We start from the raw sequence: 57,671 nt of genomic DNA, 5'->3' as shown, positions 1-57,671 counted from the left end.
CTGCTGGCGACTATAACCGACGATCTTTACTTGATCGCTGCTCATCCTCACCATCTCTTGCCCCAGTTGCCCGTTCGCCCCTGTAACGAGTAGCGTTAGCTTCGTTCCAGACATACAGTCAGCCTCCTAATCGCTCCCCGTATTGCTTGTCATAATACTGTTGGTAAGCGCCGGACCGAACTTGATCCATCCATTCCAGGTTGGCGAGATACCACCGAATGGTTTCCCGGATCCCGGATTCGTAGGCATACTTCGGATTCCAACCGAGCTCATCCCGGATCTTGGTCGCGTCGATCGCATAGCGGCGATCATGGCCGAGGCGATCCTGGACGTACGTAATGAGAGATTCCGGCTTGTTCAGCTCTTGCAGGATCGTCTTCACCACATGAATGTTGGTTCGCTCGTTGTTGCCCCCAACATTGTATACTTCCCCGTTCACGCCTTTGCGGATGACGAGGTCGATCGCGCTGCAGTGATCCTCCACATAGAGCCAGTCACGCACGTTCAGCCCGTCCCCGTAGACAGGCAACGGCTTATCCGACAAAGCATTCTGAATCATAAGCGGGATGAGTTTCTCTGGGAACTGATAGGGACCATAGTTGTTCGAGCAACGCGTAATATTAACGTTCAACCCAAAGGTTTCATGGTAGGCTCGAACAAGCAGGTCCGAACCGGCTTTGCTAGCCGAGTATGGGCTATTGGGCTGAAGCGGCGTCTGTTCCGTGAATAAGCCGGTATCTCCCAGCGTGCCGTAGACTTCGTCTGTGGAGACATGTACAAATTTTTGTATGTTGTACTGCTTGGCTAGATCTAACAAGGTTTGTGTACCCAAGATATTCGTACGGACGAATACATCCGGCTCAAGAATACTCCGGTCTACATGAGACTCCGCCGCGAAGTTCACGACTACGTCAACGCCGGCTTGGAAAAGAGGCTCTAGCGCCGCGCGATCCGTAATATCGGCTTTGACGAAGCGGTAGTTCGGATTGCCTTCCACCGCGCTCAGATTTTCCAAGTTGCCCGCGTAAGTAAGGACATCCACGATAATAATCTCGTCCTGCGGATGCTCCCGGAGGATATAATGAACAAAGTTACTCCCGATAAAGCCGGCTCCGCCGGTAACAAGCAATTTCATATCGATTTCACCCTTCGTATGTAAAATTCATTTCCGCTTCGGACAGCAGCGGATGCTTCGCATCCTTACCGGACAATACCGGCGCCGAAGTCGGCCAATCGATCCCAAGCGCAGGGTCATCCCAAGCAATGCCGCGGTCATGCTCCGGCGAGTAGAGTTCATCCACTTTGTAGAGCACTTCCGTGTTCGGGACCAAGGTACAGAAGCCATGTGCGAAGCCTTTAGGCATAAGCAGCTGCCGCTTGTTGTCCGCGGAAAGAATAAAGCCTTGCCACTGACCGAATGTTGGCGAACCCTTCCGAATATCGACCACTACATCGTAGATGGCGCCGGCTACTACGCGTACAAGCTTAGTCTGTGCCTTCGGGTTCAGTTGGTAGTGCAGCCCCCGAAGAACGCCTGTCTCCGCGGACAAGGAATGGTTGTCTTGCACAAATTGCATCGCGATACCCTGTTCAGCGAAACGTGCCGCATTATATGATTCCATGAAAAAACCGCGATTGTCGCCGAACACAGCCGGTTCAATCAGTTTAAGGTCTGGAAGATTAGTCTCGATTACCTTCATTGCTCATTCTACTCCTATCGCCTATCACAGTTTTAGTTTGCCGAATTCCTCGCCGAACAAAATGTCCTTAGCCAACTCATTGGCATGCGTTAGAGAAGCATGCGTGCCCGCGTCTGTCCACCATCCCTGCAGGATATCATAGCCTAGCTCATCCGATTGGATATAGGCGTTATTCACATCCGTAATCTCCAGCTCGCCACGTGCTGACGGCTTCAAAGTACGGACAATTTCAAATACGCGCGCATCAAACATATATATGCCGGTAACCGCATAATTGCTTTTAGGCATCTGCGGCTTCTCTTCGATGGAGACAATCCGATCGCCTTGAAGTTCAGGTACACCATAGCGCTTCGGATCATGTACCTCTTGGATAAGGATCTTGGCACCGGATCCCTTTTCACGGAAGGACTTTACATATGGAGCGATACTATCGGAGAACACATTGTCGCCCAGGATAACGGCCATGGAATCATTACCTACAAAGTTTTCAGCAAGACCTAGCGCTTGGGCAATCCCACCAGCTTCGTCCTGAACTTTGTATGTAAAGGTAACGCCCATTTCCCGTCCGCTTCCGAGCAAGTTCACGACATCGCCCATGTGGTCTTTGCCCGTGACGATCAGGATATCAGTAATTTCGGCTTCTTTTAACTTCGCTACAGCATGGAAGATCATCGGGTATTTCCCAACAGGTAATAAATGCTTGTTAGTAACCTTGGTCAGAGGAAATAATCTAGAACCTGTGCCTCCAGCGAGTATTATGCCCTTCATAAACTAACACTCCATTTCATTGAAAATGACAATTGTTTCATTAATATGTTCTTGCAGACATAACTTTCTTTCAAAGAAATTGAATCTATTATCAATTTGACAAAAGCTTTATTCTATAATGATGGCCCTTTTTGACAATCTTATTATATAATAACCGCTAGGGTTATCAAATAATGTAGGACAATGTCAGACGAACATGTCGAACCAATCAAGAACTAAATTAGGAAGGATTCTGTGATTATGCTTATTCGAAATTTGTTATTAATAAAAAAAAATAACGGATTAATTATTCAATTAGTGAGACGTGAAGTCGCCAGTAGATATAAAGGCTCGTTTCTTGGAATCATATGGTCCTTCATTACCCCCTTATTAATGCTCCTAGTCTATACTTTTGTATTCAGTCTTGTGTTCAAATCGCGGTGGCCTGGTCAATCCGAAAGTCAAATCGAATTTGCCTTACTTATTTTTTCGGGAATGACCATGTATAACATTTTTTCGGAAGTAGTTGGTAAGTCTTCGAATTTAATACCAAACAACTCCAATTACGTCAAAAAAGTCGTATTCCCTTTAGCCATATTGCCTGTGGTGACATTAATCTCTACATTAATTCATGCAGCAATTTCTATCCTCATTTTACTGTGTGGCTTAATATTGTTCTATAATGGTATTCACTTAACTGTTCTTCTCCTCCCTATTGTTATGTTGCCAATGCTACTATTAACATTAGGAATCTCATGGTTTGTTGCGTCAATTGGTGTTTTCTTCCGCGATATAGGTCACTTGGTTAATATTCTACTACAAGTCCTAATGTTTTTAAGCCCGATTTTTTATCCGATTGAATCCATCCCACAGTCACTACGTTTTCTATACTATATTAATCCGCTTAGTTACACCGTTGAGGATGCTCGAAAAGTGTTAGTATGGGGGCAAACTCCCAACTGGGTATGGATCGGCACTGGGTCACTTATTGGCCTCATGATTTTTATATTAGGTTATGGATGGTTCCAAAAAACACGGGAGGGTTTCTCCGATGTCCTCTGATGTAATCATTTCGTTTCAAAACGTCAGCAAATCATATCGTATGTATAAAAAACCCAATGATCGTCTAAAACAAATGCTTTGGGGTTCAAGAAAACAATACTACGAAGATTTTTGGGCAATAAAGGATATATCTTTTGATGTTAAAAAAGGGGAAACATATGGTCTCATAGGCCGAAATGGATCTGGAAAAAGCACAACTTTGCAAATTCTCGCTGGAACGCTCACGCCAACAACTGGGAAAATAGAAATCAAAGGCAAAATAGCTGCATTACTTGAGCTCGGCAGTGGCTTTAATCCAGAATTCACAGGAAAAGAAAATGTTCTATTAAATGCTGCTATTTGGGGGTTATCCAAAAAAGAAATCGAGGAGCGCTATGAGGAAATAGTAGCATTTGCTGAGATTGGGGATTTTATTGATCAACCTGTAAAAACATACTCTAGCGGAATGTATGTGCGTCTAGCATTTGCCGTTGCTGTCCATACAGAACCGGATATTCTAATAGTTGATGAGGCACTATCTGTTGGCGATGCAATGTTTCAACACAAATGTATGGCTAAAATAAAGAAAATGGTTAGCAAAGGTGTCACTTTATTTTTTGTGAGCCATTCTCCTGAAGCTGTAAGATCTCTTTGCACCAAAGCAATTTGGCTAGAAAATGGAAGCATTCGATCAGTTGATGACGCCGTAAAAATATCCAACTCGTATTTAAACGAAATATACCTGGAAAACAATCGAATTGTGTCATCCGACCAGCAATCAAACGAGTTTGAAGGGTCTGCTCCCTCTACTACATCCTTCATTGAGAATACTTCAGCGCTCGACATAGATAAAATGGATGTTCTCGATGTTCGAAGCATCCAATTGTTGAATCAGTATGAACAGTTTACTGAATCTTTAGAACAGAATGAACCATTTACGATTAAGGTCCAAATCTATGCCAATGCTGACTTTCCAAATCTAAGTGTTGGTATGTTACTTCGTGATCAGTACGGCATTGAACTTACTGGAGAAAGTACTTTTAATAAATTTCAGAGAAGCTTCTCCGTAAAGAAAAACTCACTAATAACGATATCTTTCAAAAGCATCATGTTATTAAGAGGCGGGGAATCCTACTCAATTAATCTCCGACTAAATCAAGTTTCAAAATGGGACCGAAGCGATAATATTCATATTTATAACGATGAAACAGCCTATGTATTTAAAGTAATTGCTAATTTAAAGGATCCAATGTGGTTTAAGTTTAAACAAGATTTTGAGGTGGATATAGATGTACGATAATATTTATCTTTATGCTGATTCAAGATCTATAGAACAACTTAATACAGCAGAGGAAAAGGTGTTGTTGTTTGGAAGCTATATTGGTTATAGTAATTTCGGGGATATCTTACAGCTAAAAGGTGCGTTAGAATTTCATCGCTCGCATACTGACTTAATACCGGTTGTAGTTTGTGCATTAGAATCTATTAGCTCTTATAGCTTTTTTGCAAAATTGAGAAAGTGGTTTGGGGATATAACATTTATTTTTTTCGATTATAATTTACAATCTGATCCTTCCTTCATGCTTCAACAAATTCATACCTCGACTGGAGTGCATCACCTGCACTTATACGGTGGAGGATATTTAAATACAATGTGGGGAGAATTTAAATTATCAATTGTAGAGTTTTTGTTGAAGACTTTTAAAATAGAGCATTATGTTATTACTGGACAACAACTAGATAAAAATTTCATTTCGAATTTATCTCAGCACATACAAACATATTCCCCTTCGCTTATTGGAGGAAGGGATTATGAATCAGCCAATCTTATTAAGATGGCTGGTTGGAAGGGAGGATACTCATTTGACGATGCAAGCGATATTATTCAATCAATGAAGAACAATTTAAAATTTCAAATAAATGACCAAATTATGTTTCATGTCAACACATCGTCCTATACTCATGAAAAGCTTGAGCATGCTATAAATACAATCTCAAATAGTCTCAAGAGAATTAAGGCATACAACAATAAATTACAATTGCTTCAAATGTATTCCGATAAACGTTATGTTGTACGGGATACCCTTGAAACAATTATCGATCTTGAAGACGAATTCCCATTTGACACCTATGTCGTACAAAACTTAGCTATAATGGCGCTTGAGTATCAAACCATTCAGAATGACGACTTATTACAACTCGGCAATTTAGGAGTAACGTCTTCCTACCATACAACAATGTTTTTGAATATGTTAGGCATCCCATGTCATTTATTTTCTTTTAATGACTATTACGATCAAAAGCGGGGAGCTCTAGATAATAAAGGAACACTTGACGAATTCTTAAATGCTCCCTATGTCCCTGATTACGAAGCAAAACTCAAAGAACGCCAGGATTGGATATATATTTTAAAGTCAGATTTTTTAGCTCATCGTAATGAAAAGTTGAAAATTGAAAAAATCAATTACATTATTACGTCTACTAATTTAGCCTTTTCTTATAAAGATGATCAAATACAAAAAAATCTCAATACAAGCCTTCAATGGCAAAGAGAACAAACAAATATATGGTGGGAAAAGTACCAGCGCTCAATTCAGGAGCTTCAATGGCAAAAAGAACAAACGGATTCTTGGTGGAACAAACATCAACAAATCACACAGGAGCTTGAATGGCAGAAAGAACAGACCGATTCTTGGTGGAATAAACATCAAGTATTGATTTCAAAACTAGATCAAAACCAGGCGATCTTTGATGAATTGAAAGATGAACTTATTAACCATCAGGCTGATTTGCTAAAATCTACAGTAGAATTAGAACAGGTGCATAGAGAGTATTCACAATGCCGTGAGTACTCCGAAAATCTTGAAAAGCAACTAGAACATTTAAATAGTTGGATTAACTATATCAAATATAAGATTAAGAAAAGGATGGACACTTAGATATGCATTATGGAAAAGTAGCAGTAATTACTCGAACAAAAAACAGAAACATCCTGTTGAAACGCGCTATTGAGAGTGTAATTAATCAAGAGTTTCAAGATTGGATAATGGTTATAGTAAATGATGGTGGAGAACAATCCGCTGTTGATCAATTAGTACAGCAATATGAAAGTAAAGCTAACAATAGAATTGTCACCATTCATCATAGCACGTCCAAAGGTATGGAAGCTGCATCTAATGCAGGAATATCATATGTCGATAGCAAATACATTGTGATTCATGATGACGATGATTCCTGGCATCCACTATTCTTGAAAAAGTGCGTGGATTTTTTGGATAATAATCTCTATCCTAATACCTATGGAGTTATTACTCACAGTACAAGGATCTTGGAAAACATTGATCAGAAAACTGTTACCATTCACCATAAAGAACCTTATAACGTATGGCTGAGGTCTATTACGATTTACAGAATGGCAGCAGATAATGTCTTTCCTCCAATTTCTTTCGTTTATCATAGATCCGTTATTAACGAAATTGGCTTGTATAGAGAGGATCTTCCTGTATTAGGCGATTGGGAGTTTAATTTGAGATTTATTGAGAAACACAATATACATGTGATACATGAGGAATTGGCATATTATCACCACCGCTTAGAGATTACGAATGGAGATTACAGTAATTCTGTAATCGGAGGCGACAGTAAGCATAAATATTATGACACCATAGTTAGAAACGACTTCTTGCGCAAGGATCTCAATGCAGGAAAACAAGGATTGGGATTTCTTATTAATACAAGTAAGAGTTTCGAAATAGTTCATTCCCAAATATCTCCTATAGAATCGTTTATAAGCAACATTAAATCAAATAGATTTTTAAGAATTCTATTTCGCCGAAATTAAGCGAGGGAATATTACGTGATAAAAAATAACGATCGTATTCTTAGTGCTATAGACCAATCAAAATATGTCTCATTTGACATATTCGATACCCTTATTTTACGATCTCTATATATTCCTACAGACCTTTTTAAAATCATTGCGGACAACATGCCACAAAATATGAACTTCTCTTTTGCCGAAACTCGAATTGAAGCAGAAATAATAGCCCGGAAACACGCATGGGATAATTCACAAAAGACCGAAGTTTCACTTTCTGATATTTATCAAGTATTAATTGAAATCTCGGACATTAACTCAGATGAAGGAAATCAGTTAATGCAACAAGAGATTCAAACTGAACTAGCTGTTTGCATTCCCAATCCTTATATGAGAGATATTTATTTATACTGCTTGAATAAAGGTAAAACAGTAATACTCACCTCTGATATGTATTTGCCAAGGAGTACGATCGAAAACATTTTAGACCAAAATGGATATAACCAATTCTACAAATTATACTTATCCTCAGAAATCGGAATAACGAAGTCTACCGGAGAACTTTATGAGCTAATTTTAAAAGAGAATGCTTGGCATCCCCAAGATCTTTTGCATATTGGGGATAATTATAATTCCGATTTTTTGAATGCAAAAAAGAATAAAATTAATGCAATTCATTACGAAAAATGTTTAGATCGCGTTCAAAATAAGAAACTCTTCACACCGCTTTCTTTGGGTCTCGAAGGGAATTTTATTGATTTTCATGAGACTATCTATCTAGGCTTGCAAGTTAATCGTATGAATTCTCCTTCTAAGGAGGATGATTTTTGGTATTCATTTGGCTATCAGGTAGTAGGAATCCTTTATTATGGATTTACAAATTGGATCATAGAGCAATCCTCAATTGACAAAGTAAAAAAATTATTTTTCTTGTCTCGTGATGGCTTCGTAATGAAGAAAGCGTACGATATTCTAGCAGAAGATCGAACTGATATTCCAGATTCCACCTATTTATTTGCCTCCCGTCGTTGTCTGAATATTGCAGGCATTACAGAAATAAACGATTCAACTATGGATTTTCTAGTTAGCGGTACGAGTATATTAACTGTAAAACAGTTTTTAAAACGGATAAGCCTTGATGCTAAATTATATCAACCCCAAATTTCTGAAGTGGGCTTTTCTTCCATTGACCACAAAGTGATTAATGGAAAAGATTATGAAATGCTTCGTAAACTATATTTAAAAATCGAAAATGACATCCTTCAAATTGCAAAAAAAGAAAGATCCGCTCTTGAAAAGTACTTATTACAGGAGAATTTTATTAGTCAAGAGCGTATTGGTGTTGTTGATATTGGCTGGCATGGTTCTATGCAAAATTCGCTATTAAAAATTCTAGACACTTTAGAATCTATTCAACCGCTTCGTGGTTATTATTTGGGGACGTTTGACGGGATCAAAAAGTATGAGTCCGAAGCATTTAATGCAAAAGGATTTGTTGTAGATCGCGGGTTATCTGCAGCTAATTTGGATTTTATTCAACAATGTGTGGAAATCTTTGAATATATATTCTCCGCACCTCATGGCAGCCTCATAAAGTTTGAAGAGGATGAGTTTAATAAACCTGTTCCAGTATTTGATGACAATATCCCAGATAATAATGATTTAACTCATCTTAAAAACTTGCAGACGGGTGCCCTGGAATTTATTATTGATTTTAAAATAGCACTTGATAAGCTCGGAATTGCTCCTTCAATTCCGAAGTTTACACTAACGCCATTAAAGAGAGTACTGTATAACCCAACAAAACTTGAAGCTATCAATCTTGGGAATTTGAAACATGCAGAAGGCTTTGGAGATGTTTATTTGAAAAAGTTTATCGCTAAACCTCCCCACTGGATTAATTTATTTCGTCCTGTTAAATACAGAAGAGCAATTCATGACTCTTTTTGGAAGGTTGGATATCGGAGAAGATTGCCAAAATGGGGAATCAGCGCATTCAAAATTGTAAAAAGAGTAGTTAGGGGAACTTGGAGGAAAGTACATTGAATAAAATTGTTATTCTTTCCCCCGATTCAATAGAAGTAAAAATGGCAGGTCCCGCTATTCGATACTGGAATATCGCCAAGGAATTATCAAAGCATTTGGAAGTAACACTCTTCACCCCCAACAACTGCCTTCTTAAAGCTGACTTTCCAGTTATAGAGTTTTCAAGAAAGGTATTCATCGAACATGCTAAAAAAGCGGATGCCATAATCATACAAGGTACTAAACTGTGGGAAAGTCCATATATTAAAAAATTAGGAATTCCACTAATTATTGATTTATACGATCCTTTTATTTTCGAGAATTTTGAAATGTTCAGTGATTCAACTTTTTCTTTGAATATGCATCAATCCTCGCTTACTATCTTGTTGGATCAACTAAAACATGGTGATTTTTTCATTTGTGCTTCCGAGAAACAACGTGACTTCTGGTTGGGTATGTTATCTGCAATAAATCGTATTAACCCAAAAGAATATGAGATTGATAAGACGTTCTATCATCTAATTGATATTGTTCCCTTTGGACTATCGGAAGAAATACCAACAAAAACCGAACAGGTACTCAAAGGTGTTTATCCGGGAATTAATCGAGATGATAAAGTAATACTTTGGGGTGGGGGTCTTTGGGATTGGCTTGACCCCTTAACAGCTATTCGTGCAATAAGTAAAATCTGTGAACAACGTTCCGATGTTAAATTGTTCTTTATGGGTACTGTTCATCCTAATGCTAATTTAGCTGATATGACTATGGTGACAAAAGCAATGGACTTGAGCAACAGCCTGGGACTTACAGATAAATATGTGTTTTTTAATGAGTGGGTTGATTATAATAAACGTCATAATTATTTATTAGAAGCTGACATCGGTTTAAGCTTGCACTTCAATCATATAGAGACACGTTTTTCCTTTCGAACTCGGATTTTAGACTATATCTGGTGTGATCTTCCCGTAATTTCTACTGAAGGGGATATACTCTCTGAGTATGTAACCGTTAATAAGATAGGTCTTAACATTCCATGTGAAGACGCAGACACATTAGCAGAAACTATTAATAAAATGCTTTCTAATCTAAACGACTATGTGATAGGACCCAACTTAAAAAAACAATTTTACTGGCAGCAATGTGTTCAGCCGTTGGTCAAAGATCGATATTTAATATCAACTGGCAAGAATGAACAGTTATCTATACGAGGTTCGAGCAAATTTAGCTTCTACTTTGTCAAACTTCATTATTACTTCAGAAAAAAACAGTATTCTTTCCTAATTAGGAAAATATTTAATACGCTCAAGTCTAGGTTCAAATAATAATGTTTTAATAGAAAACGGTGAGAATCGAGCTCCAATTGCGTCTCGTTTCCTCACCGATTTATTTTTGTTTTCCTCAATTAATCAAATACTTCCCCCGCACCAACACCGTCAATCCATTCTTCTGCTTCGGATCCGCTTCTACGCCTCTTCCACCGCGTGGGAATAAAATCAGATGGTTATTCCCTACCGCCTTGCCAGGCGCAATATCCAGTCCGTCAGTCATATCGGACAGTCCGTTTGCGTCCGTGCTATAGGCAATAGCTTTACCGGCTCTTATGATGAGCTCTCCTCCGTCTTCGACGATAATCTTCTTACCGAAGGGTACGGTGACTACCTCGAGCTTAGCCGACGAACTAGCGCCTCCAGATCCCGTCCCTGCCCCAATTTTGTCTAGTTCTTGTTTTACCAACTCAGCTACTTTCTGGTCTACATAGCTCTTGGTTACGATAGGATCATCTGAATATCCTGGAGTGGACTGTTGACTGTCTGCATATGCGGACTGATACCAGCCTACGCCACCAATGGCAACTGCTGCGGTTATAGAGGCAACGATTATGGAGAGTTTGGCACGCTTTTGCATTTTTCATCATCCTCTTCTCTGTTTTTGCAACTCTATTAAGCTGACGGTGTTCTTCCTTGGTAAGCATGCGATTGCAACTTGTCTTCATGAAGCAGCCAGAAGCCTGCATGCATACTGAATTTTCGACGAAGTCGCATCGGCAGAGACCTGTAAGAGAGACCCAAGCGATAGCCGGCATACTTGGCAGCAGCCTCTGCGAACCAGCGTGGGATCCAACGCCAATGTCCCCCACGCCACAGACGACTTAGCTGCTGCTTAACGAGTTTGCGCCCCTCTCGTTCAGCTGTCGTATATTGGAATATCCAATCGTTCATTCTCATAGAGACGCCTATATCGAAGTTCCGGCGAAACTGTCCCATGAGCGTGTAATCATGGGAATGTATGACTCCAGCATCTGGATTGTAGACAATGGAGTAGCCACTTAGAATGCATTTCGCTGCGAGTATCATATCTTCATTAAGGATGATAGGCTCCGGGAATCCGCCCAACTTCATGAATGCATCCCGACGTATGGCTGAACATACATTCGTAAAAAAGAATAGCTTGATTCCATATCGCTTTAGGTCTCCAAATGACTTGCGAATCATCTCTTCCGGATAGTTAATCTCACGCGTCATCTGCTCCAGCACATTGGCGTTAGCTCTAGCGATCTGCCTCCCGCAAACAGCAGCCACCTGCGAGTCCCTCAGGGGCCCTGTCAAGGAAGCAAGGAAGTCTCGCCCCTCTGGCAGCGCATCCTGCGTCATAAAGGCCAGGACCTCCCCTGAGGCTTCCTGGGCTGCATAATTCCTCGTGCCGCCATGATCGAACTCTTCCTTGTTTATTACGAGTACTTTGGCGCCCGAATGTTTAGCGATCTCAACCGTTCGATCTGTAGAGGAGGAATCCACCACTATAATCTCATGAGGCGGGGTCGACTGACCTTTTAATCTCTTGAGCAACTCTGGCAGATAGGGTTCAGCTTGATAGGTTGGAAGGATGACCGATATATTCATATATAGCCCCCCCCTTACGATGATGTGAGTTGATCCACTTTCTGCTCCATGGTTGCATCTGCTTGGATTAATGCTTTGTATAGATCGAGATCATCTTTGCCTTCTTTGCGTAGTGAAGCTAAATAGTATGCAGCGACTTCTTGATCTTGGGCAGCTGTCAGATCGGTTTTGACGCCGGTCTGCAGAATCTCTGCAGCCTTCGTGTATTGCCTTTGTGCGAATTGCACTTTGCCTGCGGCCAACCTTGCCGTGTTAGACAGTTCAAATGCTTTTGATGGAATGACGGTGTCAGGCAAGTCTTTCATCACCTGATCCTGTTTTTTCATTCTTTCATAACAATCCATGATTTGTTTGGCTAGTTTATCCGACTCAGTCGAATGATTTGCTTGATTGGCAGCATTCCATTCAGAACTGAGGTCCATTAGCACTTGTTCGAAATAGCTTTGAGTGAACGGGCGCTGATTCACTGCTTCTTCCATAATCGCTAGAGCCTGCTCTTTATTGCCGAGAGCTTTCTGAGTGACATATTCGATCTCTGAAGCCGTTCGATAATGCGGCTCAGCTTTCTGCAATTGGCTCGCATAACTTACTGCTTTGTCCAAGTACTGTTTGTCTTGGGTCTGTTCATATGCTTTGTAATTCCATGTAGCGAGTTGAGCTAGCATGACTGGATGCTTCTTGTCAGTAGCATGAGCCTGCTTGAGATGACTCTCAATAACTTGGAACGACGCCTCCGACCTGCGCGTTTCTTGCGTGGCTTGATCGAATTGATTGAATACATAGAGCTTCATACTGGTAACGATAAGCATGACAACTCCAACGATCCCTAGCACAGCTCCCCCTATATAACGAATCTTATTCTGTTTTTGTTTGTCCCACTTTAAGCCAATCTCTTGAAGCTGCGTACCTGCCATGACGCCTAAACATAAGAACACGATGCCGCCATAGAAGGCATAACTCATATCAAAGTCAATTAAGGCATGTAGCAGAATAATCACTGGCGTAATGAAATAGAATACAAGCCGATTGCGGTTCTCTTCATCAGCTTTCCGATAAAAGCGCACAAAAGCAACGATGACCATCGCAAACATGGTCACATGGAGAGCAACGCCTACGGCGCCGACTTCGATAAGGTATTTTACGATAAAACTATGGGTCTGGTTGCTCGTGTAGGAATAGGATTGATAGCTCTCGTAGAGCGCATCCCACGTCCCGCCGCCGCCGCCGATGATCGGATACTCCTTCCAGATCTTCAGGGCATCCTTATACATCGTTAAACGCTCATATACGCTATGGGTATTAAAGTTGACATCCTCGACGCGGCTCCGTATGACTGGCGGCAAGAAGCGCGTCAGAAGGTCTGTCGCAATGGAGATTGCGCCTAATACAGAGATAACAACCAAGGCAAGTGGAAGGATCAATCCCTTCGAAGGCGCCGCCGTTTCTAACTTGGCCTGAAGCTTTGGCTCAACATATCGCTCGATCAGGAATGCAAGGCCGGCCATCACGATCGATACGCCGATGAGAATGCCCCATGAAGAAAGAGATCCAGAAGCGAAGATGGATACAGTTCTCGGTTGCTTCCCCTCTCCCAGCGCTTGCGTGATTTGCCCCATCACATCGATGCCGCGGTCAGCTAGCCTTGTGTAGATCAGCAAGGAGAGTCCCATTCCGACAATGGAGTATAAAATAATCTTAATCTGCTGCTTCAGCCGGAACATGAACAATGCTACGATCGCGATGACCGGTAGGATGAGCAACGCCCCTCGAGACAAAGTCAGTAGGAAAGAGACGAGTATCGGTACGATCATCAATCCGTGAACGATCTTCATAGCCATTCGACTCGTTTGGCTGATCTGAATAATCGCGTTCACCCACATTACCAACAATAATACAGCAAACGCGTTGGCGTATTGGAAGATCGACGTAGTCCGTACGCCATCTTGAGCGGATAACGAATCGAGGAGATAGACATTTCCGAATAAATTCAAGAAGCCATAAAGTACGATGAGATAACCAAAAATCATAAATACAACAGGCAAGAATTGAATGATCCGCTTGTAATCAATCAAATAAGCGCCTGCTGCAAATAGAATGAATAACATAAGGCTAATAAGAACACCATAACCCGACAAATAGCGGGATACGCCCTGAATGGAGCTAACCAGATAGATAAATGGCAATAGAATTGCACCAGCTACATAGACAGTTCTATGCTGAAGTACAAACCTCTTGTTCAAGAAATGAATGGCTACCCAAACTGCGACAAAGAACATAAGTAACAATGTCAGCAGCACGGGTCTTTCAAACTGCATCTGGCTGAGCTGGAATATCCCATTTCCCTCGAACGTTCCGTTGTTAAACAATGCAATCAGTAGAAATACGCCGATCCATGCCCAAGCAAACCACTCCATGAACGATACTGCTTCATTCCTCTTTTTCAACTGTGACACTCCTCATCAATAAGCCCCGGTACCTTTCAGGACAACCGGAATGGTCTTGAACAGAATCTTCATCTCTAAGCCAAAGCTCCATCTCTCGATATAATAAATATCGAGATCTACCCATTGTTCAAAGTCCAGATCACTGCGGCCGCTAACTTGCCAGAGCCCCGTCATTCCGGGCAGTACATCCATCCTTCGCCAATGATGATTCGTATATTGCGCCACTTCGTTTGGTAGCGGAGGTCGGGGGCCTATCAGGCTCATATCACCTTTAAGCACGTTAATCAGCTGCGGCAGCTCATCTATGGAATATCTTCGGAGAATCCGGCCGATCTTGGTCACTCGGGGATCACTCTTTATTTTAAATACAGGGCCATCCGCTTCATTCGTGGTGTCCAAGTGCTGACGAATGAGATGCGCATCGGTTACCATAGATCTGAATTTGTACATGTAGAACGGAAGGCCATTCTTGCCAATCCGTACTTGCTTGAAGAATATCGGCCCTCGTGAATCGATGCGTATAAGTATGGCTATGAAAGCAAACAAAGGAGAGAAAAATAACAATGTAAGAAACGCAAGGGTACGATCCATCGTACGCTTAAGCAGCAAGTTGAGTCCGCGTAATGGCGTTTTAACGACTTGGATATAGGGGAAAGCCGTATCTTGATGATACTCGAAGACAGTGCCAACGCGATCATACATCTCAGGTATGATTCGGATGTCTACATGATATTTGTAGATGGCATGCAGCATTTCTTGCATCTTTTCTCTTGCCGATGGGATGGTGATGTACAGAATCTCTATTTTCTCTCTCTCAATGATTCTCTCGAGATCCGCTACGCGCCCCAGTACCTCCCCTTTCTCCACATCGTCATCCAGAAATCCTGTAACTTCATATCCATTATGCGTGTGTTCGCGTTCAAAGTGTTCTCTTAATTGAATCCCTACTCTGCCGGCACCCACAATGAGCACCCTACGGACAATGACGCCTTTTTCTTTGAGCCTGGCAATGCTCCACTTCCGTATATATCGGTAAAATGCAGCTTCTATCATAAACGTCGTCACATAAGCTACCAGTAAGATACGCGACAATAGAAAAGTGTTCTTCAACAAATACGAGATACCAATTGCAATTAAAAAGCTTAATGCTACAGCCCGGAGGATGTGGACAAACTCTTCGGACAACGCTTGTTCCTTGTCTATTTTATAGAACTGCTTCTGATACGTAATGATGAAATAGATCGTTAGAAAGAGAACGATAAATAGTAGATAGTTGGCTAAGATGGGAGAACTGTTAATGCCGCCTGATGCATACTCAGGCCATACTTTCAGTAAAAACATCGCAATAAAAGTAGCTACGTAGGTTGCTACTTCGGCGAATAGGATCATGATATTAAGGGCGAATCTTCTCTTCTGCGAATATTGACGTTGGATCGCTACTTGTTCCGTGTAATTCTGCGTTCGCCCGCTAGTAGTCGTGTCCAAATAATCTAAATTAGTCATTATAAATCCTCACAACAGATTTCGACTCGATTATTCCAATTATAACACAATTCTGTTGAGGACTGACGACAAATCGCCACTTCGACATCATGCCGAAGTGGCGATTTGTGTCCTTGCTAGATTTAGCTATTCACGGCATTGGGATCGGCCCAGTTCGTGAAAGGATTCCATGTGATGCTCTTTGATGCCAACAGCTTCGTCTTGCCATCGATCGTCTCGTAGATGGACAACATATAATTCGTTCCTACCATCGTAGAGCCCAGATCCTTGGTGATCAGATCTGTGTTGAAGCCTTGCTTCCAGGAACGAGTGGCTTGCGGATTCTCGATCTCGACATCTTCAGAAATAATCGCCTTACCGGTACCGATATCTTCTATCTTCATTGTTATTTTGCGAGGAGAGAAGACGTCCACGGTATTATCGCGTGCAATATCAACATTAATTCCGAACTTGACTTCGTTGACGTCCAGATGGGTTACCAAGGAGCTGAAATTCAACGTGTAAGGACCGACCTTCAAATTCTGGAACTGGTTGCTCGCCGAGACCTCTCCAGGAACCTGGAACGCAACAGCATTCACATAGCCCAGAAGACCTTCTTCTGTTGTTGCGTAACCCTTTTCGTTAACTCCTTCACCAATGATGAGTTGCATGTCCTTCGTATTCGTATTTTTTGGCAAATCTGCATAGAGGACGATCTGTTCCTTGTGACCAGGAGTGACATTACCTTTTCCTTTGAGGAGTTTTGCAGGACGGAAGACGCCGTCACTCGTCTTAAAGTAGCCCGTCCAGGCATTCAGCTCCGCATTACGCTGCTGTGCATTTGTTACATTTACATAGGCGGCAACATAGTCCGAGCTTGCACCGGTATACGTACGAATCGAATCAATCGAGACAGCAACTTCTCTACCATTATCTTTCGATTCATATGCACTTCCGACGGGGATAGTCGGGAGCTTGAATGCCGTTCCTTTCTGATTGAAGGACAAGAGCTGTACTTCTTCCGTCTCATCCTTTTGGTTTAGTGTAATGTTAATATCATTTAACGCATAGTTGTATGGAATCGTTCCGTACAGATATACAATTGTCTGCGCGCCGGGTGCCAGTCCTACATCAGCCGTATTCTGCACTTCCTTAGCATCTACGTTCACATTATTGTCCAATATGAACTTGCCCAAGTAAGCCGGAAGAGGGAGGTAGGAATTCCCTTTATTTCGAATCACAACTTGTGCAACTACATTATCGGATGAGAGCCAAGGCAGTCTTTGGAGATTTGTTAATTCGGCGTCATAGGTCCCAAAATCATTAGAATATGAAGCTTTGGTGTTTGTCGTTGTATTTTCCACGACTTGTTTGTTCGGGATGACATAGGAGCCGACTGGGATATTAATCTTGTCTCCGTCTTTGCTTGCTACATTCTGAGTGACGACAAGCCTAAATGCAGTTGTATTAGATAATGCAGGCAGATCTGCTGATAAGGCAACTTCTTTTAGCACCCCTGGCTCCAACATGAAGTTGTCCAGCTTTGTGGTAGGGGTGAGTTTATACATATTTCCTTCCGAGGACTGTATGTAATAATCATAGGTTGGAAGTGGAATCGTTACTTTAGATGCGTTTCTTAAAAGAAACTTTACTTTAGCCTTGTACCCAGTCAATGTCTTATTCAGACTTAATGAATCTGGTCTCGTATTGACGAATGAATTGTTAATGGGAATCGCTTTGAATCCGCCGCTCTTAACTGTTCCCGTAAATCCTTGAGGGAAAGTGAATTTGGCCAATGACCTCTCATAACCTGCAGTACTGAAATCAAACTTGATAATTTGTAAGTTGAGGTTGCTAAGTGTTTCTTTGCTTCCTACCTGAGCATAGAAAGTATAGGTCTGAGAAGACTTCGACGCAATCTTTGATTTCTTCTTGTCTGCGTCAAGAAGCGTCAAAGTGTATTGCGAACCTGAATTGGAACGTAGTCTAGCCCAGTAATCAATGAATTGCACATCTCTTGCACCATCGTTATTGAAGCTGATCGTAAAGCTTGCAACGTTGCCATTTTCATTGGGAATCAAGTTGCTATCAACCAATTTAACCGACAATTGATTTCCAATGCTGATGTTCTTGTACGGTGATGCTACCGCTGTACTACTGGCTGCTTGAGCATGTTGAATCGGCAAGTTTAGTACTGGCAAGGCTGCGCTTGACATAAATACAATTCCTGCTGTGAGCAGGAGCGAATTCTTCAACTTTCGCTTCATGATTGGTGTCACTCCCATTCCCATATTCGCCTAACTACTATACGTAAATGAGAGCCAAAAAGTTTTGGTTTATAGAAAATAAAAAGACTCCGGTGGACATAGTCCACCGGAGTCTTTCACTAGAGAAGATTACTTCAGCTTGAGGACGATTGCTTTAGCAACCGGCTTGTCAGCAACAGAGTAGTCTTTGCTGAACGATGCTACGATGACATCGTAGTCGGCAGCGTTTTTGTAGAAGTAATCATCAAGATCATACAGGTTACCAACAGTTACAGTATTGTCTTTAGCTTGAAGGTAAACAACGGTGTCTGTTGCGTTGATGATGTAGTTGGAAGCATCGCCATCAACCGTCAGGCTGTTCGTGCCTTGGCTTACAGCAGTGATCTTGTCACTCCAAATGCTGTGGAGATGAGTAGCAGTTTTTGCACCTGGGAATTCAATACCGTCGAATGCATCTTTGCCACCAAACAGCGCTACGAGTTCATGATCAGCCGTTTTGTGTGCCTTAGCAGCGTCATATACCGCTTGAGTTACCTTGAAGCCTGTAGCCTTACCGTTTACGTTCAATTCGACGGTGTATACCGTACCGGAAGTCGATACAGAGGTATACGCGTCATTGTACGTACCGAATGCAGCTTTCAGATCGTCGCCCGTAGACGACTTCGTTACGAAGACGTATTGCGCATATGCACCAGATGCATATACAGCAACTTCTGCACCGTTAGCCAGCTTCGTCAGGTCAGACTTGCTAACCTTACGATCAGACTTGGTAGCTTCAGAAGCTTTTGTAGCGTCATACACCAGCGTGTTGGCATTGATGTAGTACGTAGAGCCGCCTTTTTTGAAGGAGGAATCCGATTTGTCGGATACTGTGCCAGCCGAAGACAGTGCGACTGCTGTCTTAATACCCGTTACGTTGCCGGAGTTATCCGTTTTCCATTCAATAACAGCTTTCTTCTCATCGAGATCAGCTGCATCTTGATCTGCATACGTTTTATCATCCAGGTTCAGAGACAGAACTTTGTCATCCTTCAAGGAGTAGTACGTTACAACATCCTTGAAAGTGTTCGTCAAAATGCCATTTTCAACGATTTGTGCATGGTCCTTGATCGACAGGATGACAGCAACGTTACCTGCGGAGCCTGGTACAACCAGTTCAGCAGCAGCTACATTCTTATCTGCGTTCAAGAACAGCTTGTAAGTAGCTTCTGGAAGCAGACCCAGCGAGTTAACTTCCTTGTACTCTACACCGTTAACCGTGTAGTACTTAGCTTCAGTCGTGGTACGAACTGCGTCGATCTTACCTTCAACAACGTTACGCGTAGCATTGATGACCGTAGCTACTTTGTCAGTGTTGAATGCAACGTTCAAGATGTCGTTCTTCGCCAGATCAGCGAAGGTCTTCGTCTCGCCGTTGATCGTGATAACCGTAGCGTCCGTTACATCAACTGCGCCTCTGCCCGTGATTACACGCGCTTTAGCAGTAGAAGTAGCTGCAACAGTGGACTCGAGCTTCACGTTTTGGTAGCCGAACGTGTTCGCAACGACGGACAGAACAACTTGCTTGGAAGTCTTGTCGCCGTAGTCGTTAGTAACAACAATGTTCGTCAGGTAAACAGTTACGTCGGCATCCTTAGCAATCGAGTAGACAGTATTCGTGTTGGAGAAGAGTTGCGTAGAAGCAGTCAGGTTGAACTTGAGAACGTCAGATCCAACTTTAACTTCCAGGCCGTTATCGATAGCATACGTGGTTTTAGTAACGCTAGCGTTCAACTTACCCGTAACTACGTTGTCAGCGCTGATCAGATCGCTAACTGCCAGAACCTTAGCATCGTTCGTCTTCAGAACGAGTACGCGGTGGCCAAGCAGGTCAGCCAGTTTAGCGCCGCCCGTTACGATGAAGTTGGAAGCCGTAACTTGGCGAGTGCCGTTCAGTTCGATCTTGCCTTGAGCATCGAGGGAGTTAGCCGTTACAACAGCCCATTCAGTCGTGCCCAGTTTGGAGATCAGGAATACATTGTTGTTGTTAGGATCCTTTACGTTAACGAAGTTTGCCTTCTCAGGATCCCATGCAACCATTTGCTTCAGCAAGCCGTTGTTCACGATTTGCGAAACGACGCCGCGGGAAGCCAGCGTACCTTGAGCGATGTCCACTTTGCTGAACAGGCCGATGTCGTCAGCTTTGACGACAACGTTGTACGGCCAGTTGCCGGACAGGTGCGCATCTTGGTAGCCGATAGCACGCAGGATGATTGCCGTTACTTCTTCGAACTTGATGTTGTCGTTAGGACGGAACTTTGTAACTTTACCGTTCTTGTCCTTGTCGCCAAGGATGTAGCCCTTGGTTTCGGCAACGTTGATGTAGCCCGTGTACCATTCATTGACTTTAACGTCAGTGAATTTGGACTTTACGTTCTTCAGTGCTTCAGCAGTCTTGCCGAAGCCAGTAACTTCAACGACGATCTTGGCCAGTTCAGCGCGGGTGATCTTGTTCTCCGGCTTGAACGTGCCGTCGGTGTAACCGTTGATTACGCCGAGAGCTACAAGCTCTTCGATTGCAGTTTGGTTCTTGTTGCCGGCAACGTCAGTAGGCGTTGCAGCGAAAGCGGAGACCGCGTAGGACATTACTACGGCGATCGCCAGCACGAGGCTGACTAATCTTTTCTTCATAACCTTTTGTTCTCCTCCTCGAAAAGGCTTCTCTGAGTTTACTTGTCTGGAAAAATGGTAGCTCGGTTCTCTCATAGCCATTTCACCCCCTCTCCGGAGTTGAGCATTGTTTATTGTTGATGTCTGCAAGCATGGCCTATGTAAGTAGAAACATGTCGCAGAAACTCGTAAACTAGGTAATGAAACAGAAAATGGGCAGGGTAAATTATGCCACTTTCCTCATTATACATGCGTGTCTCCCTAGCGTAAAGAAGATTTTCTAGACGAAACCGCTAGGTTCTAGGGCCGAAGTCCTTGTCGATAACAGACACATGTAATTAAACGTTGGGATCTTCAAAAAGTTGCGGTAATCCGAAAAAACATTCAAGATTTTATAAACGAATTCCCGTTTTTTAAAACAAACTGCTTATGTAAGCCTTTGAGCTTCTATAGTATAACTTCAGGACGAGTCTCCGTCATTGCTAAAGATTTTCCTGCGTATAGAAGTTCATCCAGCGATTTGCTGATCTAAGTAATATCGGCTTGAAACTCATCGAAATAAGAATACACATATCATACCCTATGATCCAAATCGCGAATATAGAGCCCGCCGCCAGAGACGATGCCTCCAGCGACGGGCTTCATGTTTTAACAACGAGGTTATATTAGTTTAGCTCAGGTTAGCCGGGAAGATCTTCGTGCTCTTCTTCAGCAGCTCAACCGCGATCTTGCCGGCTTCCGCCCGGGTCAGCTTGCTGTCCGGATTGAAGTTATACGAGGCCTTCTTCTGCCCCGGCAGCGTCACTGGAGCGCCCTGCATGATCTTCGCCTTCGACACGGCGCTGACGGCCGGACGCGCGTAGTACGAGATCTTGCCCGAGTCGAGGAACGACTTGGCCAGCGCGGCCTCAAGCTTCGAATCATTGGTCGCCAGCTTGATCTTCAGCGCCCGCGCGATCATGACCGCCGCGTCTTGGCGCGTCAGCTTGGCGCTTGGACCGAAGTAGCCTTCGCTCAAGCCCTGCACGATCCCCGCTCTCGCCGCCGTCTCAATGTGGGCGTAATCGTATGTCGTCGTGCTAAGCTCAGGTACCACGTCGACAAAGGTCTTATTCCCGTCGTAGCGAAGCGGCAGGTTCAACCCTTTGACCAGCAGCGTCGCGAATTCGCCACGCGTCGTCTGATCGTCCGCGCCGAACTGATCGTACTGCAGGTTGTTCATGATGCCCTTCGCGTACAACGCGTTCATGATGTTGCGTCCCCACGGGTGATTCGTAATGTCCGAGAACCCTTGACGCAGCTTCATGACTTTGTAATAGCCGAACTCATCGAACGGAACGGAGATCGTGTGCTTCTTAACGTCGACTTCGCCGCCGATGTTCTCCCATCTGCCGTTGTCACTGTAACGGAAGACCGTGATCATGGAGCCGATCTCGTCCACGACGTTGGAGTCGAAGGTCAACGTCAGCGTGCCTCTGTTCGAAGGCACGACTTTGCGTTCAATCGGGTACTGCGTGAAATTCTCTTCATATACATTGGAGTAAGGCGGCACGCCGTTTGTGGACGGCTGATAGCCGGTTTCTCCCTTGTTATACAGCTCGCCGCGTCCGCCGCTGATCCAGAACACTTGGGAGATCCGCGTAAAGTTGTCCGTATTTGCCGTGCTGCCGAACAAACTCTCCAGACGCGTCGGAATGCCGATTAGCGCATGTCCATAATCGTCTTTCTTCTGCACGATGCCGTTGTTCGGATCAGCTACACCGAACAGCAGTTGGGTATCCTTGTAGAACTTTACGACACTGTTCGTATTCTGTACAGCCGATTTCAGCAGCGTCCCCTTCGGGAAAGACAGTTCAAGCGATTTGTTGAAGATGGAGTGCTTCGTCTTGATCGGTTCCATAAATTGCGAATCGATCTGGACGGAACTGGAATAATACACGTTAACCGTATCGTTCACCGTAGCGCCTGGGCGTACGATTTGAATCTTGATAGCGGTCGACTTATCCGGCTTCAACCCAATGAAGTCATAAACGAATCGATCAGGTAAATCCGAGCGCTTCGTAGCGGGAACCTTGTTGATCAGGATCGACGTAGCGCCTTCCGCTTCGATATCAAAGTGAACGAAGTTCTTGTTCACGATGATCTGGTCGCCAACGGTCGGTACTGGAGCTAGGATCAGATAGGAGTTCGCCTCGCGGACGATCTCCAAACGCTGTTTCGTCCGGGCACCCGTGCTGTTAATCAACTCCAAGTTGTAAACCTGCGTGCCCGTCGCGGCAAAGTCGATATCGCGGATCCGCAGCATAAAGTCGTTCTGGTTACCAGCAAAGTCGTATCGAATACCGCTTGATACTTGGTCGATCTTATATTCCTCTATAGCCGGAATGGCCAACGTGAAGATCGGCGTCGTACCGTTATAGATATTCAACGTCTGCGCGCCATTGCCTCGCATGGTGATATCAAGCTTCTTCTCCTTCGTGACATACTGCCCGTTGTCCTTCGGAACAAAGCCTGTCAGATCAAAGATGTTGCTGATCTGAGCTTCTGAATACGAACTTAGCAGGGGGAAGCTGAATGCCTGACGGACGGAGCCCGACGTCGGGATATGCGCCGGTTGGAACTTCAGGATATTCGATACGTTATCATCGATGATATAAATCTGCATTTCCTTGCGGATCTCACGGGTCGTACCGCTGCCGTCATCATAGGTGCCGACGAACACGATTTGGTTCGCCCCATAGACAAGCGGTCCGGCTGCACTAATAGGGAGATCCAGTTCAAAGTCGTGCTTCGTATTCGACGGTGCCGTCAGGTTCGCGAAGAAGTTCGCCGTCGGTGTCAGGCCGTTGACAAAATACTGGGCCGATTTGATCGACTCGAATCCGACATACTGACCCGTAATCTTGAGAGTAGGCGCTGATGTCGTACGGGAGTTGTAATGATAAACGCCGCCATCCGTCAAATTCGATACATAAATGTAATTCTTGGACACGTAAGAGATGTTGGCATTGAAGGTAGCCACGGTAGTGCCGCTATATTGGAACTTCACGGACTGCTGCCCGCTCTTGAATCCGGATACGAGATACACGCGCTGATTCGCATTAAGACCCGTAACCCCGGTGGGCACCGTCAAATTAAGAGCCGAACCGAGCGGCAAGTACGATCCCGAGAACGTGACCGTCCCAGGATCCTTGTCCGTTTCCACGAGAATGTAGAAGTCCGCCTTCTCTACTTGTGCTCCATTCAGATCGACCTTGGAAGCGGTGGTCACGTCGCCTGGCGTGAAGCCTGGCAAGTAATACATCTTGTTAATATTGACAGCACCGGCCAAATACTTGAACTTGCCCTGGAATGCCGCGCCGAACGCACCGTAAGTAATGTCAAGCGTAACGTTCTGATCGCCGCTCGTAAAGTTGATGGAAGGCGTCTTAAACGATTGAAGAAGATAAGCCGGCGTCACGCCGTCCGATCCGTATACGACCTCTTCTACCGTATCGGCAGGAACGGGCGTTGCTGCTCCCGAATTCAGCTTATAAGTCGCTTCATTTTTAAAGGTATGACCGGAAATATAAGGGACGAGAACTTGCACTTCAAGCGTGCCCGAAGCTACGCTATCCGTTAGAGTCGGCGTAGAATTGAGCAACGAATATTTCGTTCCGTTATTGTTCAGATCCACGATCGTAAACGGTTTGTTCTCGTCGTAATAGTAAATAGAACGATTGACTACGATCGAGTCCGAAGCGTTCTTGATCGTGACTTTCAAAGCGTTCAAGCCAGCGTTCAGACGCAGCGACGGACTGAAGAACGTGCCATCCTCCAGCAGCGAGGTCGTCACTTCCGTGCCGCCGTTGACGCTGATCGTCACTTTGGTGGCATTTTGAACTTTACCATCCAAGCTGATCGCCTGATTTTTGACGACGACTTTGGTGCCTTCGTTCAACAGCGTAACTTCATTCCCGGATGTGACTTTCAAGTTTTCCACGAACGGAACCTTGTCATAGAGCACATAGAACGTATCGGAGCGCTCCATGTTGCCTTGCATCCCAGTGAAGGTGATCCGGTTGAAGCCTGAGAACAGCGACAGATTGCTTGCCGTGAAGCGGTTGGACGCATTCGTGTCGGCATCTACCGCGCTCGTCGTATAGCTGGTTGCATCCGGCTCCCATTTTTTCCGAGTATCGCTGTAGTTTAGCTTTTCAACCTTAACGGACATCGTATCTTTTGCGACATAGGAGAACGTACCCTTAATCGTAAGCTGTCCGTTTGTCGTCAAATAAACGTTGCTTCTGGAAATAATGGATCCCAAAGGGTTGTCATCCAATGACTTCGTTGCCGTCTGGCGAATTTCGTTGAGATCCGGAATAAAGTAACTGGCCGCAGACGGTGTTGTTGCTGCATTAGCCTGACGCAAGGTCCCAAGCGGAACCAGGGTACCCACGAGTACGGCGACCATCAGCCAAACGAGCGTGCGCTTGATGCGTTGCATGCAATCAATCTCTCCTTTGTTCGTTGCCCTCGGTAACGAAGCGATATACTTCTATGTATCGGCATCCGCGTCCCGGCAGTTTAGGCTAAACGCACAAAAAGAAAAACCCGGGCGCATGGTCCCGGGTCGATCATCAAGAGAAATAAGTGCATGAATTATTTAGAGCGCGAATCGGTCTGCGTCTTCATCCGCATCCGGAACAGCAAGTCGAGCACCGGACGCCGCGACTTGTCCACGATGCCGATCAGCTCGGCACCGATCTGGAGCAGGAACACCATGACGGCGATGACGATAAACGTGATCCAGTTGCCGTAGCCGGACTTCGAGATGACCGACTGCACGACTGCGCAGGCGCCGAAGAAGCCGGCGATGCCGTAGATGATCAGGACGGTCTTGCGGTGGCTGAAGCCGAGCTGCTGCAAACAGTGATGCAGATGGCCTTTGTCCGGCTCGAAGATCGGCTTCTTCTGAACCCAGCGGCGGATGATCGCGAAGAACGTATCCGAGAGCGGCACGCCGATGATGAGCAGCGGCGTCACGAACGAGACGACCGTGATCTGCTTGAAGCCGAGCATCGAGAGCATCGCCAGCGCGAAGCCGAGGAACAGCGATCCGGAGTCACCCATGAAGATCTTCGCCGGATGGAAGTTGAAGAACAGGAAGCCGATGATCGCGCCGAGCAGGATGGCGGAGAGCATAACGACGGTGCCCTGGCCCATCAGCGCGGCCATCACGAGGATGGAAGTGATCGCGATGCCGGAGACGCCGGCCGCGAGGCCGTCCAGTCCGTCGATCAAGTTAATGGCGTTGGTCACGCCGACGATCCAGAATATCGTGAGCGGAATCCCGATCCAATCGCCGAGCGCTTGCATCGAGGAACCGAACGGAATGTTCACCAAGTCGATCTGTACGTCGAATCCGAATACGACCACGCACGCGGCGCCGATCTGAACCAGCAGCTTCAGCTTGGCGGACAGCTGGAACTTGTCGTCCAGCGCGCCTAGCAGCACGATCAGCGTACCGCCGGTCAAGAGACCGCCGATGAGCCGTTCGTCGTGCGAGCTGAGCCACCCGTCGGGCAGCCATGGCATGAGGAAAAGGATGCAAGCCGTGAACGCGGCATAAATGGCCAGTCCTCCGAGCCGGGGCATCATTCGCGTGTGCACTTTGCGGTGGTTCGGCACGTCGATCGCGCCGATCCGATGCGCGAACTTCTTCACGAACGGCGTCAGCACGAGCGCAAGGGCAAGCGATACTGCAAATCCGGTAATCCCGATTGTAACCATCCAGCCTGTCGGCATCTACAACTCTCCTTTGCGTAAGTACCGGAATGAATTATACGCTCCGGCACTGGATTCAACAAGGCATTTTTCCAGCCGATTTTCGGCAAAAAACCGCGATTTCACTCGTTTTCAACGGTTTTTCATAAGCGTTTATCTCGTTTTCAGAACGTTATCTCCGTCTTTGACCACTTTAAGCGCGTATCTCGGCAATACCAGCATTCTCCGGAATCGCCATGGCTCCCGGACCAGCCGGTAGAACCATTCCAGCCGCAGCTTGCGGAATAGCGCAGGCGCGCGCTTCACCTTGCCGGCGATGACGTCGAAGCTGCCGCCGACGCCCATCATGACCGGGACGCCGAGGTCCGCGCCGTGCTTCGCCAGCCAAGGCTCTTGCCTGCCCATGGAGCGGGCCACGAACAGCAGATCCGGCTGCGCCTCGCGGATCGCCGCTACCACGCCTGCATCGTCTTCGTCGGTAAAGTACCCGTTGCGCACGCCGACGAATCGAATGCCCGGATACGCCTCCGCCAGCTTGGCATGCGCCGCATCCACGATCTCCTGCGACGCGCCGAGCAGATAGACGCCCCAACCGCGGCGATCGCCAACGCGGAGCAGCTCGTGCAGCAGATCGAATCCGGCGACGCGCTCCGCCACCGGCTGCTTCACCCGCTGGGCGGTCCATACGACGCCCGTGCCGTCGGGCACGACCAGATCGGCGGAGACGAGCGCCCGATAGAAGCCGGGGTCCTGCAGTCCGATCATGATCATCTCGGGGTTGCCGGTGATGACGCGATGCGGCTTGCGCTCCTCGATCGCGCGGGTCAGATAAGCTACCGTTCCCTGCATATCCATCTTGGAGAACGGGATGCCGTAGATCGGAACGGTCGGATATTCGCGAGCGATTGCGGAATCAGTCATTGGAGTCACCTTTACGTTGCATGCAGTATGCAATGATGCGTTCCGCGGGCCGCATGGCTTCGTCCTTCAGCTTGCGAATGGCGCCATAGGTGTCGATTCGCCATTGCCCGGGATCTTCAAGTAATTGGACGGCGCGGTCGGCAAAAAGTTGCAAGTTCAGCGCGTCCGTCGTGCCGATGGCCCGGTCGCCCAACCGCTGCAGGAACTGGTCGATCTTGGGATCGTACGACAACCCCATCAGCGGCACCTCGCGGTTGGCGGCGTAGATCAGCGAATGCAGCCGCATCCCGATCAGCAGATCGCAGCCGTCGACCTCGCGCAGCATGTCCTGCGGCGCCTCGTGCGCCGGCGCCAGCTCCGCCTCGGCCGCCTCGCGGCCGAGCCGTTCCATCACGTACCGCGAGGCATCCTCGTCGGCCCCGTGATGGAACGGCAGCATCCGCAGCCGCACGCCGCTCCGCCGCTGCGTCAGCGCATTCAGCGCGGCGGCCACGCGGTCCAGGTCCGCGCGGTCCTCGCGCCAGTAGCGCACGGACACGCCGACGACCGCCGGCGCGGATCCGCGCGCCGCGGCTTCGCCCGCGGACGCCGCATCAGGCACCGGCTCGCGGGCCTCGCCCTTCGCTGCCCCGCCTGCGCCCGGCAGCGGCAACCCCATGACCGGGTCCGCGACGACGTCGACCCGGTCCCGATCGACGCCGAATCGGGCGAGCAGCTCGGCCGATTCGGCGTCCCGCACGGACACGTACTTCGCCTTGCGGAACGCGCGGGCGACGAACGGGTGGAACAACGCGCGGTTCACGGGGCCGATCCCTTGCGCGTACACGAAGGTCGGCTTGCCCGCCCAGCGGGCCATCTCGAGGATCCCCAGATAGTAGGGGATCGAGCCGACTCCGGTCGCGTCCTGCAGCAGGCTTCCCCCGCCGCTGATTAGACCGTCGCTCGCGCGAAGCGCCTTCCGCACTTCGCCCAGCTTCATGCGGGGCACCGCTTGGACGCCGTATTGCCGCTGCGTCCAAGCCGGATCGCCGGAGAGCACGACCGGCTCGACCGTCAGCCCTTCCCGCTGCGCCGCTTGCTCCAGCGCCGTCAGAATGCTGAGCAGCACGGCCTCGTCACCGCTATTGCGGAAGCCGTAATAGCCCGACAACACGAGCCGCAGCTTGCGGCCTGCGATATTTTTCCCCTTCATTATGCCACGCACCGCCCAGTCTTACCTTAAATCAACCTTAATTCCGGCTGAGATAAAGGAATTCTAATCTTTCGGCTAGACGCGAGCCTTCGCGCCGCCGCGGGATTTGTACCAAATCGACGCCAGAACTTGCCAGACTGCGATCGCGATCAAGCCGAACACGAAGCCGATAGCCAGACCAAGCGCATCGCGCGTAGCCGACAGGATCGAAGGCGTATGGATGTGCGCGAACGTATCGACCATCGACAGCTGTCCGATGGTCGCCGCGGCGATCAACAGCAGCGGCCACTTCGGATAGCGCAGCGCCAGGAACAGGCCGAGCAGCATCAGCGGATGCCCCAGCACGAACTCCTTGAAGCGCGGACGGACATGGAACGTCGTCTCCAGAATCGAACGAAGCTGAAGCTCGATGCCTGTAGCTTGTCCGGCGTTGCCGGTACGGGACAGGTAGTACATGCCGGCTGCGCCCAGCACCACGGCCGCGACGACCCACAAGACCGTGATCGGCAGGTTCAGGATGCGCCGCGCATTGCCCCAGACGGTCGCGCCCGGGCCGTACAAGAACAGGTAGACCGCGACGAGCGCGATCGGCGCCAGATGCAGCAGGCTCACCCCGCGGAATTGCTGCAGCACCAACATATACGTAATATCGTTCAGCAGGGCGATGACGAACGGCACCGCCGCCACCGACAGCACAGCTGTTCTTACATATAATATAGTCGCGCTCCCGAGCCGGGCGCCGGCCGAGCGGCGGAAGCTCTCCGGCTGATTTCTCCGCGCCCGCAGCAAGCGGATCAGCGTGACCACGGACGCGGTCGGGGCGGCGATGGCGACGAAGAGCGCCAGCGCTTGCGTCAGCGTGGACGAATTCAGCACCCAGACGCCCGCGCCTCCGATGAAGCCCAAGATCGTAATCGGCGTGAGGATCGACGGCAGGAACAGTCCGACCGTCAGCGCGATGAGCGACACGGCTCCGGCGATCGTCAAGGCGCGCAGCGCCTTCTCGGCCGGCGCGTGATGAATGTCGAACGGGTGCGCTTCGCCGATGACGAAGCCGAAGTCTTTCATGCGCGCGATGGCGCCATCCTCGTTGTTGTCCTCGTCCCCCGCCAGCGACTTGACGATCGTATCGAAGGGATGCGTCACTTGCAGCCGAATCGGGTCTTTGACCTGAATCGCGTTCAGATAGATCATGCGGATATTCCGGTCCTTGACGGCCAGCACGAACCGATCCGTCAGCACGGGCACCTTCGCTTGCGACATTTCGATGTCGGAGACCGAATGGAGGCGAACGACGTTATAGCCGATCTCCTTGGCGAGCGTTCCCAACCCCTTTTGAGGCACTTTGAGGTTTTCGATCGCCGCGATGCCGATCCCGTACTCCTTCAACTGCTTGGCGAAGTCGTCCAGACTCTTCTCTTCGTCCTGATCGTTGAATCCGGGCACCGCTTCTCCGTCGAAGATGATGCGCGTGGCGCCGTACGTCTTGAACGATTCCAGCCAAGCTTTCATGCGGGTCGAATCGTATGGCAGGATCCGGTCGGACAGGCGCGGCACGACGAGGAAGCCAGCGTCGCGGATGGCCTTCATGGCCAGCGGATTCGGCTGCATCGGGCGGATGTACGCGTCGTCCGGCGACATGTCGATCCGCAGACCCGCGCGGCCTTGGGCCGACCAACTCGTCACTGGCACTTCTAGCTGCTTGAACGCCGCTTCGATGATCGGACGGAGCGTGGGCTCGTCCGCGGCGTTGTTGAACAGTACGTAAGTACGGTTATCGCCCGGCTCGCTCAGCTTGCCGTCCAGCAGGGCGGCTTGACCGGCGTTGTAGACGGTGACCTCCCCTGCCCAGGACAGTTCCTCGAGACTGCTCTCGAATACGGCCATCGCGTTGACGCCCGCTTCCTTCAAGTTGTTCATCTGCGTCTGCACGAACGCTGCCGGATTCGGTTGCGAAGTGGATACTTGCAGGATAGCCTTGTAATTCATGACGATCTCCACTTTGTCCGCGGAGTTCTCCGTCTGCACGCGCGCATACATGACCGGCAGCGAACCGATCACGCCTACGAGCACGACCCACCATAGCCACTTCGCCAATCTCCGGTTCCACTGTTCAAGCCATTGGGGCACAACCGTCACTCCTTCTCATTCCCATCAATGCATATGCAGGCAATTATTTCTAGTATGAAAACGTAGACGCGGAATCATCCGTAAAAGTTCGAAAAATCGCGTGCCGGATCGGCAGAAAACTTCATTTCCCGCGCAATACTGTGACAACATGTGACAAGCGTTAGACGCGTGAAAGCCGGATGCGGCTCGCTCGCCGCTTCCGCCTTCGCTTCCGAACGCCGTCTCGCCGGTATTGCATCTATGGCTTTACGCCGACCGGCTGACTCGCTTTATATGGATGCCGGCACGCCAATGCACCATGACAATCACGGCGCTGTTCCTGTTCGGCCTCGCCGCGATCAGCCTCTCGCTCCCCATCGTCACCCCGTTACGACTCAGCCCCGACGCCGCTGCCTTGCTCCCGCTTAGGCCCGCGCATCGACGCGCGCCATGACATCCGTCACCAGGCGGCCCAGCGAATCGGAAGCGCCGGACAGATCGCCGCCCCGCACGGCAAAGTACACCTTGATCTTCGGTTCCGTGCCGGACGGACGCAGACAGAACCAGGAGCCGTCGGCGAGCATGAATTTGAGCACGTTCTCCTTCGGCAGATCGTCGATGCCCTTCTCGTAGTCCAGCGCCTTCGCCACTTGAATGCCGGCCACCTCCGCAGGCGGATTCGTGCGCCAGTCGGCCATGATGGCGCCGATCTTCTCCACGCCGTCCTTGCCCTTTAGCGTCCGGGACTCCAGCTTCTCCAAGTACGTGCCGTACTTTGCGTACAGCTCTAGCAGCACGTCGTACAGCGTCTTGCCTTGCGTCTTGTAGTAGGCGGCCGCTTCGCAGATAAGCATCGAGGCGACGACGGCATCCTTGTCCCGGGCATAGGTCCCTGTCAGATAGCCGTAGCTCTCCTCATAGCCGAAGAGGAACGTATGCGCGCCGGTCGATTCGAACTCGGTCATCTTCTCGCCGATGTACTTGAAGCCCGTCAGCGTATTGATGACTTCGCAGCCGTACGACTTCGCGATGTCCGCGCCCATCTCGCTCGTCACGATCGTCTTGATCACCGCGCCGTTGGCCGGGAGCTTGCCCTTCGCCTGCAGGTTGGAGAGCAGATAGTGCACCATCAGCGCGCCGGATTGGTTGCCGGAGAGCACCGTGTACTCGCCCTTGTCGTTCTTGACGACGGCGCCCATCCGGTCGCAGTCCGGGTCCGTGCCGACGATGATGTCGGCGCCCTTCTCGTCCGCGAGCTTGATGGCCAGCGTGAACGCTTCGTGCTCCTCCGGGTTCGGCGACTTGACGGTCGAGAACATCCCGTTCGGATGCTCCTGCTCCGGCACGACGTAGACGGAGCCGAAGCCCGCCTGCGCGAGAACCCAGCGGACGGGCATATTGCCGGCGCCGTGCAGCGGCGTATATACGATCTTCAGCGCGTCGCCGGCGCCGCTCTTCAGCAGCTCCGGATGTACGGACTGTCCCGCCACCGTATGGACGAACCGGTTGTCGTCCTCTTCGTCCAGCCAGAGCAGCTGCCCCTGCTCCTCCGCTTCCCGCTGCGACAAGCGCTTCACGTCTTGGAAGGCGTCCACTTCGCGAATCTCGGCGATAACCTGCTCGGCCTGGTGCGGCACGAGCTGGCAGCCGTCCTCTCCGTACACCTTGTAGCCGTTGTACTCCGGCGGATTGTGGCTCGCCGTGATGACGATGCCGCCGCAAGCCTTCAATTCGCGGACGGCGAACGAGAGCTGAGGCGTCGGACGCAGCGAGCGGAACAGGTACGTCTTGATGCCGTTTGCCGCGAGCACGCAAGCCGTCTCGAGCGAGTAGATATCGGAGTTGTTCCGGGAATCGTGCGCGATGACGACCGACGGGGAAGAGAATTGCTTCAGGAGATACGCGGCGAACCCTTGGGTCGCGCGCCCGATCATATAGCGATTCATCCGGTTCGTCCCCGCGCCCATCACGCCGCGGAGGCCGCCCGTGCCGAATTCCAGTTCCCGATAGAAGCGGTCTTCGATGTCAGCCGGCTTGTCCGCAATGCCGCGCAGCTCATCCTTCGTCGCTTGATCCACGTTCGGGTCGTTCAACCAAGCCTCATAGACTTCTATAGCTGTAAGGTTACTCATCGTTCTCGCTTCCTCTCCATATTAATCTCTTATCTATACCCCGACGCGGGCCGATCTTCACGCCGCAGGAGTCGGAAGCTTCAGGACGCCGCCTTCCGCCGATTCGGCTTGGTTCGTCGCGCAAGGGCGATCTGCTCGTCCATCCGTTTTTCCGAACAAAATCCGGCCGACAGTGCCTCTTTTCCTCCAAAGACGGCAGATCCGTTCTTATTTGGGATCCGTCAGCGCGAACATCAGCACGCCCTCGCAGACCACTTTGCCGTCGACCTTGGCGGTTGCTTGGCCTTTGCCGATCGGTCCTTTGAGGCGGATGATCTCGACCTCCAGCGTCAGCGTATCGCCCGGCGTCACTTGGCCGCGCCAGCGGAATTCGTCCACGCCCGCGAACAGACCGATCTTGCCCCGGTTCTCTTCGAGACCGAGAATCGCCGTCGCGCCGACCTGGGCGAGCGCTTCGAGGATGAGCACGCCCGGCATGACCGGGAAGCCCGGGAAGTGTCCGACGAAGAACGGTTCGTTGATCGTCACGTTTTTGAGGCCGACGGCCCGTTTGCCCGCTTCGAGCTCCAGGATGCGGTCCACCAACAGGAACGGCGGACGATGGGGAATGATCTCTTGAATTTGATTCACGTCGAGCATACAGGAATCTCCTCTCCTCGCAGGGGGGATAAAGCCCGCCGACTGCGGTCAATACTACAATTATCCCTTGGCGAACTGCAGTCGCGAAGGTTGATGATAAGAGGGCTCGCCGTCGACTGCCGCTTCTCCTCGTTCGGCGCGACGGCGGGTTCTTTTTGTGCCTCCGGCCCCTTCAGGCGTCAGGATGCCTGGTTCAGACGCTTGAACTTCATGAAGTAGACCCCCGTCGTCACGAAAGAGAGGACGATGGCGGTCCAGAGGAGCTCCACGCCGCCCGGCTGCTCCAGGAAGAGCAGGAGGATGGCCAGATAATAAACGAACGTAGTCAGCTTGCCGTAGACGTTGGCCGGAACGGTGCGCATCCCGCGAAAATGAAAAAACGCCGAGCTGGCGATCATTCCGACCTCGCGTACCCCCATCGTGATCGCCGCCGACCAAGGGATCTCCCCCCCGACGAGCAGCGCGGCCACGACCGAGAGCATCATCAGCTTGTCCGCCAGCGGATCGAGCATGATGCCGGTCAAAGTGATCTGCCCGCTTCGGCGAGCGATATAGCCGTCCAGCAAGTCAGTCAGGCCGGCCACCAATATCACGAGCAGCGCCGACACCCGATGATCGTTCATATACAGCGATATGAACAGGGGGATCATGACGAATCGGGACATCGTCAGCAGATTAGGTATATTCATCCCGGATTCTCCCCCATCTCTCAAAGTTCCCCATTAATTATACCGCTCGGCCTACCGGGCGTAAACCGATTCGACAATACCTGTCTTCCGCAGACAAAACGAAAGCTCCCCGCTTGCAGGCGGGGAGCCTTCATGACGGTCGCCTAAGGCCGGTGCAGGCGTCAGTCGCCGCTCGCGAACACGAGATCGTACATATGTCTCCATGTATTCCAGTCGAATACATCCGACCATTGCTGCTTGCCTAGCACCACATATCCGATGGCTAGGCCGGCGATCAGCGCCGCCACGCAGAGCACCGGGATGAACAAGATCTTGACGCTAGTCCAGACAATCAGCAGCAAGAGTCGTCCCGCGGATCGCTTGGGCTTGTCCGTCGGACGCTTGGTTGCTGTCACGATTGATCCTCCTTATAGGAAAAAAAAAAACGATACAAACGCTACCTATTCTAAGCGCAATACGCTATCCGCGCAAGTTGGTCGCCATCTGCATCATCTGGTCGCCGGAGGACAACGCCCGGGCGCTCAGCTGATAAGCGCGCTGAACGTTCACGAGATCCGCGATCTCGTCGGTCAGATTGACGTTGGATTGCTCGGTGAATCCTTGGCGCACCGATACGCCGCCCGTGGTCTCCGGGGAGGCCTGAATATCGGCGACGACATCCTGGACGTTCACGTTCGACGGGACGCCGTAGAGGTTGTCGGCGACGGCTTGGAGCAGCTCGGGCTTCGTCACCTGCACCAGCTTCAGCTTGCCGAGCTCCACCTGCTCGGTTCCGTTCGGCAGGCGGGCGGTGATCGTCCCGTCCGCGGCGATGATCATCTCGTAGCCGTTCGGCACGCGGATGAAGTCTTCCTGCCCGTCTACGTTCGCCACCACCGGGTAACCCGAATTCGTGGTGAGGAGCCGGTCGCCTTGATCGGTCGGCTTCAACTGGAAGGCGCCCTGGCGCGTGAACGCCCGCGCGCTGTCGATCGAACCGCCCGAACGGACTTCGAACAGGGCATTGCCCGCAATGGCGACGTCCGTCGGAATGTCGGTCTGCTGCATGGCGCCTTGGGCCATATCCAGCTGTTGGGCGACCACGCGCGCGCCCCAGCCCTGCGTATAGCCGAGCGGAGAACGGCGGCCGGGCTGCAGGAAGCTCTGCTCATGCGGTTGAATATTGGTCAGTATATCTTCGAAGACGGCGCTCTTCCGCTTGTAGCCGGTCGTATTGACGTTGGCGATATTGCCCGCCAGGATGTCCAGCTTCTGCTGAAGCGCTCCGAGCGATGCGGCTGCGCCGATCACGGAGTTGTTCATGGATGCTCCCCCTCGTTATCAGACCTTGCCGACTTCGTTGACCGCCTTGTCCAAGCTGCGGTCGTAGTACTGCACGATTTTCTGATTGGCCTCATAGGCGCGCAAGGCGGACATCATGTCCACCATGGACTGCGAGGCGTCTACGTTGGATCGCTCCAGGAATCCCTGCCGGATCTCGACACGCTCGCCCTGCTGCACGAGACGGATGCCGCCCGGGTCGCCTGCGTAGCGGAACTTGCCGTCGCCTTCGCGGACGAGCAGGTTGGGGTTGACGACCTCCGTCAGCATCAGCTGAGGATCGCCGTCCAGCGGCTGCTGCGTCTGGTTGTCGACCAGGCGTCCGTCCGCCGTGACCGCGACGTTGTCCCACGACGCCGTCACCCGGATCGGTTGTCCGTCGCTGCCGAGCACCTGCATGCCGTCGGCGGTGACGAGGGTGCCGTCCGCGATCGTGCGGAAGCTGCCGTCGCGCGTATAGCGCTGTTCGCCGTCGCCGTTGCGGACGGTGAAGAAGGCTTGAGGCTGATAAGTGACCTCGCCGTTGGCGGCGACGAACTTGCCCGACGCGTCGAACGTCCGGCCGTTCACCAGAATGTCGGAGACGAGCGCCATATCCTGGCTGCGGGCCGTCTCGACCATATCGCCTTGACCGAGGTTCATAAGATTCTCTTCGGCGAATACGCCGGTGTTGAGCTTGCCGATCGTGCCGGAAGGCGGATTCGCGCCGCCCATGGCCGAGAGCAGCATCTCGGGGAAGGCGCGGTTGACCGAGCTGGTCCCTTTGTAGCCGGGAGTATTCAAGTTGGCGACGTTGTTCGTCACCGTGTCGTGGCGTCTCTGCTCGGCGATCATTCCCGCTGCCGCCGTGTATAACCCTCTAAGCATGATTTCCCTCCCTGTTCGTCCGGACCGTCGTCCGTTGGTTCCTGATCCTAAGTTGATCGCTTGCCGGACACCGGATCCCCGGCCCGGCCCGCAGCGACGCCGATCAGCGCCTGCGGGCCATCTTGTCCAGGTGATCCAGCATGATGCCGGTGCCCTTCACGACGCAATGCATCGGATCTTCCGCGATGAGCACCGGCACCTTCAGCTCGTCCGCCAGCAGCGCGTCCAGACCGTCCAGCAGCGCGCCGCCGCCGGTCAGAATGACGCCCCGGTCGATGATATCGGCCGAGAGCTCCGGCGGGGTGCGCTCCAGCACGGACTTCGCCGACGCGACGATGGACGATACCGGCTCCCATAAGGCTTCGCGCACCTCGTCGGAGTGGATCGTCACCGTCAGCGGCAGGCCGGACACCATGTCACGGCCGCGAATATCCAGCTCCTCGTTGCGGCCGCCGGCGTATACCGTACCGATCTTGATCTTGATGTCTTCGCTCGTCCGCTCGCCGATAAGGAGCTTATACTTGTTCTTTATGTACTTCATGATCGCGGCGTCGAACTTGTCCCCCGCGACTTTAAGAGAAGAGGCGGTCACGACGTCGCCCATCGATAGGACGGCTACATCCGTCGTTCCTCCGCCGATATCCACTACCATATTGCCGCTGGGCTGGAAGATATCCATGCCCGCGCCGATCGCGGCAGCCTTCGGCTCCTCCTCGAGGAAGACCTCCTTGGCGCCGCTTCTCTCCGCCGCTTCGCGAATCGCCTTCTGCTCGACGGACGTAATGTTCGTAGGCGCGCAGATCAGGATGCGGGGACGGCTGTACCAATTGCGCCCGCCGACGCGCTGAATGAACGCCTTAAGCATCATATCGGTCACTTCGAAGTCCGCGATGACCCCGTCCTTCAACGGACGGATGGCCACGATATTGCCCGGCGTGCGGCCGACCATGCGGCGCGCGTCTTCCCCGACGGCCAATACCCTGCGGCTATCGCTCTCGATGGCGACTACGGACGGTTCATCGAGCACGACGCCCCTGCCTTTTACGTGAATCGATACATTGGCCGTGCCCAAATCAATTCCGATGTCTTTGCTGAACATGTTCCGTGAATCCCCCACCGCGATGGATTGACCGTTGCTCCATATGGCGACGCTTCCGCTCGGATCCGGGCCGGTTCCGGCGCCGATCTCAAGCGTGAAACGGCATTACAGGCCGCTGTCGTATTGTATAGCATTTATTATTCGCCATCGTTCGGGAAAATCCTCTTTCAAATCCCGTCTCAAAGTAAAATTATACCTTAACGGCTGTCAGAACTTCCCGTTTTTTGACGGTCGTCTTCTTGTACTTGATCTTCGTCGCTTCTCCTCCCCTCAGGTGCCGGATGGACTTGTGATACTCCAGAATGTGCTTGACCTGGTCGGCCAAGTCCGGGTTGATCTCCGGCAGCCGCTCGGTTAGGTCTTTATGCACTGTGCTTTTGGAGACGCCGAATTCTTTGGCGATCGTCCGTACCGTGTTGCGCGTCTCGACGATGCACCGGCCGATCTTGATGGTCCGTTCTTTGATGTAATCGTGCACGCTCCCGCCTCCCTGCTCGAATAGATTGGTACATTATATGAGGGGCGCGGTCACTTATTCTTTGTTGCCAAGCCTGACAAGCCTAGAAAGTCCAAATTCGCCGGGACTAAAGGTCCCGGATCGCGCAAGAAGTGAACCCAAAGTCCTATATATAGCCGTGTTTCCGCCTATCCGGCTTAAACGCCCGGCCAACAGTAAAAAGGCTTCGCGGTCTTCCCGGAAGCGGCGACGCATGATGATCGTGAGACGTATCCGCAAAGGAACGGTGAGACTGGATGGGTGAGGCCTTTACTTTCGGACACGTAAAAAACACGTATGACCTTACCAGGTCACAGGCTATAATGAAAATTGCGACAGGCTAATAGGATCCTCCAACGCCGACCGAACANNTGGGAGCCAAATAAGTTGTACGAATACAATTTATTGGGAACAGGCACCACGAGAAAGCAACATGAGAAAGAACCACCATCAAGCACCATCGGCGAGCACCACCGGACAGGTCCCAGCCGATGAATTCCGGGCGACCTTTGCCCAACCGAAGACGAATATTCCGTACGACTATTTGGTGTGTAAGCCCTGAAAGCGATAATGACCAAGACCCATTTTCATAAAAAAGACGGGGCAAGCCCCGTCCTTTCGCTTCGCGCTTCTCCTTCTATATCCATGGCTTAGGCCTCAAGCCTCGATCAGGCCCCGATCCGGCACCGAACGGACGATCACGACGCCCGCTCCCCGCTGAAGTCGATATCGTAAGCAAGGAGGGTTCCCGGCCGCCGCTTATTTCACGCTCGCATTTCCAAACGCAAAAAAACCGCCGACCCTAGAGATCACTCTAGGATCGGCGGCCGGAAAGAGGTTGCTAGACGCGATTACTCTGCTTTGATCAGCGAGCTCGGGTCTACCGATTGACCGTTGCTCAGCACTTCGAAGTGAACGTGAACGCCTTCGCTCTTCTCCATCTCGCTCTGACCGGCAGCGCCGAGCAGATCGCCTTGCTTCACTTCGTCGCCGGTTTTGACTTTCAGCTCGGACAGGCTTTGATAGACCGTCGTCAGGCCGTTCGGATGCTTGATTTGCACCTCGTAGCCGTTGATCGGAGTCTGTTCGGCCACCATGACCTTGCCGCTCATCGCCGCTTTGACGTCGAAAGCCTTGCCGTCCTTACTCGCCAGGTCGATCGCCGTATGCGGCGTGAACTGGTTCTCGTACTGCACCATTGCGGCAGCCTTCTGGTCTTCCGATCCGTTCGCGTCATAGAACGGAAGCGAGACGCTGAGCTGGTCGCGGTTCGTGACCGGCCAACGGAGCGTTTCCCCGTTCGCTGCGGCCGGCACCGCGTCCGGACTTGCGTCGCCTTCAGCCGTAGCGCCGTTTTCGATCCCCGAGCTTGCGACGTCCTGCGACTTGTTTTTGTCGCCGGTGCCGGCATTCAGCCAGAGGACCGTTACGATGATTGCTGCTGCGGCCATGTACAGGGCAGGAAATACCCACCGCTTGGAGAAAAACCGTTTCCACGCTGAAGGCCTAGCAGACGATCCTACTACCGACTTTGGAGACTCTTCGATCTTGCGTGTTTTGTTTTGATCATTCATTTTTTATCACCTCAGTAAGCAAGTGTTACCAGGTGATAGCTTTTTATACGTGCCGATTTGCAAGATTGCAAACTTTAAAGCTTCGAAGGCTCTGCCTCCTCCGGTCGTAGCTTCGAAACTTCCTTAATCTGGGCGCCGGTATAATAGTGCGATACGATCTGTTCGGCCGTCGCGCCCGCCTTGGCCATGCCCTCCGCGCCCCACTGGCTCATGCCCACGCCGTGACCGCTGCCATAGGTCGTGATGACGATCTGGTTCTTGCTCACCGCCCAGTCGAAGGCCGCGGAGCGCAGACCCAAACGCTTGCGGATCTGATCGCCGGTCAACTGCTTGCCGCCCACGGTGGCGGTGCGCACGCGATGGCCCTCCGTCCAGGCGTCGATGCGGATCGCGGGCCGTTTGCCTACGCCCGTCAACGTCGCTAGCGTCTGCACGCCGAGCTTTCGATAGAATGCGCTTAAGGACATCTCTACCGTTTCTTTCGCGCGAGGCGAATCTTCCTTGTCCCAGGGACTGTCCACGACTTGGAGGTAAGGCAGCTGCATCGGGAACACTTCCTTGGAATTCTCGGTGTAGCCGTTGCTCGCCGAGAAATAGAGCGCCTCGATCGGCGCGCCGCCGTAAACGAGAACCAATCCGCGGGTTTGGCGGACTGCCTGTTCGACTTTGGCCCAGCCGTCGGCGTCGTTCCGCTTCAACTGGTCCATCTGGTCGGCCGAACGGTAGACTTGGTGCGTGACCGTATCGGTGACGTCCGCGCCGCGAACGGGCACGCCCGTCCGATCGTTCAGCCAGAGTCGCCGCAATAGATAGGTTCTCGCCGCGATCGCCTGCGCCTCCAACGCCGCCGGCTCGAAGCTCGCGGGCATCTCGGCCGCGACGACCCCTCTCACGTACGCCTCGAGCGGTACCCGCTCCACGCGCTTCTCCTTTGTTAGATAGACTCGTACGAGAATCGGACTCTCCTCCCCGGACGGCTTCACGTCCGCGACGGAGGGAAATGCGGACGCACCCGCGCCTCCCGCGGAGCCGGCTTGTCCGCTTGCGGCCGGCGCTTTGCCGCCCTCTCCTGCCCCGCCCGGGGCAACGGCGCCGCCGGCTCCCCCCGCGCCTCCTGCGCTCGTCTCTCCCGTGATAGCAGCGCCTGTTCCGTTCTGTACGTCCATTCGGCCGGGCCACCCCGCCCCCGTCTCCGCTAGGGCGCTAGCATCCAGACGCTCGCCGCCGGTACCCGCATGCAAGACCAGCCAAAGGATGCCCGCCATCGCGACGCCGCCTGTGAAGGCCGATGCGGCGAGCCGCTGTCTGCGCGCGTTCTTCCTCTTCGTGCGAATCCTCATCGTCCACCTCCGGTTGTAAGTCCGTTGTTCCGACTGCTTACAACCTATGAATAAATGCGAGACGATAGAACCGTTCGGTAGAGGGGACGGCAACACCCCGCTTCACGTCTGCCATATGCGGCCCATGCGCCATACGTTCGCCGTTTGGCTGGGCTATCGTTTCTCCATGATGCTAGGACGATCCGAAAGCTCGGCCTTCCGCCGATCTGACGATCATCCATTTTTCATCGCCGCGTCTTTTACGAATAATCTAGGCAACCTGCGATTCGCGTGCTATATTGGTGCTAGACGAAGAACGTCCTTTCCCAGCTTCCCGGCTGGCGACAAGGGCGTTCTTTTTTTCGTAATGGAGGGTTGACGATGGGCTTTGAGGAAGCGCACGAGACGTTTGTCAATGACTCCCGCTTAACGTTCGTTTGAAGCGGGAGCTTGTGACGACCCGATCGTGCTTACGTCTTTCGACTCCGATCTTTTGGCGTTTCTTACGAAACGTGGTGTCACATCCACGATAGACAAGCGCCTATCGATGGGCAGATTGACGGCTGCCCTGCAAACGCAGTCATGCTGCGCCTGCACCTTCGAGAAGGTATTGTTGGCCTTTGCGCACCAGATTCATCGCAGCGACACGGTCATCGTTGCTTCGATAGCCGCAGACTTGGCAGCAGAAGCGGTGTTTGCGCTTGTCCCGGTTCCCCTTCCCGAGACGACAGCCTTTGGGGCAGGCTTGTGAGGTGTATTTCGGGTCCACCGCGATCGCCATCGATCCTGCAAGCTGTGCCTTGTATGTCACCATCTGTCGCAGTTGGCGGAACGCCCACGATACCGTCACATAGCGGTCTTTAACCCTGGCTTTCTCCGTCATCTGACGGACACCTGTCAAATCTTCGAGGACAAACAACGTATTGGCGCCATATCGGGCGACGAGTGCCTTGCTGACCTGATGGTTCACATCGGTCATCCAACGGTTTTCACGTTGCCCCATACGTTTGAGTTTGCGGCGGGAGGAAGGCGTTTTCTTCTGCTGCAGCTCTTGACGAAGCCGCTTGTAGCTGGCCCGTTTGCGTTTCAGCGCCCTGCCGTGAAAGAAGACGGTCTTGCCGCCCGTGTCGTAGGCGGTCGCGACAAAGTTGATGCCTAGATCGATACCTACAATATTCGTGATATCCTCTGGCTGCGGTGCAGTGATTTCTTTTGACATTGGGATGTGCAGAAACCACTTTCGCTGCTTCTGGACCAGCTTCGCCGTGCCGAAGGTCCACGAGCCGTCGAAGTAGGTTTCCATGCCTTTCGTTTCGAAGGGGACTTTGATGCGTCCCTGCAGCGTGTTCACGGAAAACAAACTCGAGGTTAGTGAATAATCCCTGTTCCATACCAGGTCGTATTCCGGTTTCTGAAACTGCACGCGTACCCAGTTGTGACTGTTGCTCCGAATCGCCTTGTATCGAGCGATCACGGTTTTCATCACCGACTGAGCCATCTGGGAACGTAGGCCGAGCGTGACGCGAAGGGTCCGATAAGTCTTTTGGTGCAGAGCAGGCTGTTTTAACTCTCTTGTGTCGAACACGACGGCAGATACGAGATTGCAGCCCTGGCGGTAAGCAAGGATGGTATCCTGTAGGGCATGGATTTGGCTTTTTGCGCTTGATCTTGACTTTCCCCGTCACCGTTACGATCATATGTTCGCCTCCCTTCCATGCTGATTATAGCATATTTGGGAGGACCCGGCACAAGTATAACAACAGTCAGGCTTGCGCCTGACGCACATTCCTCCCCCTTGCAGAAGCGGGAGTATGCGCAGTTTGATGAAGCCGCCGGTGGATCGCGTCGTGCTGGCAGAGAAGGAAACCGTGAAGCTGGCCTTCTTTCTGGCTCGGCCGATTCGGCCGATCGACGTCGTCGAGCATTTCGGTATGAATCACCGCACCGCCGTTAAGATTCTCGAGTCTCTATGCGCCAAAGGCTACCTGCGGAGAATCCCCCACGGCAAAGGGGACCGTCACGTCCAATACGAGCTCATTCAGGGATGGTCGAAGTGGATGAGCTAAAGAATGGTTAGTGGGTGGGCGTGTGATGTATAGGTAGAATTGGTGGGCTGGTCGGACGTGTGGTGCGGGAGTTGGATTTGTTGGAGTTCGTATGTGTGATGCGGTAGATCGGTTGACTAATTGGATGTTCGATGCTGGAGTAGGATCGGATGACTGGTTGGACGTGTGGTGCGGGAGTTGGATTTGTTGGAGTTCGATTGTGTGGTGCGGCTGATCGGTTGACTAATCGGATGTTCGATGCAACTTGTTCGCCTCGAAAAGGAGCTTACTCCACTTTTTCGCAAAATAAGATGTACTTTTTACAACATATTCGCTGAAATCGCGATTTTTATGCAAAATAAGTTGTACTTTTGCAACATAATGACGATCAAGACTCGTCTGAGAAAAGGGAACTGTTGGATTGGGGGTTCGCAGCGCTGCGACCGCAACAAAAAAACCCCGCGCCAAGGCGCTGGGGCTGTGTACACCTTACATATAGGGATAAATGCCAAGACGTTACGCCAACGTGGGATGCACGCGCAGCATCGCGACGTCGGCCAGCGGACGCTCGTCGACTTCGATCACGGCGACCGGGCGGCGAACAGTCACATGCTCGACAGTCACATGCTCGACAACCGCATGCTCGGCCGCCTCGGCGAGCACTTCCTCGGGGGAAGGCGCGCGGTAGACGTCCGCGCCCAGCGCGGCCAGCTTGCCGACGATGTCCATGTAGCCGCGGTCGATATGATGCACGCCCGTGACTTCCGTCACGCCGTCAGCGGCGAGCCCGGCGCAGATCAGCGCCGCGCCTGCCCGCAGGTCCGTTGCGCACACTTGCGCGCCTACGAGCTTGGAGCTGCCGGAGATGATCGCCGTACGGCCGTCCACCTTAATATCGGCGCCCATCTTCGCCAGCTCCTCGACGTGCATATAGCGGTTCTCGAAGACCGTCTCGGTGACGATGCTCGTGCCCTCCGACCGGAGCAGGAGCGCCATCATCTGGGCCTGCATGTCGGTCGGGAAGCCCGGATAAGGCAGCGTCTTCACGTCGACCGCGCGCAGCTGCCGCGGAGCGGATACGCGAATGCCGTTCTCGTCGCATTCCACGCTCGCGCCCATCTCCTCCAGCTTAGCGACGACAGGGCCGAGATGGTCGCGGATCGCGCCTTCTACGTAGACATCGCCGCCGGTAACGGCCGCGGCGATCATATAGGTACCCGCTTCGACGCGGTCCGGAATGACCGTATGAACGACGCCCTTCAGGCGTTCCACGCCTTCGATCCGGATGACGCCGGTACCGGCGCCGCGGACTTTAGCGCCCATCGCGTTCAAGAAGTTGGCCAAGTCGACGATCTCCGGTTCCTTGGCGGCATTCTCGATGAGCGTCGTGCCTTCCGCCGTAGCGGCAGCCATCATGATATTCTCGGTGGCGCCTACGCTGGCGACATCGAGGTAGATCCGCGCCCCGTGCAGTCGGCCGTTCACGCGCGCTTCGATGGAGCCCTGGCCGAAGCCGATCTCCGCGCCCATGGCCTCGAAGCCCTTCAGGTGCTGATCGATCGGACGCGTGCCGATGGCGCAGCCGCCCGGCAGCGAGATCTTCACCTTGCCGAGGCGCGCCAAGAGCGGACCCATGACGAGGAAGGAAGCCCGCATCTTGCGGACCAATTCGTACGGCGCTTCATACGAAGCAAGCCGATCCGCGTGCAGAGAGACGCGCGTATCGTGCTGCTGCGCGCGAACCCCCAGAGCCGCGAGCACCTGCAAAATGTTAGTTACATCGTCCAAGGCGGGCACGTCATGAATGACGCACGATCCCTCTTCGGCCAACAATGCGGCGGCGAGGATCGGTAGGACGGAATTTTTAGCGCCGTGTACGCGGACTGTCCCAGTAAGGGGACGGCCGCCGCGGACGATGATTTTGCTCATGGGTGGTTCCCTCCGCGGGTGTAGAATCATTTCGGTAACCGTTAAAATTTTCCGATGCCGGTCCCGAAAAACCCAAATTTCATCATACCATTGCCCAATGGGTTGGCACAAGCGGCATCTTTTGACAATGTTTCCGGTCTTGTTCGCCAGAATTTGACTTCCGACGAGCGCTTTTTCGCCTTATGACCCATTGTTGGCATTTCGATGCGGCGTTATTCGACTTTCGGGACCGTTCACTCGGACAAGAATAACCATTTGAGCGCCGTCGTCCAGTTCCAGTAATCGAGGACGAAAGCGGCCAGCAGATGCCCCAGGATGATCGCCAAAAAGAGCTGGAGCAATCGGGCGCGCGGGCTGCGGGGATGCCGGATGAACTGGTCCCATTTGACCTCCTGCAGCAAGACCCAGCTGACGGCCACGAATCCTAAGGTGACGAAGATGGAAAATAATCCGTCCCATCCGACCGAGCTATATACGCTTTCCATGAACGGGTCGTTCTCCTTCCTTGCTACAACAACCGGGACAGCAGGACCGCCCACTCCGCCCGGGTAATGGTTCGTTCCGGACCGAAGGTGCCGTCCGCGTAGCCGGACAGCCAGCCTTTCCCGGCCAGCGTCTCGATCTCCGCCGCCGCCCAATCGTTCGCCGCCACGTCGGTGAACAGCCTGCGGCTGGCGAGAGATGCCTTCCAGCCTTTGGCTTTGGCCAGGTAGTACGCGGCTTCAGCCCGAGTCAAGAGCCGGTTGGGCTCCAGCTTGCGGCCGTCGTACCGCTGCAGCCAGCCTGCGGCATCCGCCTCGGCGATCGCCGCGTAAGCCCAGTGGGTGCGTCCGACGTCCGCGAACCGCAGGGCGCCAGCCCGCGCTCCCGCTCCCTTCGCATCCGGAGGCGCCGCTCGGACCAGGGCGGCGATCGCTTCCGCCCGGGTGAGCCTTCGGTCGGGCCCGAAGACGTTAGGCCCGATTCCTCGCAGCCAGCCGGCCTTCGCAACCGCTGCGATCGGTTGTTCCGCCCAATGGCCCGCCGTGTCCCCGAAAGCCGCTCCCGAAGCCTTCGGCTGCACGCTTAGCTCGTAATAAGGGGACCGAAACGCGTGATCGGCCTCCACCTTCAAGTAATACGAGCCGGCCTTGAGCGACTTGACCGCCTGGATCCCGGACCGCTCCGGATCGCTGCTCCACAAATCCAAGGACTGAAGCTGCTTATCCGAGAGGGTGAGCGTCGCGGACGTGCCTGACGGAATGCCGGTCAGACCGAACTGCAGCTCCTGGTTCCGGTCCAATGTGAACCGGAACCAATCCTCATCGCCTTCTTCATCGATGAGCCCTTTGGCGGCGATGCCCGCCTTCACGGCGATCGTCGTCGCCGTGAGCGGTCCGTCGTTGGGCTCGTTGGGATCTTCGTCTGGTGTAATGTATTCCATTCGCACCGTATAGGTCCCTATCACGGGTTCCGGCTTGTCGGTGACGGCGTTGCGGATCTTTATGTAGTATTTGCCGGCCTTCGCATGGGTCAGCGTGACCGTCTCGGGTTCGCCGTCCCCGTTCGCATCCGTCTCTTCCGCTTTGTCGTCGGATGCCAATCGCACGGTCACCGCCGGATCGATCCGGGTCGTGTCCGGATTGACGACGATCTTCAGCGTCCCCGCCCGAGGGAGCGTCACTACCGACCAATCCTCGTCGCCTCGCGTATCGAAGTTGCCGGTCCAGCGCTGGCTCCGAGGCGACAGCGTGTAAGCCGTTAGCGCCGTATTGTTCGGCTCCATCTCGTCCGGCGCCATGCGAAAGTCGGACTCGAGCCGATAAGCGAGCGATCCGCTCTTGGAAGAGCCCTCCGCCTTCAAGTAGTATTTGCCTTTGGCGACTTTCCACTCCGCCTTCAGCGAACCTGCGCCGACGTTCGCGATCGCTTTGGTGCCATTCTCGGGATAGAGCGCGAGTCTCGGGCGAACGCCGCCGCTCCGGCTCGCATCCGTCGTCGCTTGGACGGCGAGCCGTCCTTCGTACGGCACGTCGACGACATACATATCCGCGTCGTCCTTCCCGTACCAGGCGGCGGATACTTCTGTCCCGATCGGGAAGGGCGACGCGGTCGTCCGCGATCCGTTCGGCTCGCGCCAGTCCGCGACTTCTTCGGCGGAGACCGCCAAGTCCGCCCGCAGCAGGCCGTACCCGGTGGCGCGGTCCCAGCCCTTGGCGGAGATATCCTCCGCCGTCCGCCGCATCGTCTCGCGCAGCTGCGCCGGCTTCCAGTCCGGATGCGCCGCCTTCAGCAGGGCGATCGCTCCCGCCGCTTGGGGCGCCGCCATGGACGTGCCCGAAGTGACGGTCGTCCCGCCGCCCGGCGCCAGCGTATCCACCTGCCAAGCGGCCGCGAGGTCGATCTCCGGACCGCCCGTGGAGTTGCCCTGCGCCTTGCGGCCGTCCGCGCCGGCGACCGCCAGCACCGTCGGATACGCGGCCGGGTACTGCACGGCCGCCTTCCCGCCGAACGTCGCGGCATCGTTGCCGCTCGCCGCGACGAGCACGACGCCCTTCGATTCGGCCAGCCGGACCACTTCCCGCATCTGCGGCGCGTCCCGCCGCAACCCCAGCGACAGTACGACGATGTCCGCCCCGTGATCGATGGCGTAGCGGATGCCGTCCGCGAGATGGCGCTCGTCGCCTTCCCCGTTCCGGTCCAGCGCCTTGATCGGCATCAGCTTCGCCTGCCAGCTCGCCGACCCGCCGGCCGACTCGGCCGCTTCCGCGATCGCGGCCAAGATGCCCGCGACCGCCGTTCCGTGGCCGTTGTCGTCTTGGGGCGGCCTGCCTTCGTTCAGCAGGTTGACGCCGTCCGTCAGCAGACCGGACAGAGCCGGATGCTTCAAGTCTATGCCGGTATCCACGATCGCAATCGTCCCGGTCACGTCCCGCTGCAGTTGCTTCCAGGCTTCGGGAATGCCGATGACGTCGAGGAATGCCGGCTCCCGCGCGGCGACTGCGGCGGCTGACGGCTGCGCGGCCTCCGCCAGGGCGGAGGCTTCGAGCGCAGGGGCGGCCGCCAGCGCCTGCGTCCAGAAGGGCGGAGGCAGCGTCGCCGCGGCCGCCATGCAGGGCAAGACGCCCAACAGCGCATGGCGGGCCGCCTCTCTTATCGTTCTTCGTTCTCGCTTCATTTTGCCACGCCCTTGACCGTCATTGTGAAGTTATGAGTATGTACCCACATTTCAACGGTCCGGCAACACTTCTGGGAGAATTCGCATGCGTCCGCTTGCCGGTTATACATAAAACTTCGATTTTCGACACGAATTCCCTCCTTTTTCCGTTAAAAAGAGGTCTTAAGTCGCAATGCGCAAGAGGTATCCGCCTACTCCGAGAGGACAACTCGTCGAGATCCTCGCCGCAGACGCTCGAAAGCCGGTCCGCCCGCCTGTCCGGGAGCGTAACCGGCTTCCGCGTCATCCGCGTCTATCCGTTGCGTTACAACAAGCGCGCTAGAACAGGAAATCTGCCAGAATCGAGAAGACGTCGTCGATCCATCCCATGAACAGCTTTGGCAGCACGCCGAGCGCCAAGGTCGCCGCCACGCTGAGCCAGATGACGATGCCCGCGGGCACGGGAACGCGCAGTCCCTGATCCGTATCGCCGCTGCGCATGTACATCTGCCGGATGAACGAGAAGTAGACGTAGTAGGACACGACCGTCGTCGCCAGCAAGAGCGCCGCCAGCCAATACGCCCGCGTCTGTACGGTACCGAACAGAATGAACAGCTTCCCGAAGAAGCCGCCCGTTACCGGCAAGCCGGCCAGCGAGCAGAGCAGCACCGTCATCCCGCCGGCCGTCCAAGGCGCCCGGTGATACAAGCCGGCGAACGCCGATACCGCCTCGTCCCCCTTTTCTCTCGCGATGACCGAGAGCACCGCGAACGCGCCGACGTTCATGAATACGTATGCGACCAGGTAATAGAAAAATTCCGAGAACAAGGAAGCATGCAGATTCGAAACGTCGAGCGAGAGCGGTACGAGCAGGATCCCGGCGTTGGCCACGCCGGAGAGGGCGAGCAGCCGCTTCGCGTGATGCTGCCTAAGCGCGCCAGTCGTGCCGACGACCATCGCGGCGGCTGCCAGGACGGCGAGCGCGAGAAACAGATCGTCCCTCACGGCGCTGCCGTTAATCTGATCGGACGCATACATCGCGGTATTGAGGAAAATACGGTAGAGCATGGCGAACGCCGCGCCCTTGGCGACGACCGCCAAGAAGGACGTCACCGGCGTCGGCGCGCCTTGGTAGACGTCCGGCGCCCAAGCGTGGAACGGCGCGAGCGCCAGCTTCAGCGCGAAGCCTCCGATCATCAGGAAGAAGGCCACGTACACCATCGCCCGGTAATCCGCGAGCGCGGGGCCGATGCCTTGGCCGATCGCGGAGAGGCTCGTCGATCCGGTCACGCCGTACAGGAACGACATGCCGTAGAGGATGAACGCCGAAGCCGTGCCGCCCGTCACGTAATACTTGAACGCCGCTTCGCTGGACAGTCCGCTCGTCTTCCGCGCCGCGACCAGAACGTAGGAGGTGATGCTGAGCAACTCTAGCCCCACGAATAGGGTGATCAGGTCCCCGGAGGAGGACATGACCATCGCGCCGAGCACGGCGGGCAGCACCAAGTAATAGAATTCTCCCTTGATCGGCATCTCGGCTTGGCGGATCGTCCCGAGCGAGGCGAGAACGATCAGGAAGGTCGCGGCGAGGAACGCCAGCTTCAAGAGATTGCCGAAGTCGTCCACGCGGTAGCTGCCGCCGAGCAAGCTGTGCGCCGCGCTCGCCGCGCCCCCGGCGTGCAGATCGTACATCTGCCACCCGACGAAGACGCCCGCCGCCGCCAGCCCCAGCAAGGACAGCCAGCCGACGAGATCCCGGTTCGTCCGGTTCGGCAGCATCAGGTCGAGCACGGCCAGCGCGATCGTGAAAGCGGCCAGCGTGATCTCGGGGGCCAGATACCAGGTATCGCTCCATTGCAGTGTGTTCACGGCTCAGCCCCCCGCCTTCGTCGATAGTTGTTTGAGCAGGCCGTCGAACCCGTGCTGCATGAGGTCCGTGAGGAGCGACGGATAGACGCCGAGCACCAGGATGACCGCGGCGAGCGCCACCATCGGCAGCGCCTCGACGAACCGGGCGTCCTTCATGCCGATGAACCGTTCGGGCATCGGCCCGAACGTGATGCCCAGCACGCTGCGCAGCACGTACACCGCCGCCAGCAGGACGCCGAGCGCGCCGACGGCGGTCAGCGCCTTCATCGAGCCGAACAGCCCGAGGAAGGCGAGGAACTCCCCGACGAACCCCGATAGCCCGGGGAGGCCCAGCGAGGCGAGACCCGCCGTCAGCAGGATGCCCGCCGTGAACGGCACGCTGCGCGCCAGGCCGCCGAGCTCATCCAGTTTGGTCGTCCCGGTGCGCTCGTACAGCGTCCCTACCACGAGGAACAGCAGCGCGGAGATGAGACCGTGCGAGACCGCTTGGTAGATCGCGCCTTGCAGGCCGATCTCGTTCAGCGACGCGATGCCGAGCAGCACGATGCCCATATGGCTGATACTGGAGTAGGCCAGCACCAGCTTGAACTCCTTTTGCGCGCAGGCCAGGACGGCTCCGTACAAGATGTTGATGACGCCTAGTGTCGCGAGCACGGGCGCCCAGGCGTCCAACTGCTCGGGCAGCAGGAACGCGCCGAACCGGATCAAGCCGTACACGCCCATCTTGAGCAGGATGCCCGAGTGGATCATGACGACGGACGGCGGCGCCTCCGTATGCACCTTGAGCATCCAGGTATGGAACGGGAAGATCGGCAGCTTGATGCCGAAGGCGATGAGCAGCAGGACGAACGCCGTCCACTTGAGCGAATCGGACAAGTACATGGCGTTGCCGGGCTGCGCGATGTTCGCCGGCGCGTTCGGATCGCTGAGGTGCGCGAGCAGCACCTCGTAGTCGCCGGTGAACGAGAAGGCGTTGCCCCCTGCTGTCGCCGCCTCGGCGGAGAAGCCGAGCGTGGCGATCAGGATCAGGAACGCGAACAGCATGAACGCCGAGCCGAGCCCGTTGTAAAGGAGGAAGCGGTTCGCCGCCTTCTCCCGGCCGAAGTATCCCCAGATGCCGATGAGGAAGAACATCGGGATGAGGGTCAGTTCGAAGAAGATGAAGAACAGCGTCAGGTCCCGCGCGAGGAACACGCCGTACATGCCCGTCTGCAGCAGCAGGAACAGCGCGTAGTACGTTTTCCAGCGCTTGCGGATATGGACCGACGCGATCGCCGCCATCAGCGAGACGACGCCCGTCAGCAGGACGAGCGGCAGCGAGATGCCGTCGATCCCGAGCCGGTAATCGAACACCAGTCGGTACGAAGCGACCGCGGCGTCCGGTCCCCAGGCTTCGGCGTTCAGGGGGATCGACAGCCACGTGAAGTGCTCCGCGAACGCCTTCCCGCCGAGGATCGGCTCGTAGCCGGCGAACAGCCAGGCCGACAGGATCAGCGGAATCGCCGTGAACGCGAGCGCGACGCCCCGGGGCCATGTGCTCCGGCGCCCCGGGAGGAAGAGCAGCAGGACCGCGCCGGCGAGCGGAATCAAGGCGATCAGCGATAAGACCGGAATGTCCTTCAGCATTACCAGAACCTCCTTCCGGCGATCGCCACGACCAGGACGACGAGGGCGAGGAGCCCGGCCAGTCCATAGGTCTGCAGCTGCCCGTTCTGCAGCCGCGTGTTCAACTTGCCGATCCCGTTGGCGGCCGCCCCTACGAGACGCACCGCGCCGTCGACCACATGCGTATCGAAGGCGGTCAGCGCGTCGCCCAGCGCGCGAAGGGGCCGGACGAACAGCCAAGCGTACAGCTCGTCGATATAGTACTTGCGCTCCAGCAGCCTAACGACGCCCGGCAAACGCGAGGACAGGACGTCCCTGCGCACGGCCCCTTTGACGTAGACGAGCCAGCCGATATAGAACCCGAGCAGTCCGACCGCGACCGATACGACGATCGCCAGCGCGCTCGCGTGGTCGGCTTCCGCGTTGCCCGTCAGCCATTGCCCGAGCCAGCCGTTCCATGGCGTGTTCGCGAATCCGGCGACGACGGCCAGCGCGGCCAGCACCAGGAGCGGGAACGTCATGACGCCAGGGGATTCCTTGGCCTGGGCGCCGTGCTCTCCCCTTGGCTTGCCGAAGAAGACGAGGAAGAACAGCCTCGACATATAGAGCGCCGTGAAGAACGCGGCGATCGCGCCTACGACGAACAGCCACGGCCGGTCCGCGAGCGCGGCGGCCAGAATCGCGTCCTTCGACCAGAAGCCGGCGAGCGGCGGAATGCCCGAGAGCGACAGCGCGCCGATCCCGAACGTCCACGCCGTGATCTTCATGCGCCGGCCGAGCCCGCCCATCTCGCGGATGTCTTGGGTATGTACCGCATGAATGACGCTCCCCGCGCCCAGGAAGAGCAGTGCTTTGAAGAACGCATGGGTGAACAGATGGAACATCGCGCCCGGCACGGAACCGACGCCCAGCGCGAGCATCATGTACCCGAGCTGGCTCACCGTCGAATAGGCGAGCACGCGCTTGATATCGTTCTGCGCCAGTCCGATCGTGGCCGCGAAGATCGCCGTGAACGCCCCGATGATCGCGACGGTATCCATCGCGGCCTGCGAAGCCTCGAACACGTCGAACGTCCGCACGACCAGGAACACGCCGGCCGCCACCATCGTCGCCGCATGGATCAGCGCGCTGATGGGCGTCGGCCCCTCCATCGCGTCGGGCAACCAGACGTGCAGCGGGAACTGGCCCGACTTGCCCGCGGCGCCCAGGAAGATCAAGAGCGCGATAAGGGTCGTGATGCCGAGAGAGATCGTGCCGCCGTTCTGAGGGTCGAAGACGTTGTGCAGCGAGACGAAATCGAGCGCGTGATCCGGCATGTACCAGAACAGCAGCAGAATCGCGATCAGTAGGCCGATGTCCCCGATCCGGGTGACGATGAACGCCTTCTTGGCGGCTGCCTTCGCCTCCGGCTTCTGGTACCAGAAGCCGACGAGCAGGAACGAGCAGACGCCGACCAGCTCCCAAAAGATGTAGAGCAGCAGCAGATTGTCGGCGAGCACGAGCCCCAGCATGGAGAACGTGAACAGCGACACGTAGGCGAAGAAGACCGAGATGCGGTCGTCTCCCTTCATGTATCCGAGCGAGTAGAGGTTGACGAGAAACGCGACCAGCGTCACGACCACGAGCATCAGCGCGGCGAGATTCGTCACCTCGAAGCCGAAAGGCAGCGAAAAGTCGCCGATCCGCAGCCACTCGTATCCGCCTCTGTAGTCTTCCGCCGCGCCGGTCATCCGCTCGATGGCGATCACCAGAGACAGCACCAGAGAGAGGAACGTCCCGGCGGTCGCGAGCCAAGCGCCGGTCCGGCTGAGCGATCGGCCGAACGCCGTCAGGACGGCGAAGGCGACGAACGGGAACGCGGGGACGAGCCAGGCGTATGGAGAGAACACCGTTGCCATGCCGTTACCTCCTCAACTCGTCGAATTCGTCCGCATTGACCGTAGCTTTGCTCCTGTACAGCACGATGAGCACCGCGATGCCGACGGCCGCTTCCGCGGCGGCGACCGTCATCGTGAACAGCGAGAAGATCTGTCCCGTGAGCGCCGGGTTCACCCCGTATTTGGAGAAGGCGACCAGGTTCAAGTTCACGGCGTTCAGCATGAGTTCGATCGACAGCAGGACGATGATGGCGTTGCGCTTCGTGAGAACGCCGTAGAATCCGATGCAGAACAATACCGCAGCCAGCGTCAGATAGGATGCGAGCATGCTCACGGCTTCTCCTCCTCTCTCTTCGCCAGGGCGACCGCGCCGATGAAGGCGACGGTGAGGAGCACCGAGACGAGCTCGAACGGAATCGCGTACGCGGAGTAGAGCAGCTTGCCGATCTCCAGCGTATTGTTATCGGGCAGCTTGGCCGCGGGCAGCGGAAAGCTCGCCGCCCGGATCGCGTAGAACAGAATCCCGAACAGGCACAGGCATCCGATCGCGGCCAGCGTCTCCAGCAGCGGCCGGCTCCGGGCCTTCTCTTCGTCTTGATGCTTCGTCATCATGATGCCGAAGATCATCAAGATCGTCACCGCGCCTACGTAGAGCAGCACCTGGACGAACGCGACGAATTCGGCCTGCAGCAGAATGAACAATCCCGCCAGGGAGACGAAGGTGAAGGCCAGGGACAGCGCCATGTGCACCACTTTGGCGAAGTTGATCGCGAGCACCGCTCCGACGATCGCGCAGACCGACAGGAGGAAGAATGCGAAGAATTCGCCGGTAAAATCGATGTTGAAGTTAAGCAAGGGTTATTTCGCGCCTCCCTTCTGAGGAGCGCCGATGTTGTTGTTGTCCTGGCGAATATTCTCGTTGTTCTCGTACAGCCAGTCGCGGTCCTTGAACAGCTCGTCGCGGCTGTACGAGGCCAGCTCGAAGTTGTTCGTCATGACGATCGCCTCCGTTGGGCATACCTCGGTGCAGAGGTCGCACAGGATGCAGATCTCGAAGTTGATGTCGAACGTGTCGATGACCTTGCCCTTTTTCTCCGGATCGGGGTTCGCCTTCCCGGTCAGGGTGATGCAGTCCGTCGGGCAGATGCGCGCGCATTGGTTGCAGACGATGCAGAGATCCGGCTCGAAATATTGAATGCCCCGGAACCGGTCCGGCATCTCGATCGGCACATCCGGATACTTCAGCGTGACCTTCTTGGCGCCCAACGTCTTCAGCGTGACTCCGAGTCCTTTGACAATGCCCGTTCCCTTCATCTCGTCAGCCTCCCTTGCCGAATACTTCAATGCCGATCGCGGTTAGGAAAATGTTCAGGATGGCCAGCGGGAGGAGCACCTTCCAGGCCAGCCCCATGAGCTGGTCGACGCGCAGCCGAGGGAGCGTGGCGCGAATCCAGAACAGGAAGAAGACGATGCAAGCGAACTTGAGCGCGAACCAGATCAGCCCGGGGATGAAGTCCAGCTGCGGCAGCGGCGGATTCCATCCGCCTAGGAACAGGATGGTCGCGAGACAAGCGATCGCATAGACGTAAATGTACTCCGACAGCATGAAGAAGGCGAAGCGGAAGCCGCTGTACTCCACGTGGTAGCCGGCCACGAGCTCGGACTCCGCCTCCGGCAGGTCGAACGGCGTCCGGTTCAGCTCCGATACGGCCGCGATGACGAAGACGACGAAGCCGATGATCTGCGGAATGAAGTTCCACTGCCAGAAGTACTCGCCCTGGTACGCGACGATGTCGCGCAGGTTGAGACTTCCCGTCATCATCGTCAGTCCGACGACCGACATGACGAGCGGCACTTCGTAGCTGATCATCTGCGCCGCCGAGCGCATCCCGCCGAGCAGGGCGTACTTGTTGTTCGACGCCCAGCCCCCGATGACGATCGCGATCGTCGTGACGCCGGACAAGGCGATGTAGTACAGAAAGCCGACGTTCACGTCGGCGAACTGCAGCTTCAAGCCGTACGGAATAATGGCCAATACGAGAAACGAAGGCACGAACGCCAGCACCGGCGCGAGGATGAACAGCTTCCGGTCGGCCTTGGCCGGGACGGTGTCCTCCTTCAGCAGCAGCTTGGCGACGTCGACGACCGATTGCAGCAGGCCGAACGGGCCGACGCGGTTCGGCCCCCGGCGATATTGCATCCAGCCGATGACCTTGCGTTCGAAGTAGATGGCATAGGTTACGAACAGGATCACGACGGCCAGCACCGCAATGGCGCCCAGCAGATAGATGCCCGCGTGCCCCCAGCTGATCGGATCGTTCCAGAACCGCTGCATCAGCAGTCCACCTCCCCGAGCACGATATCGATGCCTCCGAGTATGGTTACGAGATTCGTCATGTTCTCGCCGATGAGCAGCTTGGGCAGAATCTGCAGATTGACGAACGACGGCCGGCGGAACTTGAGCCTGAACGGCTCGGCCTTGCCCTTCGAGACGATGTAGCAGCCGATCTCGCCGCGCGGCGACTCGATGCGCGCGTAGACTTCGCCGGCGGGCGGACGGATGACCCGGGGCACCTTGCCCATCGTCTCTCCGTCGCCGGGGAACTGCTCCAGCGCCTGATCGAGAATGCGCAGGCTCTGCTTCAGCTCTTCCATTCGGACGAGATAGCGGTCGTAGCAGTCGCCGTTCCGCCCGACGGGAACGTCGAATTCGAACCGGTCGTAGAGACTGTAGGGCTCGTTCTTGCGCAGGTCCCACTTCACGCCGGTCGAGCGCAGATTCGCGCCGGACAAGCCGTACGCGATCGCGGTGGCCGCGTCGTATTGGCCGACGCCCTTGATCCGCGACAGGAAAATCTCGTTGCCGCTTACGAGACTATGATATTCGTCCAGCTTGCCGTACATGTACTTGACGAGATCCTTGACTTTGTCGATCCAGCCTTCGGGGGCGTCCCACTTGACCCCGCCTACCCGCATATAGTTATAAGTCAGGCGCGCGCCGCACAGCTCGTTGAACAGCGAGAGGATGCGCTCGCGGTCGTTGAACGCGTAGAGGAACGGGCTCAGGGCGCCGATATCGAGCAGATAAGTGCCCCACCAGACGAGATGGCTCGCCACCCGCTGCATCTCCATGACGATCAGCCGCATGAATTCGGCGCGCTCCGGCACCTCGATGCCCATCAGCTTCTCGACGGCATGCACGAGCACGTAGTTGTTGGTCATCGCCGAGACATAGTCCATGCGGTCGGTATAAGGAATAATCTGCGTATAATTGAGATTCTCGGCCAGCTTCTCGGTGCCGCGGTGCAAGTAACCCATAACCGGCGTCGCTTCGGTGATGATCTCGCCGTCCAGCTTGACGATGATCCGGAACACCCCGTGGGTGCTCGGATGCTGGGGCCCGACGTTAAGCAGCAATTCTTCGGTACGGATCACGTTCGGTTACACCTCCGGATCGAGCGGGACGTAGTCTTTGCGGAGCGGATGGCCGACCCAGTCGTCGGGCATCATGATGCGCCGAAGATCGGGATGTCCGGGAAAATCGATGCCGAGCAGGTCGAAGATCTCCCGCTCGTTCCAGTTCGCCGTCTCCCAGACGGGCGTGACGGACGGGACGGACGGCCGTTCGCGGTCCGCGCGCACCTTGACGGCGTAGTTGTGACCGCTGGTCAGGCTAAGCAGGTGGTACACGACCTCCATGTACGTCTCGTGGTCCACGCCGGTCACGTTGCGCAGGTAGTCGATGTTCAGCTCTCCGTGGCTTTGGAACAACCGCGCCGCCTGCGGCCAGCGCTCGCTATGTAGGACCAGGGTGGGCAGGTGGTCGTTCGGCTCGTTGATGAACGCCTCGATCACGGCGTCCTCGCCGACCTGCTCGCGCAGCAACTGAACCGCCCGGTCGAGCCGCGGCTGATTCGGCGACGGCGGCGGTGGCGGCGGTGGCGGTGCAGCGCCTGCGTCGCCCGGCGGAGCGGCCGCAGCACCGGCAGCGCCGCCAGGCGCGGGCACAGCGTCC

44 protein-coding genes and 2 pseudogenes (1 of these 46 running past the window's edge) are annotated in these 57,671 nt (G+C 53.7%); 7 read left to right on the top strand and 39 right to left on the bottom strand.

Annotated features, from left to right (window positions below):
* The 4 genes in view from rfbD to H7C19_RS07970 are tightly spaced (at most 24 nt apart) and all read right to left on the bottom strand, a layout consistent with a single transcriptional unit that may run on beyond the window.
* Positions 1-114, bottom strand: partial view of a dTDP-4-dehydrorhamnose reductase gene (rfbD, locus tag H7C19_RS07985; protein ID WP_185142096.1) — the 5' portion only. Its footprint begins 747 nt before the window's first position; only the first 114 of its 861 coding nucleotides appear in the window; it begins with the start codon at positions 112-114; its stop codon lies off the left edge, out of view.
* Positions 115-118: 4 nt separating this feature from the next.
* On the bottom strand, positions 119-1,135 hold the full coding sequence (rfbB, locus tag H7C19_RS07980; protein WP_185142094.1) for a dTDP-glucose 4,6-dehydratase: 1,017 nt from the start codon (positions 1,133-1,135) through the stop codon (positions 119-121).
* Positions 1,136-1,142: 7 nt separating this feature from the next.
* Positions 1,143-1,700 (bottom strand): dTDP-4-dehydrorhamnose 3,5-epimerase, encoded by a 558-nt coding sequence (gene rfbC / locus H7C19_RS07975; RefSeq protein ID WP_185142092.1) that lies wholly within the window; start codon positions 1,698-1,700, stop codon positions 1,143-1,145.
* A gap of 24 nt (positions 1,701-1,724) precedes the next feature.
* Positions 1,725-2,468 (bottom strand): sugar phosphate nucleotidyltransferase, encoded by a 744-nt coding sequence (locus tag H7C19_RS07970; protein WP_185142091.1) that lies wholly within the window; start codon positions 2,466-2,468, stop codon positions 1,725-1,727.
* 240 nt (positions 2,469-2,708) lie between these two features.
* On the opposite strand from H7C19_RS07970, the gene H7C19_RS07965 reads away from it, so the two are divergent.
* Genes H7C19_RS07965 through H7C19_RS07940 form a run of 6 tightly spaced genes read left to right on the top strand, consistent with a single transcriptional unit; the run spans position 2,709 to position 10,652 of the window.
* A complete protein-coding gene (locus tag H7C19_RS07965) occupies positions 2,709-3,509 on the top strand; it encodes an ABC transporter permease (RefSeq protein ID WP_185142119.1) in 801 nt (266 codons plus the stop codon).
* Complete coding sequence (locus tag H7C19_RS07960; RefSeq protein WP_185142089.1) at positions 3,499-4,788, top strand: ABC transporter ATP-binding protein; 1,290 nt, start codon at positions 3,499-3,501, stop codon at positions 4,786-4,788. The genes H7C19_RS07965 and H7C19_RS07960 overlap by 11 nt, the downstream gene beginning before the upstream one ends.
* Positions 4,778-6,427: a hypothetical protein gene (locus H7C19_RS07955; RefSeq protein WP_185142088.1), complete on the top strand. Its 1,650-nt coding sequence runs from the start codon at positions 4,778-4,780 to the stop codon at positions 6,425-6,427. Before H7C19_RS07960 ends, H7C19_RS07955 begins: the two co-directional genes overlap by 11 nt.
* A 2-nt stretch (positions 6,428-6,429) precedes the next feature.
* Positions 6,430-7,329 carry a glycosyltransferase family 2 protein gene (locus H7C19_RS07950; RefSeq protein WP_185142086.1) on the top strand — a complete coding sequence of 300 codons (900 nt, stop codon included), beginning with the start codon at positions 6,430-6,432 and terminating at the stop codon, positions 7,327-7,329.
* A 15-nt stretch (positions 7,330-7,344) separates the two neighbouring features.
* Entirely contained in the window at positions 7,345-9,351 is a 2,007-nt protein-coding gene (locus H7C19_RS07945; RefSeq protein ID WP_185142085.1) for an HAD family hydrolase, read from the top strand.
* Positions 9,348-10,652 carry a glycosyltransferase gene (locus H7C19_RS07940; protein WP_185142083.1) on the top strand — a complete coding sequence of 435 codons (1,305 nt, stop codon included), beginning with the start codon at positions 9,348-9,350 and terminating at the stop codon, positions 10,650-10,652. The genes H7C19_RS07945 and H7C19_RS07940 overlap by 4 nt, the downstream gene beginning before the upstream one ends.
* Positions 10,653-10,728: 76 nt before the next feature.
* Here the strand turns inward: H7C19_RS07940 and H7C19_RS07935 are convergent, their stop codons facing one another.
* The 22 genes and pseudogenes from H7C19_RS07935 to H7C19_RS07830 all read right to left on the bottom strand — a co-directional run bounded on the left by H7C19_RS07935 (position 10,729) and on the right by H7C19_RS07830 (position 42,892).
* A complete protein-coding gene (locus tag H7C19_RS07935; protein ID WP_185142081.1) occupies positions 10,729-11,235 on the bottom strand; it encodes a hypothetical protein in 507 nt (168 codons plus the stop codon).
* A gap of 35 nt (positions 11,236-11,270) precedes the next feature.
* Positions 11,271-12,230 (bottom strand): glycosyltransferase family 2 protein, encoded by a 960-nt coding sequence (locus H7C19_RS07930; protein WP_185142080.1) that lies wholly within the window; start codon positions 12,228-12,230, stop codon positions 11,271-11,273.
* Positions 12,231-12,244: 14 nt separating this feature from the next.
* Positions 12,245-14,674 (bottom strand): O-antigen ligase family protein, encoded by a 2,430-nt coding sequence (locus tag H7C19_RS07925; RefSeq protein WP_185142079.1) that lies wholly within the window; start codon positions 14,672-14,674, stop codon positions 12,245-12,247.
* A 15-nt stretch (positions 14,675-14,689) separates the two neighbouring features.
* Entirely contained in the window at positions 14,690-16,063 is a 1,374-nt protein-coding gene (locus H7C19_RS07920) for a sugar transferase (RefSeq protein WP_221469105.1), read from the bottom strand.
* A gap of 236 nt (positions 16,064-16,299) precedes the next feature.
* Positions 16,300-18,423 carry a hypothetical protein gene (locus tag H7C19_RS07915; protein ID WP_185142075.1) on the bottom strand — a complete coding sequence of 708 codons (2,124 nt, stop codon included), beginning with the start codon at positions 18,421-18,423 and terminating at the stop codon, positions 16,300-16,302.
* 129 nt (positions 18,424-18,552) lie between these two features.
* The gene (locus tag H7C19_RS07910; RefSeq protein ID WP_185142074.1) at positions 18,553-21,093 is read right to left on the bottom strand and encodes an S-layer homology domain-containing protein; all 2,541 of its coding nucleotides are present in this window, start codon (positions 21,091-21,093) and stop codon (positions 18,553-18,555) included.
* Between the two features lie 649 nt (positions 21,094-21,742).
* A complete protein-coding gene (locus H7C19_RS07905) occupies positions 21,743-25,558 on the bottom strand; it encodes an S-layer homology domain-containing protein (protein WP_185142072.1) in 3,816 nt (1,271 codons plus the stop codon).
* A 155-nt stretch (positions 25,559-25,713) separates the two neighbouring features.
* Positions 25,714-26,859, bottom strand: a complete 1,146-nt coding sequence (locus tag H7C19_RS07900) for a glycosyltransferase family 4 protein (RefSeq protein ID WP_246469371.1) — start codon at positions 26,857-26,859, stop codon at positions 25,714-25,716.
* A gap of 132 nt (positions 26,860-26,991) precedes the next feature.
* The gene (locus H7C19_RS07895; protein ID WP_185142070.1) at positions 26,992-27,759 is read right to left on the bottom strand and encodes a WecB/TagA/CpsF family glycosyltransferase; all 768 of its coding nucleotides are present in this window, start codon (positions 27,757-27,759) and stop codon (positions 26,992-26,994) included.
* Positions 27,752-28,951 (bottom strand): polysaccharide pyruvyl transferase CsaB, encoded by a 1,200-nt coding sequence (csaB, locus tag H7C19_RS07890; RefSeq protein WP_185142068.1) that lies wholly within the window; start codon positions 28,949-28,951, stop codon positions 27,752-27,754. Before csaB ends, H7C19_RS07895 begins: the two co-directional genes overlap by 8 nt.
* 75 nt (positions 28,952-29,026) lie before the next feature.
* Positions 29,027-31,081 (bottom strand): DUF5693 family protein, encoded by a 2,055-nt coding sequence (locus tag H7C19_RS07885; protein WP_313731476.1) that lies wholly within the window; start codon positions 31,079-31,081, stop codon positions 29,027-29,029.
* A gap of 404 nt (positions 31,082-31,485) precedes the next feature.
* Positions 31,486-33,192, bottom strand: coding sequence for a phospho-sugar mutase (locus H7C19_RS07880; protein ID WP_185142065.1), 1,707 nt, complete (start codon positions 33,190-33,192; stop codon positions 31,486-31,488).
* Between the two features lie 207 nt (positions 33,193-33,399).
* On the bottom strand, positions 33,400-33,831 hold the full coding sequence (gene fabZ / locus H7C19_RS07875) for a 3-hydroxyacyl-ACP dehydratase FabZ (RefSeq protein ID WP_185142063.1): 432 nt from the start codon (positions 33,829-33,831) through the stop codon (positions 33,400-33,402).
* Positions 33,832-34,010: 179 nt separating this feature from the next.
* Positions 34,011-34,520 carry a CDP-alcohol phosphatidyltransferase family protein gene (locus tag H7C19_RS07870; RefSeq protein WP_185142061.1) on the bottom strand — a complete coding sequence of 170 codons (510 nt, stop codon included), beginning with the start codon at positions 34,518-34,520 and terminating at the stop codon, positions 34,011-34,013.
* A 161-nt stretch (positions 34,521-34,681) separates the two neighbouring features.
* A complete protein-coding gene (locus H7C19_RS07865) occupies positions 34,682-34,915 on the bottom strand; it encodes a DNA-directed RNA polymerase subunit beta (protein ID WP_313731474.1) in 234 nt (77 codons plus the stop codon).
* A gap of 64 nt (positions 34,916-34,979) precedes the next feature.
* Positions 34,980-35,822 carry a flagellar hook-basal body protein gene (locus H7C19_RS07860; protein WP_185142060.1) on the bottom strand — a complete coding sequence of 281 codons (843 nt, stop codon included), beginning with the start codon at positions 35,820-35,822 and terminating at the stop codon, positions 34,980-34,982.
* Positions 35,823-35,840: 18 nt separating this feature from the next.
* A complete protein-coding gene (locus H7C19_RS07855; protein ID WP_185142058.1) occupies positions 35,841-36,707 on the bottom strand; it encodes a flagellar hook-basal body protein in 867 nt (288 codons plus the stop codon).
* A 103-nt stretch (positions 36,708-36,810) separates the two neighbouring features.
* Positions 36,811-37,806 (bottom strand): rod shape-determining protein MreB, encoded by a 996-nt coding sequence (mreB, locus tag H7C19_RS07850; RefSeq protein WP_185142056.1) that lies wholly within the window; start codon positions 37,804-37,806, stop codon positions 36,811-36,813.
* A gap of 190 nt (positions 37,807-37,996) precedes the next feature.
* A complete protein-coding gene (gene spoIIID / locus H7C19_RS07845) occupies positions 37,997-38,284 on the bottom strand; it encodes a sporulation transcriptional regulator SpoIIID (protein WP_185142055.1) in 288 nt (95 codons plus the stop codon).
* Positions 38,285-39,153: 869 nt separating this feature from the next.
* Complete coding sequence (locus H7C19_RS07840; protein ID WP_246469370.1) at positions 39,154-39,753, bottom strand: M23 family metallopeptidase; 600 nt, start codon at positions 39,751-39,753, stop codon at positions 39,154-39,156.
* A gap of 197 nt (positions 39,754-39,950) precedes the next feature.
* Positions 39,951-41,216, bottom strand: a complete 1,266-nt coding sequence (gene spoIID / locus H7C19_RS07835) for a stage II sporulation protein D (protein ID WP_185142052.1) — start codon at positions 41,214-41,216, stop codon at positions 39,951-39,953.
* 559 nt (positions 41,217-41,775) lie between these two features.
* A pseudogene (locus H7C19_RS07830) lies at positions 41,776-42,892 on the bottom strand (RNA-guided endonuclease InsQ/TnpB family protein).
* A gap of 114 nt (positions 42,893-43,006) precedes the next feature.
* Here H7C19_RS07830 and H7C19_RS07825 point away from each other — a divergent pair.
* Positions 43,007-43,261 carry a hypothetical protein gene (locus H7C19_RS07825; protein WP_221469104.1) on the top strand — a complete coding sequence of 85 codons (255 nt, stop codon included), beginning with the start codon at positions 43,007-43,009 and terminating at the stop codon, positions 43,259-43,261.
* A 495-nt stretch (positions 43,262-43,756) separates the two neighbouring features.
* Here H7C19_RS07825 and murA read toward each other — a convergent pair whose 3' ends face one another.
* The 13 genes and pseudogenes from murA to H7C19_RS07765 all read right to left on the bottom strand — a co-directional run bounded on the left by murA (position 43,757) and on the right by H7C19_RS07765 (position 57,541).
* Positions 43,757-45,169, bottom strand: coding sequence for a UDP-N-acetylglucosamine 1-carboxyvinyltransferase (gene murA / locus H7C19_RS07820; protein WP_185142048.1), 1,413 nt, complete (start codon positions 45,167-45,169; stop codon positions 43,757-43,759).
* Between the two features lie 233 nt (positions 45,170-45,402).
* Complete coding sequence (locus H7C19_RS07815; RefSeq protein WP_185142046.1) at positions 45,403-45,654, bottom strand: DUF1146 family protein; 252 nt, start codon at positions 45,652-45,654, stop codon at positions 45,403-45,405.
* 23 nt (positions 45,655-45,677) lie between these two features.
* Entirely contained in the window at positions 45,678-46,592 is a 915-nt protein-coding gene (locus H7C19_RS35685) for an S-layer homology domain-containing protein (RefSeq protein WP_376775335.1), read from the bottom strand.
* 753 nt (positions 46,593-47,345) lie between these two features.
* A pseudogene (locus H7C19_RS35680) lies at positions 47,346-48,260 on the bottom strand (S8 family serine peptidase); the annotation flags it as partial.
* A gap of 384 nt (positions 48,261-48,644) precedes the next feature.
* Positions 48,645-50,174, bottom strand: a complete 1,530-nt coding sequence (locus H7C19_RS07805; RefSeq protein WP_185142042.1) for an NADH-quinone oxidoreductase subunit N — start codon at positions 50,172-50,174, stop codon at positions 48,645-48,647.
* A 3-nt stretch (positions 50,175-50,177) separates the two neighbouring features.
* Positions 50,178-51,800: a complex I subunit 4 family protein gene (locus tag H7C19_RS07800; RefSeq protein WP_185142041.1), complete on the bottom strand. Its 1,623-nt coding sequence runs from the start codon at positions 51,798-51,800 to the stop codon at positions 50,178-50,180.
* Positions 51,800-53,677, bottom strand: coding sequence for an NADH-quinone oxidoreductase subunit L (gene nuoL, locus H7C19_RS07795; protein ID WP_185142039.1), 1,878 nt, complete (start codon positions 53,675-53,677; stop codon positions 51,800-51,802). Before nuoL ends, H7C19_RS07800 begins: the two co-directional genes overlap by 1 nt.
* Before the next feature lie 4 nt (positions 53,678-53,681).
* Entirely contained in the window at positions 53,682-53,984 is a 303-nt protein-coding gene (nuoK, locus tag H7C19_RS07790) for an NADH-quinone oxidoreductase subunit NuoK (RefSeq protein ID WP_185142113.1), read from the bottom strand.
* A gap of 2 nt (positions 53,985-53,986) precedes the next feature.
* Positions 53,987-54,511, bottom strand: coding sequence for an NADH-quinone oxidoreductase subunit J (locus H7C19_RS07785; RefSeq protein ID WP_185142037.1), 525 nt, complete (start codon positions 54,509-54,511; stop codon positions 53,987-53,989).
* A gap of 3 nt (positions 54,512-54,514) precedes the next feature.
* Complete coding sequence (gene nuoI / locus H7C19_RS07780; protein WP_185142035.1) at positions 54,515-54,970, bottom strand: NADH-quinone oxidoreductase subunit NuoI; 456 nt, start codon at positions 54,968-54,970, stop codon at positions 54,515-54,517.
* Positions 54,971-54,974: 4 nt separating this feature from the next.
* Positions 54,975-55,991, bottom strand: coding sequence for an NADH-quinone oxidoreductase subunit NuoH (gene nuoH / locus H7C19_RS07775; protein WP_185142033.1), 1,017 nt, complete (start codon positions 55,989-55,991; stop codon positions 54,975-54,977).
* A complete protein-coding gene (locus tag H7C19_RS07770; protein WP_185142031.1) occupies positions 55,991-57,091 on the bottom strand; it encodes an NADH-quinone oxidoreductase subunit D in 1,101 nt (366 codons plus the stop codon). Before H7C19_RS07770 ends, nuoH begins: the two co-directional genes overlap by 1 nt.
* Before the next feature lie 6 nt (positions 57,092-57,097).
* Positions 57,098-57,541: an NADH-quinone oxidoreductase subunit C gene (locus H7C19_RS07765; RefSeq protein WP_185142030.1), complete on the bottom strand. Its 444-nt coding sequence runs from the start codon at positions 57,539-57,541 to the stop codon at positions 57,098-57,100.
* Between the last annotated feature and the right edge of the window lie 130 nt (positions 57,542-57,671).

It is taken from the genome of Cohnella nanjingensis (genome assembly GCF_014212125.1).
Lineage (GTDB): Bacteria > Bacillota > Bacilli > Paenibacillales > Paenibacillaceae > Cohnella > Cohnella nanjingensis.
This window is presented reverse-complemented; position numbering and strand designations above follow the sequence as displayed.

What these genes read in the sequence shown, in the direction of transcription:
- rfbB (WP_185142094.1), bottom strand. Translation starts at nt 1,135, where the DNA reads ATGAAATTGCTTGTTACCGGCGGAGCCGGCTTTATCGGGAGTAACTTT.
- rfbC (WP_185142092.1), bottom strand. Translation starts at nt 1,700, where the DNA reads ATGAAGGTAATCGAGACTAATCTTCCAGACCTTAAACTGATTGAACCG.
- H7C19_RS07970 (WP_185142091.1), bottom strand. Translation starts at nt 2,468, where the DNA reads ATGAAGGGCATAATACTCGCTGGAGGCACAGGTTCTAGATTATTTCCT.
- H7C19_RS07965 (WP_185142119.1), top strand. Translation starts at nt 2,709, where the DNA reads ATGCTTATTCGAAATTTGTTATTAATAAAAAAAAATAACGGATTAATT.
- H7C19_RS07960 (WP_185142089.1), top strand. Translation starts at nt 3,499, where the DNA reads ATGTCCTCTGATGTAATCATTTCGTTTCAAAACGTCAGCAAATCATAT.
- H7C19_RS07955 (WP_185142088.1), top strand. Translation starts at nt 4,778, where the DNA reads ATGTACGATAATATTTATCTTTATGCTGATTCAAGATCTATAGAACAA.
- H7C19_RS07950 (WP_185142086.1), top strand. Translation starts at nt 6,430, where the DNA reads ATGCATTATGGAAAAGTAGCAGTAATTACTCGAACAAAAAACAGAAAC.
- H7C19_RS07935 (WP_185142081.1), bottom strand. Translation starts at nt 11,235, where the DNA reads ATGCAAAAGCGTGCCAAACTCTCCATAATCGTTGCCTCTATAACCGCA.
- H7C19_RS07930 (WP_185142080.1), bottom strand. Translation starts at nt 12,230, where the DNA reads ATGAATATATCGGTCATCCTTCCAACCTATCAAGCTGAACCCTATCTG.
- H7C19_RS07920 (WP_221469105.1), bottom strand. Translation starts at nt 16,063, where the DNA reads ATGATCCTATTCGCCGAAGTAGCAACCTACGTAGCTACTTTTATTGCG.
- H7C19_RS07915 (WP_185142075.1), bottom strand. Translation starts at nt 18,423, where the DNA reads ATGAAGCGAAAGTTGAAGAATTCGCTCCTGCTCACAGCAGGAATTGTA.
- H7C19_RS07910 (WP_185142074.1), bottom strand. Translation starts at nt 21,093, where the DNA reads ATGAAGAAAAGATTAGTCAGCCTCGTGCTGGCGATCGCCGTAGTAATG.
- H7C19_RS07905 (WP_185142072.1), bottom strand. Translation starts at nt 25,558, where the DNA reads ATGCAACGCATCAAGCGCACGCTCGTTTGGCTGATGGTCGCCGTACTC.
- H7C19_RS07900 (WP_246469371.1), bottom strand. Translation starts at nt 26,859, where the DNA reads ATGCCGACAGGCTGGATGGTTACAATCGGGATTACCGGATTTGCAGTA.
- H7C19_RS07895 (WP_185142070.1), bottom strand. Translation starts at nt 27,759, where the DNA reads ATGACTGATTCCGCAATCGCTCGCGAATATCCGACCGTTCCGATCTAC.
- csaB (WP_185142068.1), bottom strand. Translation starts at nt 28,951, where the DNA reads ATGAAGGGGAAAAATATCGCAGGCCGCAAGCTGCGGCTCGTGTTGTCG.
- H7C19_RS07880 (WP_185142065.1), bottom strand. Translation starts at nt 33,192, where the DNA reads ATGAGTAACCTTACAGCTATAGAAGTCTATGAGGCTTGGTTGAACGAC.
- fabZ (WP_185142063.1), bottom strand. Translation starts at nt 33,831, where the DNA reads ATGCTCGACGTGAATCAAATTCAAGAGATCATTCCCCATCGTCCGCCG.
- H7C19_RS07870 (WP_185142061.1), bottom strand. Translation starts at nt 34,520, where the DNA reads ATGAATATACCTAATCTGCTGACGATGTCCCGATTCGTCATGATCCCC.
- H7C19_RS07860 (WP_185142060.1), bottom strand. Translation starts at nt 35,822, where the DNA reads ATGAACAACTCCGTGATCGGCGCAGCCGCATCGCTCGGAGCGCTTCAG.
- H7C19_RS07855 (WP_185142058.1), bottom strand. Translation starts at nt 36,707, where the DNA reads ATGCTTAGAGGGTTATACACGGCGGCAGCGGGAATGATCGCCGAGCAG.
- mreB (WP_185142056.1), bottom strand. Translation starts at nt 37,806, where the DNA reads ATGTTCAGCAAAGACATCGGAATTGATTTGGGCACGGCCAATGTATCG.
- H7C19_RS07840 (WP_246469370.1), bottom strand. Translation starts at nt 39,753, where the DNA reads ATGGCCGCAGCAGCAATCATCGTAACGGTCCTCTGGCTGAATGCCGGC.
- spoIID (WP_185142052.1), bottom strand. Translation starts at nt 41,216, where the DNA reads ATGAGGATTCGCACGAAGAGGAAGAACGCGCGCAGACAGCGGCTCGCC.
- H7C19_RS07825 (WP_221469104.1), top strand. Translation starts at nt 43,007, where the DNA reads ATGCGCAGTTTGATGAAGCCGCCGGTGGATCGCGTCGTGCTGGCAGAG.
- murA (WP_185142048.1), bottom strand. Translation starts at nt 45,169, where the DNA reads ATGAGCAAAATCATCGTCCGCGGCGGCCGTCCCCTTACTGGGACAGTC.
- H7C19_RS07815 (WP_185142046.1), bottom strand. Translation starts at nt 45,654, where the DNA reads ATGGAAAGCGTATATAGCTCGGTCGGATGGGACGGATTATTTTCCATC.
- H7C19_RS35685 (WP_376775335.1), bottom strand. Translation starts at nt 46,592, where the DNA reads ATGGAATACATTACACCAGACGAAGATCCCAACGAGCCCAACGACGGA.
- H7C19_RS07800 (WP_185142041.1), bottom strand. Translation starts at nt 51,800, where the DNA reads ATGCTGAAGGACATTCCGGTCTTATCGCTGATCGCCTTGATTCCGCTC.
- nuoL (WP_185142039.1), bottom strand. Translation starts at nt 53,677, where the DNA reads ATGGCAACGGTGTTCTCTCCATACGCCTGGCTCGTCCCCGCGTTCCCG.
- nuoK (WP_185142113.1), bottom strand. Translation starts at nt 53,984, where the DNA reads ATGCTCGCATCCTATCTGACGCTGGCTGCGGTATTGTTCTGCATCGGA.
- nuoI (WP_185142035.1), bottom strand. Translation starts at nt 54,970, where the DNA reads ATGAAGGGAACGGGCATTGTCAAAGGACTCGGAGTCACGCTGAAGACG.
- nuoH (WP_185142033.1), bottom strand. Translation starts at nt 55,991, where the DNA reads ATGCAGCGGTTCTGGAACGATCCGATCAGCTGGGGGCACGCGGGCATC.